The 55719-nt window shown below is 63.0% G+C and carries 54 protein-coding genes (1 of these 54 cut by a window edge); 19 read left to right on the top strand and 35 right to left on the bottom strand.

Features of this window, described 5'->3' with window-relative positions:
* Positions 1–6 precede the first annotated feature (6 nt).
* Positions 7–2046 (bottom strand): TonB-dependent receptor, encoded by a 2040-nt coding sequence (locus A9971_RS23240; RefSeq protein WP_053153553.1) that lies wholly within the window; start codon positions 2044–2046, stop codon positions 7–9.
* A 265-nt stretch (positions 2047–2311) separates the two neighbouring features.
* On the opposite strand from A9971_RS23240, the gene A9971_RS23235 reads away from it, so the two are divergent.
* Together A9971_RS23235 and A9971_RS23230 are read left to right on the top strand one after the other, a co-directional pair.
* Positions 2312–2542 (top strand): VF530 family DNA-binding protein, encoded by a 231-nt coding sequence (locus A9971_RS23235; protein WP_019093117.1) that lies wholly within the window; start codon positions 2312–2314, stop codon positions 2540–2542.
* Between the two features lie 8 nt (positions 2543–2550).
* Positions 2551–3219, top strand: coding sequence for a Pr6Pr family membrane protein (locus A9971_RS23230; RefSeq protein ID WP_011063163.1), 669 nt, complete (start codon positions 2551–2553; stop codon positions 3217–3219).
* A gap of 72 nt (positions 3220–3291) precedes the next feature.
* On the opposite strand, the gene A9971_RS23225 is transcribed toward A9971_RS23230, so the two are convergent.
* The 3 genes from A9971_RS23225 to A9971_RS23215 form a co-directional block, all read right to left on the bottom strand.
* A complete protein-coding gene (locus tag A9971_RS23225) occupies positions 3292–4077 on the bottom strand; it encodes a siderophore-interacting protein (protein ID WP_015636848.1) in 786 nt (261 codons plus the stop codon).
* Positions 4074–4652, bottom strand: a complete 579-nt coding sequence (locus tag A9971_RS23220) for a PadR family transcriptional regulator (protein WP_011063161.1) — start codon at positions 4650–4652, stop codon at positions 4074–4076. Before A9971_RS23220 ends, A9971_RS23225 begins: the two co-directional genes overlap by 4 nt.
* 120 nt (positions 4653–4772) lie before the next feature.
* On the bottom strand, positions 4773–7880 hold the full coding sequence (locus A9971_RS23215) for a transglycosylase domain-containing protein (protein WP_183000041.1): 3108 nt from the start codon (positions 7878–7880) through the stop codon (positions 4773–4775).
* Positions 7881–8357: 477 nt separating this feature from the next.
* On the opposite strand from A9971_RS23215, the gene A9971_RS23210 reads away from it, so the two are divergent.
* Positions 8358–9779: an amino acid permease gene (locus A9971_RS23210; protein WP_015636846.1), complete on the top strand. Its 1422-nt coding sequence runs from the start codon at positions 8358–8360 to the stop codon at positions 9777–9779.
* Positions 9780–9880: 101 nt separating this feature from the next.
* Here A9971_RS23210 and A9971_RS23205 read toward each other — a convergent pair whose 3' ends face one another.
* From A9971_RS23205 to A9971_RS23175, 7 genes are all read right to left on the bottom strand, one after another.
* Positions 9881–10480 carry a hypothetical protein gene (locus A9971_RS23205; protein WP_077934709.1) on the bottom strand — a complete coding sequence of 200 codons (600 nt, stop codon included), beginning with the start codon at positions 10478–10480 and terminating at the stop codon, positions 9881–9883.
* 8 nt (positions 10481–10488) lie between these two features.
* Entirely contained in the window at positions 10489–11079 is a 591-nt protein-coding gene (locus tag A9971_RS23200; protein WP_183000040.1) for a papain-like cysteine protease family protein, read from the bottom strand.
* Positions 11080–11319: 240 nt separating this feature from the next.
* On the bottom strand, positions 11320–12162 hold the full coding sequence (locus tag A9971_RS23195; protein ID WP_169891972.1) for an alpha/beta fold hydrolase: 843 nt from the start codon (positions 12160–12162) through the stop codon (positions 11320–11322).
* A gap of 80 nt (positions 12163–12242) precedes the next feature.
* Positions 12243–12539, bottom strand: a complete 297-nt coding sequence (locus tag A9971_RS23190; RefSeq protein WP_125062130.1) for a cupin domain-containing protein — start codon at positions 12537–12539, stop codon at positions 12243–12245.
* 76 nt (positions 12540–12615) lie between these two features.
* The gene (locus tag A9971_RS23185; protein ID WP_019093120.1) at positions 12616–12900 is read right to left on the bottom strand and encodes a putative quinol monooxygenase; all 285 of its coding nucleotides are present in this window, start codon (positions 12898–12900) and stop codon (positions 12616–12618) included.
* 63 nt (positions 12901–12963) lie between these two features.
* Complete coding sequence (locus tag A9971_RS23180) at positions 12964–14583, bottom strand: FMN-binding glutamate synthase family protein (RefSeq protein ID WP_011063154.1); 1620 nt, start codon at positions 14581–14583, stop codon at positions 12964–12966.
* A 108-nt stretch (positions 14584–14691) separates the two neighbouring features.
* Positions 14692–15492 carry a LuxR C-terminal-related transcriptional regulator gene (locus A9971_RS23175; protein ID WP_011063153.1) on the bottom strand — a complete coding sequence of 267 codons (801 nt, stop codon included), beginning with the start codon at positions 15490–15492 and terminating at the stop codon, positions 14692–14694.
* 93 nt (positions 15493–15585) lie between these two features.
* On the opposite strand from A9971_RS23175, the gene A9971_RS23170 reads away from it, so the two are divergent.
* From A9971_RS23170 to A9971_RS23135, 8 genes are all read left to right on the top strand, one after another.
* Positions 15586–16407, top strand: coding sequence for a carbon-nitrogen hydrolase family protein (locus A9971_RS23170; protein ID WP_183000039.1), 822 nt, complete (start codon positions 15586–15588; stop codon positions 16405–16407).
* 96 nt (positions 16408–16503) lie between these two features.
* Complete coding sequence (locus A9971_RS23165; protein ID WP_183000038.1) at positions 16504–17829, top strand: APC family permease; 1326 nt, start codon at positions 16504–16506, stop codon at positions 17827–17829.
* Positions 17830–17929: 100 nt separating this feature from the next.
* Complete coding sequence (locus tag A9971_RS23160; RefSeq protein WP_011063150.1) at positions 17930–18199, top strand: type B 50S ribosomal protein L31; 270 nt, start codon at positions 17930–17932, stop codon at positions 18197–18199.
* A gap of 196 nt (positions 18200–18395) precedes the next feature.
* Entirely contained in the window at positions 18396–19742 is a 1347-nt protein-coding gene (locus A9971_RS23155; protein ID WP_183000037.1) for an HD domain-containing phosphohydrolase, read from the top strand.
* Positions 19743–19842: 100 nt separating this feature from the next.
* Positions 19843–20277, top strand: coding sequence for an NUDIX domain-containing protein (locus A9971_RS23150; RefSeq protein ID WP_015636837.1), 435 nt, complete (start codon positions 19843–19845; stop codon positions 20275–20277).
* A gap of 25 nt (positions 20278–20302) precedes the next feature.
* Positions 20303–20941, top strand: coding sequence for a LysE family translocator (locus A9971_RS23145; protein WP_011063147.1), 639 nt, complete (start codon positions 20303–20305; stop codon positions 20939–20941).
* 15 nt (positions 20942–20956) lie between these two features.
* Entirely contained in the window at positions 20957–21322 is a 366-nt protein-coding gene (locus tag A9971_RS23140) for a nuclear transport factor 2 family protein (protein ID WP_019093123.1), read from the top strand.
* Positions 21323–21324: 2 nt separating this feature from the next.
* Positions 21325–21834 (top strand): GNAT family N-acetyltransferase, encoded by a 510-nt coding sequence (locus A9971_RS23135; RefSeq protein ID WP_053159936.1) that lies wholly within the window; start codon positions 21325–21327, stop codon positions 21832–21834.
* A gap of 46 nt (positions 21835–21880) precedes the next feature.
* Here A9971_RS23135 and metR read toward each other — a convergent pair whose 3' ends face one another.
* Positions 21881–22798: a transcriptional regulator MetR gene (gene metR / locus A9971_RS23130; RefSeq protein WP_011063144.1), complete on the bottom strand. Its 918-nt coding sequence runs from the start codon at positions 22796–22798 to the stop codon at positions 21881–21883.
* Between the two features lie 289 nt (positions 22799–23087).
* Here metR and A9971_RS23125 point away from each other — a divergent pair, with 289 nt between their 5' ends.
* Positions 23088–24122, top strand: a complete 1035-nt coding sequence (locus A9971_RS23125) for an alpha/beta fold hydrolase (RefSeq protein ID WP_103289598.1) — start codon at positions 23088–23090, stop codon at positions 24120–24122.
* A gap of 71 nt (positions 24123–24193) precedes the next feature.
* Here A9971_RS23125 and A9971_RS23120 read toward each other — a convergent pair whose 3' ends face one another.
* From A9971_RS23120 to A9971_RS23095, 6 genes are read right to left on the bottom strand one after another with little or no spacing between them, the layout of a single operon-like run.
* On the bottom strand, positions 24194–25591 hold the full coding sequence (locus A9971_RS23120; RefSeq protein WP_015636832.1) for a sigma-54 dependent transcriptional regulator: 1398 nt from the start codon (positions 25589–25591) through the stop codon (positions 24194–24196).
* Entirely contained in the window at positions 25581–27353 is a 1773-nt protein-coding gene (locus A9971_RS23115) for a HAMP domain-containing sensor histidine kinase (protein ID WP_011063141.1), read from the bottom strand. The genes A9971_RS23120 and A9971_RS23115 overlap by 11 nt, the downstream gene beginning before the upstream one ends.
* On the bottom strand, positions 27350–28477 hold the full coding sequence (locus tag A9971_RS23110) for a GNAT family N-acetyltransferase (RefSeq protein ID WP_183000036.1): 1128 nt from the start codon (positions 28475–28477) through the stop codon (positions 27350–27352). Before A9971_RS23110 ends, A9971_RS23115 begins: the two co-directional genes overlap by 4 nt.
* 14 nt (positions 28478–28491) lie before the next feature.
* The gene (locus tag A9971_RS23105) at positions 28492–29358 is read right to left on the bottom strand and encodes a carboxylesterase (protein ID WP_053153538.1); all 867 of its coding nucleotides are present in this window, start codon (positions 29356–29358) and stop codon (positions 28492–28494) included.
* The gene (locus tag A9971_RS23100; protein WP_011063138.1) at positions 29355–30749 is read right to left on the bottom strand and encodes an aspartate aminotransferase family protein; all 1395 of its coding nucleotides are present in this window, start codon (positions 30747–30749) and stop codon (positions 29355–29357) included. The genes A9971_RS23105 and A9971_RS23100 overlap by 4 nt, the downstream gene beginning before the upstream one ends.
* Positions 30742–31437: an HAD-IB family phosphatase gene (locus A9971_RS23095; protein ID WP_011063137.1), complete on the bottom strand. Its 696-nt coding sequence runs from the start codon at positions 31435–31437 to the stop codon at positions 30742–30744. The genes A9971_RS23100 and A9971_RS23095 overlap by 8 nt, the downstream gene beginning before the upstream one ends.
* A gap of 190 nt (positions 31438–31627) precedes the next feature.
* Here A9971_RS23095 and A9971_RS23090 point away from each other — a divergent pair, with 190 nt between their 5' ends.
* Together A9971_RS23090 and A9971_RS23085 are read left to right on the top strand one after the other, a co-directional pair.
* Complete coding sequence (locus tag A9971_RS23090; protein WP_081305227.1) at positions 31628–32437, top strand: MipA/OmpV family protein; 810 nt, start codon at positions 31628–31630, stop codon at positions 32435–32437.
* 102 nt (positions 32438–32539) lie between these two features.
* On the top strand, positions 32540–33406 hold the full coding sequence (locus A9971_RS23085) for a fatty acid desaturase (RefSeq protein WP_183000035.1): 867 nt from the start codon (positions 32540–32542) through the stop codon (positions 33404–33406).
* A gap of 106 nt (positions 33407–33512) precedes the next feature.
* Here the strand turns inward: A9971_RS23085 and A9971_RS23080 are convergent, their stop codons facing one another.
* The 14 genes from A9971_RS23080 to A9971_RS23015 all read right to left on the bottom strand — a co-directional run bounded on the left by A9971_RS23080 (position 33513) and on the right by A9971_RS23015 (position 47844).
* The gene (locus tag A9971_RS23080) at positions 33513–33914 is read right to left on the bottom strand and encodes an EamA family transporter (RefSeq protein WP_011063134.1); all 402 of its coding nucleotides are present in this window, start codon (positions 33912–33914) and stop codon (positions 33513–33515) included.
* A 31-nt stretch (positions 33915–33945) separates the two neighbouring features.
* Entirely contained in the window at positions 33946–34320 is a 375-nt protein-coding gene (locus tag A9971_RS23075) for a transporter (RefSeq protein ID WP_011063133.1), read from the bottom strand.
* Positions 34317–35237, bottom strand: coding sequence for an arginase family protein (locus A9971_RS23070; protein ID WP_011063132.1), 921 nt, complete (start codon positions 35235–35237; stop codon positions 34317–34319). The genes A9971_RS23075 and A9971_RS23070 overlap by 4 nt, the downstream gene beginning before the upstream one ends.
* Positions 35238–35415: 178 nt before the next feature.
* Positions 35416–35745 (bottom strand): GlpM family protein, encoded by a 330-nt coding sequence (locus tag A9971_RS23065; RefSeq protein WP_169892259.1) that lies wholly within the window; start codon positions 35743–35745, stop codon positions 35416–35418.
* 27 nt (positions 35746–35772) lie between these two features.
* Entirely contained in the window at positions 35773–37098 is a 1326-nt protein-coding gene (locus A9971_RS23060; RefSeq protein ID WP_183000034.1) for a sigma-54 dependent transcriptional regulator, read from the bottom strand.
* Entirely contained in the window at positions 37095–38996 is a 1902-nt protein-coding gene (locus A9971_RS23055) for a sensor histidine kinase (protein ID WP_011063129.1), read from the bottom strand. Before A9971_RS23055 ends, A9971_RS23060 begins: the two co-directional genes overlap by 4 nt.
* 133 nt (positions 38997–39129) lie before the next feature.
* Positions 39130–39864, bottom strand: a complete 735-nt coding sequence (locus A9971_RS23050; RefSeq protein ID WP_011063128.1) for an amino acid ABC transporter ATP-binding protein — start codon at positions 39862–39864, stop codon at positions 39130–39132.
* Positions 39861–40532 (bottom strand): amino acid ABC transporter permease, encoded by a 672-nt coding sequence (locus A9971_RS23045; RefSeq protein ID WP_011063127.1) that lies wholly within the window; start codon positions 40530–40532, stop codon positions 39861–39863. The genes A9971_RS23050 and A9971_RS23045 overlap by 4 nt, the downstream gene beginning before the upstream one ends.
* Positions 40532–41278, bottom strand: a complete 747-nt coding sequence (locus A9971_RS23040; protein ID WP_011063126.1) for an amino acid ABC transporter permease — start codon at positions 41276–41278, stop codon at positions 40532–40534. Before A9971_RS23040 ends, A9971_RS23045 begins: the two co-directional genes overlap by 1 nt.
* Positions 41279–41469: 191 nt before the next feature.
* A complete protein-coding gene (locus A9971_RS23035) occupies positions 41470–42384 on the bottom strand; it encodes a glutamate/aspartate ABC transporter substrate-binding protein (RefSeq protein WP_011063125.1) in 915 nt (304 codons plus the stop codon).
* A gap of 364 nt (positions 42385–42748) precedes the next feature.
* Positions 42749–44287, bottom strand: a complete 1539-nt coding sequence (gene glpD, locus A9971_RS23030; RefSeq protein WP_015636824.1) for a glycerol-3-phosphate dehydrogenase — start codon at positions 44285–44287, stop codon at positions 42749–42751.
* A 275-nt stretch (positions 44288–44562) separates the two neighbouring features.
* Positions 44563–45318: a DeoR/GlpR family transcriptional regulator gene (locus tag A9971_RS23025; protein ID WP_011063123.1), complete on the bottom strand. Its 756-nt coding sequence runs from the start codon at positions 45316–45318 to the stop codon at positions 44563–44565.
* Positions 45319–45413: 95 nt separating this feature from the next.
* Complete coding sequence (gene glpK, locus A9971_RS23020) at positions 45414–46919, bottom strand: glycerol kinase GlpK (protein WP_019093252.1); 1506 nt, start codon at positions 46917–46919, stop codon at positions 45414–45416.
* A gap of 76 nt (positions 46920–46995) precedes the next feature.
* The gene (locus A9971_RS23015) at positions 46996–47844 is read right to left on the bottom strand and encodes an MIP/aquaporin family protein (protein ID WP_015636822.1); all 849 of its coding nucleotides are present in this window, start codon (positions 47842–47844) and stop codon (positions 46996–46998) included.
* Positions 47845–48215: 371 nt separating this feature from the next.
* Between A9971_RS23015 and ybaK the strand changes: the two genes are divergently transcribed.
* Complete coding sequence (gene ybaK, locus A9971_RS23010) at positions 48216–48686, top strand: Cys-tRNA(Pro) deacylase (protein WP_011063120.1); 471 nt, start codon at positions 48216–48218, stop codon at positions 48684–48686.
* A 116-nt stretch (positions 48687–48802) separates the two neighbouring features.
* Positions 48803–49585 (top strand): PhzF family phenazine biosynthesis protein, encoded by a 783-nt coding sequence (locus tag A9971_RS23005; RefSeq protein WP_041752529.1) that lies wholly within the window; start codon positions 48803–48805, stop codon positions 49583–49585.
* Between the two features lie 76 nt (positions 49586–49661).
* Here A9971_RS23005 and A9971_RS23000 read toward each other — a convergent pair whose 3' ends face one another.
* The gene (locus A9971_RS23000) at positions 49662–50771 is read right to left on the bottom strand and encodes an ABC transporter ATP-binding protein (RefSeq protein WP_011063118.1); all 1110 of its coding nucleotides are present in this window, start codon (positions 50769–50771) and stop codon (positions 49662–49664) included.
* Positions 50768–51688, bottom strand: a complete 921-nt coding sequence (gene argF, locus A9971_RS22995) for an ornithine carbamoyltransferase (protein ID WP_019096003.1) — start codon at positions 51686–51688, stop codon at positions 50768–50770. The genes A9971_RS23000 and argF overlap by 4 nt, the downstream gene beginning before the upstream one ends.
* 415 nt (positions 51689–52103) lie before the next feature.
* Between argF and A9971_RS22990 the strand changes: the two genes are divergently transcribed.
* The 3 genes from A9971_RS22990 to grxD all read left to right on the top strand — a co-directional run bounded on the left by A9971_RS22990 (position 52104) and on the right by grxD (position 55073).
* Positions 52104–52394 (top strand): hypothetical protein, encoded by a 291-nt coding sequence (locus A9971_RS22990; RefSeq protein ID WP_183000033.1) that lies wholly within the window; start codon positions 52104–52106, stop codon positions 52392–52394.
* Positions 52395–52529: 135 nt separating this feature from the next.
* Positions 52530–54638, top strand: a complete 2109-nt coding sequence (locus A9971_RS22985) for a molybdopterin oxidoreductase family protein (RefSeq protein WP_183000032.1) — start codon at positions 52530–52532, stop codon at positions 54636–54638.
* A gap of 96 nt (positions 54639–54734) precedes the next feature.
* The gene (gene grxD, locus A9971_RS22980; RefSeq protein WP_011063114.1) at positions 54735–55073 is read left to right on the top strand and encodes a Grx4 family monothiol glutaredoxin; all 339 of its coding nucleotides are present in this window, start codon (positions 54735–54737) and stop codon (positions 55071–55073) included.
* A 176-nt stretch (positions 55074–55249) separates the two neighbouring features.
* Here the strand turns inward: grxD and bfr are convergent, their stop codons facing one another.
* On the bottom strand, positions 55250–55719 hold the 3' portion of the coding sequence (gene bfr / locus A9971_RS22975; protein ID WP_011063113.1) for a bacterioferritin. Its footprint extends 4 nt past the window's final position; only the last 470 of its 474 coding nucleotides appear in the window; its start codon lies off the right edge, out of view — the gene reads right to left on this strand; its stop codon occupies positions 55250–55252.

Here is a 55719-nt window from a genome sequence, read left to right as displayed (position 1 = left end):
AGGGCCTTAAAAGGTAGTACGCAACCCCACTTCCACACTGCGCCCGGCGGCCGGCGCGATATCCCGCAGGATCGAGCTGGCATAGCGCACGGTCTGGTTGGTCAGGTTCTCGCCCTTGACGAAGGCCAGCCACTGGCTATGTCCGATATCGAAGCGATAACCGGCACTGGCGCCAAAGGTGGTGTAGCCATCGGTGCCGCTTTCGTTGTCCGGCACCCGGCCCTGGCTGGCGGCATGTTGTACATCCAGGCGTGCCTGCCAGCGGTCCAGTTCCCACAGCAGGCCACTGTTCAGGCGCAATGGAGCGATGCGGGGCAGGTCCTGGCCGTTATCCAGGTTCTTGGCCCGGGTGTAGTCGCCGGACAGTTCCAGGGCGAACTTGCCGTAGGCGTTTTCCCCCAGGGTCCAGCGATCCTGGGCCTCGATCCCACTGAAGCGTGCCCGCACTCCGCTGTAGGCGTATTCCGGGATACCTGTCGCATCTTCTTCGCCTTCATCGTTGAGGGTGCGCCCCGTGCCCAGCAGGCCGATGTAGTTGGAGAAGTGGCTGTAGAACACGCCGACGCTGCCTTTGTGGATGCCGTTGTCGAAGCGCAGGGCCAGGTCGCTGGACACGGCTTTTTCCTTCGATAGCTTGGCGCTGCCCACTTCATAGGTGCCGGTGGCGACGTGGGCGCCGTTGGCATACAGCTCGTAGAAGGTCGGGGCGCGCTCGGTGTAGCCCAGGGTCGCGGCCAGGGACCAGACCGGGGTCAGGGTGTAGACCGCCCCCGAGGACAGGCTGCCGGCGGTGAAGCTGCTGGACTTGTCGGCCTGGGCGAAGCGTTCGTTGCCCTTGCTGTCCGGGTCCACGGTGGTGTGTTCCAGGCGCCCGCCGAGGCTGAGCCGCAGGCGTTCGGTGGCTTGCAGTTCTTCGAGGATGAACAGCGCGCCGCTGTTGGTATCGGTCTGTGGCACGAAGGCTTCTTCGCCCAGGGCGGAGAATTCGTTGCGGTTGACCTGTGCACCGATCACCCCTTCGAGCGGGCCCAGCGGCTGGTGCCGGGCCTCGACACGGGCCTCGTAGCCCTTGTTCTTGAAGGTGGTGCCGGTTTCGCCGCCCTCGATCTCGCGGTGTTCGTAGTCGGTGTAGCCGGCGTTGAACTTGAGCGAGCTGAACGGGCCCTGCAGGTTGCGCAGTTCCGAAGCGAAGGCGTAGTGGTCCTGCTTCATGCGGATGCGCACGTCTTCTTCGGCGGGGGAGCCGTAGTTGGAGTCGTAGTTGCTGTAGGACAGACCGGCATAGCCGTCGTCCCAGGTGTAGGAACCGCCGATGGCACCGCCGTCCTGGCGACCGTCGCTGTTGCCCAGGCGACCTTTCTTGCCATCCCCGTCTTCACTGGCCGCAGCGTGACGGCTGCGGGCGTAGCCGGGAATCTTCAGGTCATTGAACTGCCGCGAGTTGGCATCCAGGTGCAGGGCAAAGGTGCCATCGCCGGCTTCCAGCTTGCCGGCGCTGCTGCGGGTGGTGTCGGCGCCGCCGTAGCGCAACTCGCCTGCCCCGTGGATGCCCTCGATGGCCTCGGTGGGAATCCGATTGTCGAAGCTGTTGACCACCCCGCCAATGGCGTTGCCGCCGTACAGCAGGGCCGCCGGGCCGCGGACGATCTCGATGCGCTCGACGTTAACCGGGTCCAGGGGCACCGCATGGTCGTAGGACAGCGACGAGGCGTCGAGGGCCCCGACGCCGTTCTGCAGAATGCGAATCCGGTCGCCATCCAGGCCGCGAATGATCGGCCGGCTGGCCCCCGGCCCGAAGTAGGATGAAGACACTCCCGGCTGTTTGTTCAGGGTTTCACCGAGGCTGCCTTTTTGTTCCAGGGTCAGTTGGTCGCCTTCCAGCACAGTGCTTGGGGCGGCCAGTTCGGTGCTGCCCAGAGGGTTGGCGGTGATGACCTGCTGGGGCAATTCCACGGCATGGGCCTGGGAGGCGATCAGCAGCGCGGCGGACAGTGGCGACAGGCGCCAGAGCAGGGAGCGAGAAGGGCGGGGAGTTGAGCGGGACATCGGTCATTCCTTGGCGAACAGAGCGCTAGGCGCTTTGAGTCAGTGAGCAGGCGGGACACGGGGGTGCCCAAAATACGGGTGAGTTGTTATTTGTTGATACAATATAACATCTCTTTTATTTCGAAAAGCCAGGAACTTTTCGCCGTTCATGCCCGATCGCCTCGGTGGCGGGCTGCGACTACAGTTACTCAAGCGTGCTGGCGCGGGGCCAAGCCCTCGGCTAAGGTGCGCGGCTTTCCTCATTTTCTTCCCGCAAAGGCCTGGCATGACCGACACCCACACCGACCCGCTGCATGGCGTGACCCTGGAACAGATCCTCAAGGCGCTGGTGGAACACTACGAGTGGTCGGGGCTGGCTGAACGCATTGATATCCGCTGCTTCAAGAGCGACCCGAGCATCAAGTCGAGCCTGACCTTCCTGCGCAAGACGCCCTGGGCGAGGGAGAAGGTCGAGAAACTCTATGTGAAGTTGCAACGCACCAAGCGCCCGCTTTAAGGAGCCCTATGGCTGGCTTCTCGCTGCCGGGGCTGTGCACTCGGCGTGGCCTGATTGCCGTGGCGGCGATCCTTGGCTGGTTCGGGCTGACCGTCCAGCTGTACCTGATCCTGCTGTTGCGCTGGGACAGTGGCGCCAGCCTGCTGGGCGGGCTGGTGAACTTCTTCAGTTTCTTCACCGTGCTCAGCAATACCCTGGTGGCCAGCGTGCTGACTTGCGCCCTCAACCTGCGGGTTTCCAAGGGGCAGGCGTTCATGCTCCAGCCCTGGGTCAGCGGCGCCGTGGCGGCGAGCATTCTGCTGGTGGGGCTGGCCTACAGCCTGCTGTTGCGCCACCTCTGGCATCCCCAGGGTTGGCAATGGCTGGCGGACGAGTTGCTGCATGACGTGATGCCGCTGCTGTTCCTGGTCTATTGGTGGTGTTGCGTGCCCAAGGGCGGGCTGCGGATGAGGCACATCGGGTGGTGGACGCTCTACCCGATTGTGTATTTCGCCTACCTGTTGCTGCGCGGGCACTTGCTTGGGCTGTACCCCTATCCCTTCATCTCCGTGGACAGGCTGGGCTACCCCCGGGTGCTGCTCAATGCCCTCGGGATATTGGCGGGGTTCGTCCTGGTATCCCTGCTGTTGCTGGGGCTGGACCGCTGGCTGGGTAAACTCCGGTCCCGGGCCCCGTAGGAGCCGGCTTGCCGGCGAGGGGGCCCTTGGGACCGCCTTCGCTGGCAAGCCAGTTCCTACCCTGATGCGCGATTATTCTTCTTCGCTGCTGTCCAGGCGCCAGTAACCGGCGGCCTTGACGAATTCGTCGTTGAGCTGGTGCTCATCCAGCAGCACTCGACGCACCTGGCGCGACACCTTGCTCTCGGTGGCTACCCAGGCATACAGCTTGCCTTGCGGCACCTGCACCTGGCGCACCGTGCTGATCAGGTCCTGCCCGCCTGCGTCCCGTTCAACCCAGATCACCTGCACCTGGGCGGCGCTGTCCAGAGCCTGGCGTTCGGCGGCGTTCTGCACCTCGATCACCGCCAGCACCTGGCGCCCGGCCGGCAGTTCTTCCAGGCGCCGGGCAATGGCCGGCAGCGCGGTTTCATCGCCGATCAGCAGGTAGCTGTCGAAGATATCCGGCACCACCATCGAGCCCCGTGGCCCGCCGATGTGCAGGAACTGGCCCGGTGCGGCCTGTTCGGCCCAGGTGGAGGCGGGGCCGTCGCCGTGGAGCACGAAGTCGATGTCCAGTTCGCCCAGCTCCAGGTCATAGCGGCGCGGGGTGTAGTCGCGCATGGCGGGCATCGGGCCGCTGTCCTTGCCCGGGCCCAGTACCAGGGTTTCCAGGGCGGCTTGCTGTTCGGCGTTCTGCGGGAACAGCAGCTTCACATGGTCGTCGCTGCCCAGGCTGATGAACCCGGCCAACTCAGGGCCGCCCAGGGTGATGCGGCGCATGCGCGGGGTCAGGTCGACCACGCGCAGCACCTCCAGGCGGCGGCGCTTGATCTCGTGCATGACCCGATGGATGGACAGTTCTGGGCTGGCAGTCATTGGCTTTTCTCCGGGGCGGGGTGGCTCACAGGACCATCGACAATGGCCTTGGCGGTGTTGTTCAGCAGGTCGCGCACCCGAAGGATTTCTTCCGGGCTCCAGCGGCCATGGTGCATTTGCAGGGCGTGGCGCAGGTTGTGCACCGCCTCGTGGATTTCAGCGGGGCGATCATGTCCGCGCAGGGAACGCTTGCTGACCTCGATGCGCATGCGCACGCCGTCCAGGGCGATGGCTTGCTCCTGCAGGGACAGACGTCCGGCGTCGGTCACGCTGTAGCGCTTTTTGCCGCCTTCGGCATCGCCCTGGATCATTTCGCTTTCTTCGAGAAAGGTCAGGGTCGGGTAGATCACCCCGGGGCTGGGGCTGTAGGCGCCGTCGAACATGCTTTCGATCTGGCGGATCAGGTCGTAGCCGTGGCAGGGCTGCTCGGCGATCAGCGCCAACAGCAGCAGTTTCAGGTCGCCGGGGGCGAATACCCGGGGCCCGCGGCCACCGCGTTCGCGGCCCGGGCGGCGTTCGAAGATCTCATGGCTGTCCCCGTGCTCGCGATGGGGAGGGTGGTGGTGCTCTCTCATTTTCTCTTTCTCCGTTTCGATTTAGACATAACTTAAGATATATCTTAAGAGTGACGCAAGCACTTCTGCCTGCGGCAATGCTGCCGTTTGTCGGAGAGAGAGGGGGCTGCCTGTCGTGATTCAGCGTTGCGCCACGCTGCCCAGGCATTGGGTGCCACTGCCCGGTTGCAGGTAGGGCATGAGGATCGGCGCCATGCCCTTGAGCACCTGCACCGGCAAGGCCGAGGTGAACTTGAAAGCCTGGGCCGAGGCCCCCGGCACGTAGGCGGTAAGGGTGCCGAAATGATGGTCGCCGATGTAGAACACGAAGGTTGCGGTGCGGTTGATGGATTTGGAGCTCAACACCCGCCCGCCGGCGCCAATGGCTTCGATGCGGTTGTCGCCGGTACCGGTCTTGCCGCCCATGGCCAATGGCGTGCCATCAGCCAGCTTGAAGCTGCCGGACACCCGTTTCGCGGTGCCGGCATCCACCACCTGCGACAAGGCTCCGCGCAGCGCCGTGGCCACCTCCGAGGGCATCACCCGCTTGCCCTTGTCCGGGTCGTTGAGCAGGCGGGTTTCATAGGGCGTGCCGGCGGCGAAGTGCAGGCTGTCGATGCGCAAGGTTGGCAGGCGCACGCCGTCGTTGAGGATGGTGCCCACCAGTTCCGCCAACGCCGCGGGGCGGTCGCCGGAGCTGCCGATAGCAGTGGCCAGGGACGGTACCAGGTGGTCGAACGGATAGCCGACGCTCTGCCAGCGCTGGTGGATATCGAGGAAGGCCTCGATCTCCAGCATGGTGCGGATACGGCTGTCGCGGGCACTGCGATGGCGGCTCTTGAACAGCCAGCTGTAGACCTCCTGGCGCTCGAACTCGCTGGCCTTGACGATCTGGGTGAAGTTCGCCTCCGGGTTGTTCATCAGGTAGCCCAGCAGCCAGAGGTCCAGGGGGTGGACCTTGGCGATGTAGCCCTGGTCCGGCAGGTCATAGGCGCCGGGGCCGTAGCTGGCGTAGAGCTTGTCCAGGCGCTCGTCGGTGAGCTTCTCGCTGACCTTGGCGCTCTTCATGTGGGCCCGGACGAAGCGGTTGAAGCTCTCCTGGCTGGCGTCCGGCAGCAGGTAGCGGTGCACGGCGGCGAGGCGGATTGCCGTGGGGTGCATGCTGTCGAGGAAGGTTTCCAGGCGCGACTGGGTGTCCTTGTTGCGGTACTTCTTCCAGAAACGCAGCAGGAACGAGGTGCCCTCACGGTCGGCAAAGCGTGCCAGGTACTCCTGGCGCCGCGGGTTCTGGTCGTCCTTGAGCAATTCGGCGCTGCTGCTGTCGCCGCCATAAGTGCTGTAGCGCACCAGGTCACGCATCAGGCGGATGAACGGCAAGTTGATGGATTCGCGCAGGGCATCGCGCAGGGTCGGGCTGCGGCCGTTGTCTTCGTTGCGAAAGTTGTGGAAGTGATGCACCCCGCCACCGGTGAAGAAGGCCTCGCCGGGGCTGGCGGAGTAGGTGCGGTCCAGGGCGGCGTCGAGCATCTTCGGCAGGCTGCGGTCGCTGTTCTGCATCAGGTAGTCGAGGGCCCAGCGGCTCAGGCGGTCCTGCTCGTTCACCGGGATATTTTTCAACTGCGCGGGTGTTTGCGTGGCGTACTTGTCGTGCAGCTCGGAAATGATCTGCAGGTAGGTGGTCAGCACCCGCAGCTTGGCGGTGGAGCCCAGTTCCAGCTTGCTGCCTTCGTTGATGTCGAAAGGCTGGTCGGTGCTGTCGGTCTGCACCCGCACCCGCGAGCCGTCGGGGGTCAGTTCGAGCAGGGTGAAGCTGTAGCGCACCTGGGTGGTGCTGGTGGGGGTCAGCAGGCGTTCGCCTAGCACACCAATCTGCGCGGCAAAGGCCGGGTCCGCAAGGTGCTTGAGGTACTCGGTGGCCTGGCGCTGCAGGTCGCTCTGCAAGGTGCTGGTGGCCGAGAGGTCGAGGCGGTCCAGATCATACAGCGGTCGGTTGAGCAGGGCGGCGAGGCGGCTGCGGGCGACGCTGATGCCCTTGTTGGTCTCGATCGGCTGAATGGTCGGCTGCTGCTGCCAGTCGCGGTAGGTCACCTGGCTGGCCAGGGCGGCGCTGCTCAGCGCCGGGTCGATGACGTTGTTCTGTGCCAGCAGGCGGATATGGCTGTCCGTCAGATCCGCCAGTTCTGCGCGCCCCTTGGCCAGGTAATGGGAGGGACGGCGCTGGGCAATCATCAGTGACAGCACCTGGCGCAGGGCCAGCCCTCGTGCGGCGAGGCTTTTCGAGTCCATGGCGGTGCTGCCGAGCACCTGGTTGACCTTGTCGAAGTCAGCGCCATACCAGACCCGCAGCCCCTCGGCCATGCCGTGTACTTCGCCGTGGCCGGGCACTGCGGACAGCGGCACGCTGTTGAGGTAGTCGCGCACGATGCGTTTGCGGGCCTCCAGGGTCTGTGGGCCGTCCTGATAGGCCCGCACGCTGGCGGAAACCATCTGCCGGATCTTCTCGCCCCCGGATACCGTCAGGCCATCCGGCGAATGGCGGTATTTTTCCAACTGGGTGGCCAGGGTGCTACCCCCGGCGCTCTGCCCCGGCAGGTGCAAGAGCCGGGCGATCTGCGACCAGGCGGCCTTGGCAAAGCGCGGCCAGTCCACCGCCGGGTTGGCCTCGGCCGGCTTGGGGGCCAGCAGATCGCGGTTCTCGATGAACAGCAGGCTGTGCACCACCAGCGGCGGAATGCTGGCAAAGCTCTCATACAGCTGTTGAGGGTAATTGAACTGGTACAGGGGCGCGGCGCGGCAGTCGGTAATGGACAGGCCAGCCTGGATCTTTTCGGTGTAGGGCACGAAAAATCCGCTTTTGCTGTAGTCCATCAGTGCCGGGGAGAAACGCGTCTGGGCGTCGATCAGGTAACCGCGCTTGAGCAAGCGTGGCAGGAACTCCCCCAGGGCGCTGTAGCCCAGGCGCCGGTCGAACGGCCCGGCACCGGGATAGAGCACGGCATCACTGGGGCCGGGCTCCAGGGAGTAGCTCAGGTCAGCGGCCAGCCGGCTGAATTCCCGGGCCTGGAGTTTCGAGGTGCGCATCTCCCGGGCAGCCGCAAAGCCAAGGGCAATCAGGGCGATCAGCAGCAACAGCCAGAACAGGCGCCAGGCATAACGGCGGGGTTTGCGGCGTTTCGGTAAAGGCGTTTCGTCCTCGCTGTGGCTTGGCACTGCGTTCTTATGCGAATCGGTCTGCCACAGAGCGCCCATAGTCGATTGATCCATTCACGCAGATTGATCGGACTTGCCTGAAGCTTAGTCGGTGGTGGGCGTCGGTGAAGAAAATGTGAAAACGACCCGGCCCCGCTTCTGTGGCAAGGGAGCAAGCTCCCTCGCCACAGGGTAGAGCCTTTTCCCAGGTAAATACGCCCTAGGTAGGGGCATGACGATGCACCAGGCCTGTGCAATACTCCCGGCCCTTTCCGAGTGAGGTTTCAGGGCAAAAAGCAGGTAATGCTTCTCCGTGAAAGCGGTATTTGCCGAGATTTCTCTCTGAATATTGCAACTTATAGAGTGAAAAGCCCTGTCGGGAGCTTTTTATACTGCGCACCCCGCTGATCTGGCAGGTCTTGTCCTACCAGACGCTCCGTCCCACAAGGCCGGTGCGGTCGAGCAAGCTTCGGCTATCCGCTGGCGCTTCGAAGGCTCGGTGGTTCATATCCAATAACAAAATGAGGTTGTATCTCTATGCCAGTTGGCAACCAACTGCCCCACGGCGAGACCGCTCAGGGCGGCCCGCTGAAACGCGAACTCGGCGAACGGCATATTCGCTTGATGGCCCTCGGCGCCTGTATCGGTGTCGGCCTGTTCCTCGGCTCGGCCAAGGCCATCGAAATGGCCGGCCCGGCCATCATGCTGTCCTACATCATTGGCGGCCTGGCGATCCTGGTGATCATGCGCGCCCTCGGCGAGATGGCGGTGCATAACCCGGTCGCCGGTTCCTTCAGCCGTTACGCACAAGACTACCTGGGCCCGCTGGCGGGCTTTCTCACCGGCTGGAACTACTGGTTCCTGTGGCTGGTGACCTGTGTTGCGGAAATCACCGCAGTGGCGGTGTACATGGGGATCTGGTTCCCCGATGTGCCGCGCTGGATCTGGGCCCTGGCGGCCCTGGTGAGCATGGGCTCGATCAACCTGATCGCGGTCAAGGCCTTCGGTGAGTTCGAGTTCTGGTTCGCCCTGATCAAGATCGTCACCATCATCGCCATGGTGGTCGGCGGCATCGGTATCATCGCCTTCGGTTTCGGCAATGACGGCGTGGCCCTGGGCATCTCCAACCTGTGGACCCACGGCGGCTTCATGCCCAATGGCGTGACCGGCGTGCTGATGTCCCTGCAGATGGTGATGTTCGCCTACCTGGGCGTAGAGATGATCGGCCTCACCGCCGGTGAAGCGCGCAACCCGCAAAAGACCATTCCCAACGCCATCGGCTCGGTGTTCTGGCGCATCCTGCTGTTCTACGTGGGCGCGCTGTTCGTGATCCTGTCGATCTACCCGTGGAACGAGATCGGCACCCAGGGCAGCCCCTTCGTGATGACCTTCGAGCGCCTGGGTATCAAGACCGCCGCCGGCATCATCAACTTCGTGGTGATCACCGCCGCGCTGTCGTCCTGCAACGGCGGCATCTTCAGCACCGGGCGCATGCTCTACAGCCTGGCGCAGAACGGCCAGGCCCCGGCCGGCTTCGCCAAGACCTCGAACAACGGCGTGCCGCGTCGCGCGTTGCTGCTGTCGATCTTCGCCCTGCTGCTGGGCGTGCTGCTGAACTATCTGGTGCCGGAAAAAGTGTTCGTCTGGGTGACCTCCATCGCCACCTTCGGTGCGATCTGGACCTGGGTGATGATCCTTCTGGCCCAGCTCAAGTTCCGCAAGGGCCTGAGCCCGGCAGAACGTGCCGGCCTGAAGTACCGCATGTGGCTGTACCCGATCAGTTCCTACCTGGCCCTGGCCTTCCTGGTACTGGTGGTGGGGCTGATGGCCTACTTCCCGGATACCCGTGTGGCGCTGTATGTCGGCCCGGCGTTCCTGGTGCTGCTGACAGTGCTGTTCTATCTGTTCAAGCTGCAACCGACCAATGTCCAGCAAGGTTCGGCGCGATCGGCGTCCTGACCTGCGCTTGGGTGATGCGGCTGGCTTGAGCATCCCGGACTGAAACGCTGAGACCAGAAATCCGGCGACCTGCAAAGGCCGCCGGATTTTTTTTGCCCGGGTCAACCGCCCAGGGTGCCGCTGGTATCGGCGTCGAAGATGGCCTTGGCCTGCAGCGCCGCCGGCGCCAGCAGGGCGAGCAACGCCGTTTCGCTGTGGAGCTGATGGGCGGCCAGGGTCTTGGGTGTCGGCTCGATGGGAATCAGCACCTCTTCGCCGGGCCCATGCAGCCAGATCGCCGTGACCTGCAGCGCCGAGATGAACAGCAGGCGCAGTTCATAGCTTTTTCCCTGCAGTTGCGGCGCCTGTTCCGCCAGGTCCAGGGCGTTGACGGCGGACGCCGCCAGGCTGCCATGGTTCAGCGCAGAGAAGCCGACCTTGCCGGCCACCTCGGTCAACTGCGCATCGGCAATCGACACTCCGGCATCGAACACCAGGTAATGCCAGTCACCGGCCTTGGCCTCGGCCAGCCCCTTGCCCTGGGCCAGGTCCTCCAGGCTCAGGGCGTAGCCGCGAAAGGCCTGGGACAGATTCAGGTTACGGGCACGGGCCTTGGCAAACCCGCGGTTGATACCGAAACCCTGGGTCTGCAGGGCCGCCTGAAGGGCCGAGCGCAGGTGCTGGACGCCATCGACAGGCGCCTTGGGGTAAGTCAGTTGCATGTCGCCTCCTAGTTTTTTCGGGTGAAGTAGGTGTGGGTCAAGTTGCCGCCGCCGTTGTAGGAACCGGGGAAACTGTTCAGGGCGCGGGTCGAGTAACCGTAGATCGAATCCGCCACCAGGATGTAGCCGCCATCGCTGCCGTAGATCGTCAGGAAATGCGCACCGCCGCCGTACCACGCACAGCGCAGGCCCACGGGGCGGCCCATACCGAGCTGGTTGTCGATGGCCGGCATCTGCATCCGGTCCTCACGCATGCCGCCGTAGCAGCGGGTGGTGCGCAGGGCCGAATCCAGGTAGCCGTAGACGTTGCACGGCCCGGGCTGGCTGCAGCAGGAGTTGCGGCCCAGTTCGGCGTTGGCCACTCCGCACTGAGTCCAGGAACCGGTGCCGTAGTAGTTGCCCACCGATGCGGACAATGCTGCCCAGCACCAGTTGCTCTGGGTTTGCTGCTGCACGCTGAAGTTGAGCCGGGCAGCGGCCTGGGGCGCAGCTTCGGTGTGTGGATCGACTTCGCTCAGTTGCGGGTCGAGCAGGCTGCCGGCCAGGCACTGGGGCAGGGCCTGGGGAGCGTCGCCTGGGGTCAGGTTGCTACTTAACATGTTCATCCTCCATGAATGAAATCCAGCCTCCGGCTGGTGTCGTCGTTGCGTGTCGGACTACTGCGCGTAGCCGGACCCGGGACATGACGCTGCGCTGGGCCAGCCTCGATGGCCTGCGTTGACCGGGTCTGCAAACAACCTTAGAGGACTGATGCGTCAATGCAATTAAAATATGCATTTATGCATATTGCCTGCCGTGGACGTCCCTGGAAAGAGGGGCATCCATGGCGATGGCCGGGGCTATTTTTCGTCGAGGAAATGTTCCAGGGCTGCATTGAACAGGCCCGGGTCCTGGAGGAAGGCGAAGTGGCTGACGTTGGGCAGGATCAGCAGCCCGGCGCCGGGAATCGCCTGGGCCATGTATTCGGTGTGCTCGCGCTTGATGGCTTCATCGTGGTCGCCATCGACGATCAGTACCGGCGTCTTGATCTTCGCCAGGTCGGCGTCGCTCCAGTTCGGCTGGCTGGCCCACATGTGGCCGATCTGCTCGACAAAGGCCGGGTACTCCTTGGGCGTGGGTGACAGGCGGGTGTACTCCTGGCCGGCGCGCTCGATGTAGGCGGCGAAGGTCGGGTTGTTCTCCACGCCTTCCTTGACCCCTGAGGTCTGGGTGTTGGCGGCGTAGGCGAAGACCTTGCCGACCCGCTGCGGGTAACGCATGGCCAGGTCCAGGCCGAGGATCGCGCCGTCGCTCCAGCCGACGAAATCGGCGCGGGGGATCTTCAGCTGGTCCAGCAGGGCGATCACGTCGTCGGCCATCAGGTCGTAGCCGTAGGGCCGGGCGTCCCGGGTGCTGCGTCCGTGGCCGCGGCTGTCGACGCTGATCACCGCGTGCCGGGCGGCCAGGGCCTTGGCCTGCAGCCCCCAATAGTCGGCATTACCCAGGCCGCCATGCAGCAGCACCACCGGTGAGCCGTGGCCGACCTTGCTGTAATACAGGCGGATGCCGTTGACTTCGGCATAACCGGCTTGCGCCCCGGCCACCGGGGCCGGTGTGGGCGGCAGGCTCTGCCAGCGTTCGCCGGCAAAGGCACTGTTGAAGGACATCAGTAGAGCGATCACTGCAAACAGACGACGAGGCATGGGCTTCTCCGTGCATGGGCCCTCTGGTCGGACCGACCTTGGGCAGGTGGTTACCGCGATTGAGTCGATCGAGGGGCCGGTTAGACGTCGATGATCACCAGGGTGCCGTGGCTGCCGGGCAGCACGCTATGGGCCTGGCCGGCCTCCACCAGGTACATCTGGCCCGTCGCCACTTCCACCACGGTCTGGCCAATGCCCAGGTGCAGGCAGCCCTGGGTCACCAGCAGGCCTTCGTTGAAGTCGTGGGTTTCTTCCGGGTAGGGCTGGCCGTCCATGCGCAGCACCTTGATGCGGGCCGGGCCGACCTGGCCCACCAGCGTGGATTGCCAGGGCGCTGGCAGTTGGCGGGACAGTTGTTCGAATGACAGCAAGGGCATGGCGGGCCTCCGAAAGGTCAGTGGGGTTCGGGTCTGCTTTCGGTGGTCCGGTCAAGCAAGGTCTGGGTCGGGTTTTCTAGAACTCGTTCATCAACAGCACGCGGCATTCGCGGCGCTGAAAAGCATTGATCTGCGGCACCAGGCGGGTGAAGTGCTCGGTCTGGCAGTGGGTGTCGAGGGCCGCCTGGTCCGGCCACTGTTCGACGAAGATGAAGTGCCCGGGGTCTTTCTGATCGACGAACAGATCGTAGGCGATGCACAGCGGTTCCTGGCGGGTTTTTTCCACCAGTTCGGCGTACCACGGGCGCACGGTGTCCAGGTGTTCGGGCTGGATGAAATCTTCAGCGATGACCTTGAGCATTGCAATCTTCCTTGGGTGACGCCCCGCGCTCCCCGGCAACCGGGGAGCACTGGGCAGTGGGGCTTAAGCGGCGGCTTCGGTGTTGGGTTCGAAGCTGTCGGCCCGGGCCAGTTGCCACATGCGCGAGTAGAACTCGCCGTTGACCTCGCCGGTGAGCAGCTCGCCGGGCTTGAGGAACACGTGCAACTGGGAGAACAGCTTGATCTCGGTGGCCGACATGCGTCGCACCAGGTGCTTGGCTTCCAGTTGCGAAGGGTGTTGCAGGCCGGCGGCAGCGAGCATTTCCGCCAGGGCCTTGAGGGTGTTGCGGTGGAAGCTGAATACCCGCTGGGCCTTGTCCGGCACCACCAGGGCGCGCTGGCGCAGGTTGTCCTGGGTGGCGACGCCGGTGGGGCACTTGTTGGTATGGCAGCTCTGGGACTGGATGCAGCCGATGGCGAACATGAAGCCCCGGGCCGAGTTGGCCCAGTCGGCACCGATGGCCAGCACGCTGGCGATGTCGAAGGCGCTGACGATCTTGCCACTGGCGCCGAGCTTGATCTTGTCCCGCAGGTTCAGGCCCACCAGGGTGTTGTGGACGAACAGCAGGCCCTCGCGCATCGGTGCGCCGATGTGGTCGGTGAACTCCACGGGGGCCGCGCCGGTGCCGCCTTCCTTGCCGTCCACCACGATGAAGTCCGGCAGGATGCCGGTTTCCAGCATGGCCTTGGCGATGCCCATGAACTCCCAGGGGTGGCCCAGGCAGAACTTGAAGCCCACCGGCTTGCCGCCGGACAGCTCACGCAGTTGCTGGATGAAATGCATCATCTCGATCGGGGTGGAAAAGGCGCTGTGGCTCGACGGTGAAATGCAGTCCTCACCCATGCGGATGCCCCGGGTGTCGGCGATTTCCTGGGTCACCTTGTGCTTGGGCAGGATGCCGCCGTGGCCAGGCTTGGCGCCCTGGCTCATCTTGATCTCGATCATCCGCACCTGGGGGTTCTGCGCCTGCACGGCGAAGCGCTCCGGGTCGAAACGGCCGTCGCTGGTGCGGCAGCCGAAGTAGCCGCTGCCCAGTTCCCAGGTCAGGTCGCCGCCGTGTTCGCGGTGGTAGGGGCTGATGCTGCCTTCACCGGTGTCGTGGGCGAAGTTGCCGAGCTTGGCACCCTGGTTCAGGGCGCGGATGGCGTTGGCGCTGAGGGAGCCGAAGCTCATGGCCGAGATGTTGAACACCGAGGCCGAGTAGGGCTGGGTGCATTGCGGGCCGCCGACGGTCACGCGAAAGCTGTTGGGATCACTCAGGGGCGCCGGGCGCATGGAGTGGCCGATGAATTCGAAGCCCGACTGGTAGACATCGATCAGGGTGCCGAAGGGTTTGTCGGCGCTTTCGTTCTTGGCCCGGGAGTACACCAGGGAGCGTTGGGCGCGGGAAAAGGGCAGGGCGTCGCTGTCGGATTCCAGCAGGTACTGGCGGATCTCCGGGCGGATGCCTTCCACCAGGTAGCGGATATTGCCCAGGATCGGGTAATTGCGCCGCACCGCGTGCGGGCTTTGCAGCAGGTCGAAGATCCCCAGCAGGCTCAGCAGGCCGGTGACCAGGGCGAATGGCCAGAGCCAGTCGTGTTCGAGAAAGGGCAGGCTGGCGAGGGTGAAAATCACACAGGCGGCAAAGAAGGCGTAGCGGCTCAGAAGGGACAGGCTCATACGGTTTCCTTGGTTCGGACTCATTAAGGTCGTTTATCAGTACTCATTCTTATGGGTGCACAAGATCTTATTGTTGTGTGGGGCTGCCGGGGCGGCCCTGAAGGGGTATCAGGCGCTTTGCGCCTGGAGAAAAATCGAAAACAGCTCGGACTGGGATTTGATGCCCAGCTTGCTGTAGATGTGCTTTTTATGAACTTTCACGGTTTCGGCGGAGATTTCCAGCTTACGAGCGATCTCCTTGTTGGAGCAACCGCTGAGCATCAGGCGCCCCACATCCAGCTCCCGGGCGGTGAGTTGTGCGCCCCGCAGTTGTTGCATGGAGTGGTCCAGCTGGCTGCGCCAATCGGGCATTGGATGCAATTGCGCTGGGTTGTCTTGCTCAATGCTTTCGTGGGGCAGGCGCTGGCGCAGCAAGGCCACCACCCAGGGCTCGATCAGTGACAGCAGGGCGATCTGGGGTGGGGCGAAGCGTTGTCGCGAACCCAGGGACAGGCACAGGGTGCGGCCGTCCGCCAGCTGGCAATTGAACTGGATTTCATCGGCCACCACATTCAGACGAAAGTAGCGTTGGTAGTACTCGGTCAGCTGGAAGTGTTCCGGGGCCACTTCCGCCAGGCGCAGCAGGCCGCTGCGCGATTGTTCGCGGCTGGCAACGTAGAAGGGGTCGAGCAGGTACAGGCCGTTGAGGTAGTCCTGGAACAACTGGTCGGGGCTGCCGTCCTCCCCCGGGCATTCGGCGAACACCAGGGGTTTGCGCTCACTGCAAAACAGCAGCGCCACCCAGCTGTCGAAACTCACGTACTGCTCCAGCAGGCGCACCAGCTGGGGCCAGAAACTGGCCTGGTCCAGGGCTTCGATCATCTGCCCCACCGAGCGGTGCCAGGCGATGTCATCCAGCGACAATGTCATGCATCTACCCCTATCGGGTTACCCCGGCTGCGTGATTTGCGGGCCGGTTGCTGCTGCGCATACTGCGGCACAGCCAAAGAACAAGGAATACCCATGAAGGTTGAACTGGCCCAGTTGGCGGGCCGTGATAACGCCACAGCTTACAACCTGGAACGAGCCCTGGCGGCCATTGCCGCCTGCGCCGCCGATACCCGGTTGATCGTATTTCCAGAAACCCACCTGATGGGTTTCCCCAGCGCCGAGACCGTGGCCGCCGTGGCCGAGCCGCTGGATGGCCCCACCGTGCAGGCCGTGATCCAGGCCGCCCGGGCGCGCAATATCGCGGTGGTGATCGGCATGGCCGAAAACGACGACGGCCGATTCTATAACACCACTTTGCTGATTACCCCCGAGGGCATCGCCCTGCGTTATCGCAAGACCCACCTGTGGGCGTCCGACCGCGGTGTGTTCACTCCCGGTGATCGCTACGCCACCTGCCTGTGGAACGGTGTGCGGGTCGGCCTGCTGATCTGCTACGACATCGAGTTCCCCGAAAGCGCCCGGGCCCTGGCGCAACTGGGCGCCGAACTGCTGATCGTGACCAATGGCAACATGGACCCCTACGGGCCCACCCACCGTACCGCGATCATGGCCCGGGCCCAGGAAAACCAGGCGTTCGCGCTAATGGTCAACCGAGTGGAAGAAGGCGATGGCGGCCTGCTGTTCGCCGGCGGCAGCGCCCTGGTGGCCCCCCTGGGCAGCCTGCTGTTCGAAGCCGGGCGCGAGGAAGGTCAGTTCAAGGTCGAGCTGGATCTCAAGCAACTGCAGGTGGCGCGCCAGGACTACCGCTACCTCGAAGACCAGCGCCTGAAGCTTGCGGGCGAAGTGCTCGAACACGGCGATGGCGTGCGTGAACTGCTGATTCCGATCCGCTGAAAGGGCCGTCCGCGGACGGCCAATCCCATAAGAAAGACCCCCTGCTTCACTCATTTCAGTCCTGCCATAAATCTAATAATTGCGGAGTACTCGCTCATGGCTCGCTTGCAACGCACCCTTTCATTGGGCGCGGTGGTGCTGTTCGGTATCGCTTACATGACGCCGATCATTGTCCTCGGCACCTTTGGCATCCTCGCCCAAACCACCGCTGGCATGGTGCCGGCAGCCTATCTGGCGGCGCTGGTGGCGATGTTCTTCACCGCCATGAGCTACGGGCGCATGGCCGCGGCGTTTCCCGTGGCCGGCTCGGCCTACAGCTATGTGCGCAAGGCCATCAGCCCCAAGCTGGGTTTCATCGCCGGCTGGGCGGTGCTGCTGGATTACCTGTTCCTGCCCATGGCCATCTGGCTGATCGGCGCCGCTTACCTGCATTCGGCGTTTCCCGGTGTACCGCAGTGGGTCTGGGTGCTGGCTTTCATCGGGGTGACCAGCGCGATCAATATCGTTGGCCTGAAACTGGCCAACGGCATCAACGGCCTGCTGATGCTGGTGCAGTTCCTGGTGCTGATCGCCTTTGTCGGCCTGTGCATCCACTACCTTGGTGGCGAGGCCGGGCGGCCGCTGTTCACCCTGGCGCCGTTCTTCAACGGGCAGATGCACCTGCCGCTGATCATGAGCGGGGCGGCAATCGCCTGTTATTCGTTCCTGGGCTTTGACGCGGTCAGCACCCTGACCGAGGAAACCCGCGATCCACGGCGGACCATTCCCCGGGCGATCATGCTGATTACCCTGGTGGGCGGGCTGATCTTTGTCGCGGTGTCCTACTTCGTCCAGGTTGCCCATCCGTCCTTCGAGTTCGCCGATGTGGATTCGGCGGCCTACGAGATTGCGCGCAATATCGGCGGCGACCTGTTCGTCTCGATCTTCCTGATCGGGCTGATTGTCGGTCAGTTCGCCTCGGGGCTTTCGGCCCAGGCCAGCGGCTCGCGACTGCTGTTCGCCATGGGCCGCGACGGGGTCTTGCCCAAGCGCTTTTTCGGCAGCCTGCACGGGCGTTTCGGTACCCCGGTCAACAGCATCCTGCTGTGCGCCGTGGTGGCGTTGCTGGCATTGAAGCTGGATGTCACCACCTCGACGTCCTTCATCAATTTCGGCGCCTTCCTGGCCTTCAGCCTGGTCAACCTGTCGGTGATCTTTCATTACTGGGTGGGGGCCCGGCAGCGTGGCCTGCAGGAGTTGATCCTGTTCCTGATCTTCCCCCTCATCGGTCTGGCGGCCGATCTGTGGCTGATGTCCAGCCTCGATCACTTGGCGATCTACCTGGGGGCGAGCTGGCTGGTTATTGGCCTGGTGTACCTGGGTTTCCTCACTCGCGGTTTCTCCCGCCAACCTCCGGAAATGGATTTTCAGGAAGCGGCATAGAACTGTCGGCAGTTTCCTTATTGCAATCGGTTCTCGTTTGGGTGATTTGGATATGTTATTGTATAACGCATCCAGCTCACCCAGATGCCCAGGAGGCCTCATGAAACCCGGTATCCATCCTGACTACCGCACCGTGCTTTTCCACGATACCGCTGCCGATGTGTACTTCCTCATCGGCTCCACCGTCGATACCGATCGCAGCCACACCTACAGCGACGGCAAGACTTACCCCTATGTGGCGCTGGACGTTTCCAGCGCCTCGCACCCGGTGTACACCGGCCAGCAGCGCAAGACCCAGTCCGAAGGCCGCATCGCCGGCTTCAACAAGCGTTTCGCTTCCTTCGGTTCCGGCGCCAAAGCCGCCCAGTGACGGCATGCACGGCGAGTGTTGCCACTGCGCAACACTCGCTGAAGGCGGTTGGCGGCGCAGCCGCAGCGGACCGATGGTATTAAAAAGCCACTATCTCGATTGGAAATTCTTCTAGTCTTCAATCAGGCAACAGGGATTACCGTTGCCAGCTCTAACAATGAAGGACACGTGCATCGACGTTGACCCGAGGTGTCTCATGGGTGAGCTAAACGTTGCCACTGTCACACGCCGACCCGAGATTCTGCTGGTCGATAGCCAGGAAGTGATCCTGCAACGCCTGCAGCAGTTGCTCAGCCCGCTTCCCTACACGCTGCATTTCGCCCGCGATGCCACCCAGGCCCTGCAGCTCCTGGCCAGCCGGGAGGTGGACCTGGTGATCAGCGCCGCCCATCTGCCGCAGATGGATGGCCCGACCCTGCTGGCGCGCATCCATCAGCAGTACCCGAGCACCACCCGCATCCTGCTGACCGGCGACCCGGACCTGAAATTGATTGCCAAGGCCATCAACGAAGGGGAGATCTACCGTTACCTGAGCAAGCCCTGGGATGACCAGGAATTGCTGCTGGCCCTGCGCCAGGCCCTTGAGCATCAGCACTCCGAGCGTGAGCGCCTGCGCCTGCAGGATCTGGCCCAGCAGCAGAATGCCGAGCTCAAGGCGCTCAACACGCTGCTGGAAAAACGCGTGGCGGCACGCACCTCGGAGCTGCAGCAGACCGCCGACATGCTCGACCTGGCCTATGAGGAGCTCAAGCACAGCTACGCCACTGGCGCCGAGCTGTTTTCCCTGCTGGTCAACCAGCGCTTGTCCGCGGACAAGCAGACCAACCGGCGGATCATCGAGCTGGTGCGGGCCTACTGCAAAGTCCAGGGCATCGACCCTGGCGCCCAGCGTGACCTGGCCATGGCCGCGGCGTTGCACAACATCGGCAAGCTGAGCTGGAGCGACAGCATGATGACCAGCCCGGCGGATTTGCTGCATCACCATCAGCGCGAGCGTTATCGGGCCTATCCGGCGCAGAGCGAATCGTTGCTGATGACCCTGGAACCGGTGCAGGACGCCGCGCGGCTGATCCGCCATCACCAGGAACACTGGGACGGCAGCGGTTTTCCCGACCACCTCAAGGGCGACGCGATTCCCCTGGGCTCGCGGCTGCTCAAGCTGGCGGTGGACTTCATCGAGTTGCAGTGCGGGCTGATCCTGGAACGGCACATGAACAGCGACGAGGCCCTGGTGTTCATCCGCAAGTACGCCGGCCGCTTGTACGACCCGGACCTGGTGGAAGGTTTCATCCAGGTGTGTGCGGTCTACCTCAGCGACGTGACCCTGGGCGACCCTTCGGTGAAGGTTCTGAGTACCCGGGAGCTGGCGGCGGGGATGATCCTGGCGCGCAACCTGAATGCCGATAACGGCATGCTGCTGCTCAACGCCGGCAAGGTGCTCAACCTGCCGCTGGTGGACAAGCTGATCGCTTTTGAAACCATGGAGGGCGCCCGCTACAGCGTGTTCGTCAAGTTGCCCCAGGAACAGCAGGCAAGGGCCTGAAGCCGGGTGGCGGTCACATCGAAAAATGCCGGCGGCGGATGACGAGCCGCCGCCGCGCATGTGATCCTTGCGCCCTCATTCTCAAGGCTCCCGGATTCCCATGTCGCTGTCGTCCGTTGCTGCACCCTCCATCATTCGTATCGCCGCTGCCCTGCTGATCGGTGCCGACGGCCAGACCCTCCTGGTGCGCAAGCGCGGCACCCAGGCCTTCATGCAGCCCGGTGGCAAGATCGAAGCCGGTGAACAACCGGTGCACGCCCTGGCCCGTGAGCTGGAAGAAGAACTGGGATTGCGCATCGACCCGGCCCAGGCCCGTTACCTGCAACAGTTCTCGGCACCGGCGGCCAACGAGCCGGGGCATGTGGTGGAAGCCGAGGTGTTCCTGGTCCATATCCATGGCCCGGTGACCCCGGCGGCAGAGATCGAGGAAGTACGCTGGATCGACCCGGCCGGCGATGGAGATTTGTTCCTTGCGCCGTTGACACGCGATCTGATCTTGCCGTTTTATCGCAAGGCCCGAGCGGGCCACGCCTGACCCCCTCCCATTGCCAAGGATTGCCATGATTCCACTCCACGACTACCTGATCTTCGCCGCTGCTTCCCTGCTGATGGTGCTGACCCCGGGGCCGAACATGATCTACCTGATTTCCCGTTCGATCTGCCAGGGGCGCAAGGCTGGGGTGACGTCGTTATTGGGGGTGGTGGCGGGGTTCTTTGTCCACCTGTTCGCCGCCGCGCTGGGCCTGACCGCGGTGTTCATGGCGGTGCCCATGGCCTATGAGGTGCTCAAGTGGGCCGGCGCCCTGTACCTGCTGTGGCTGGCCTGGCAGGCCCTCAAGCCTGGCGCGCGCTCGCCCTTCGAAGCCCAGCAGCTGCCGGCGGATTCGCCGCGCAAGCTGGTGACCATGGGCTTTCTGACCAGCGCCCTGAACCCCAAGATCGCGGTGTTCTACCTGTCGATCTTTCCGCAGTTCATCCACCCCGAGCACGGTTCGGTGTTCTCCCAGAGCATCATCCTGGGCCTGACCCAGATCAGCGTGAGTTTCTCGGTGAACCTGCTGATCGCCCTGTTTGCCGCCGGTATCGCCTCCTGGTTTGCCAGCAACCCCACCTGGCTCTCGGTGCAGCGTTATTTCATGGGCTTTGTGCTGGCGGGGCTGGCCGTGCGCCTGATGTTCGAACAGCGTCGCGTCAACTGATCGAGGAGCGCCAGCATGAGTGATTTTCCAAGCCCGCAAGCGGTGGTCGAAGCACAACTGCAGGCCTACAACCGCAAGGATCTGGAGGCCTGGCTGGCGACTTATGCCGTAGATGCCCGGCAATACGAACATCCGGCCACCTTGCTGGCCAGGGGGCACGAGGAAATACGAGCTCGGGCCGTGGTGCGTTTCCAGGAACCCAACCTGCATGCCCGGCTGATCCAGCGTACGGTCATGGGCAACGTGGTGGTCGATCACGAACTGATCAGCCGCACCTTCGCCGACGGCAGCGGCACCCTGGAAACCGTGGCCATTTATGAAGTGCAGGGCGGCAAGATAAAATGCGCTTCATTCATTACCGGACACAAGACCCTCGACTGAGCATGCAGATCCAGCGCCTGACCCCTGACGATGTGGAGCAATACCGGGCCTTGATGCTCGAGGCCTATGAGCGCCATCCCCAGGCCTTCACCTCCAGCGTCAAAGAGCGGGAAAAACTGCCTCTGGCCTGGTGGGCCGCACGCCTGGACGGCGAGCTGGACCTGTTGCTGGGGGCGTTTTCCGAAGGGCGGTTGCTGGGGATCGTCGGCCTGGCCTTCGAGCTGCGGGAGAAGGCCCGGCACAAGGCGACCCTGTTCGGCCTCTATGTCACCGGCACGCAGCGCAACAGCGGGCTGGGCTACCGCCTGGTCCAGGGGCTGCTGGCCGAAGCGGCTGAATACGAAGGGCTGCGCCTGATCCAGTTGACCGTGACGGCCGGCAATGAAGCGGCGCTGGCCCTGTACCAGCGCTGCGGCTTCGTCCAGTTCGGCCTGGAACCCCAGGCAGTGCGGGTGGGCGAGGACTATTTCGACAAGATCCACATGTGGCGCCAATTGCCGGTCGAAGGCTGACCCCCGGTTCGCTGGCAAGCCGGCTCCTGGGCAAGCCAGCTTGGGGTCAGCGTACGGCGCTGACGCCGTCCAGGGTCGAGAACGAGGTGTCCTTGGCCGTGAGCAAAAAGTCGCGCATGTAGGGCGCATCCAGCATGTCGGCGCGAATCGCCGCGTACAGGGTGGCGAACAGGCCCTTTTCCCCAAGCCGCTTGGCCTTCACATAACCCCGTGAGCTGTACTCGTGCAGGGCCCAGTGGGGCATCCCGCACACGCCCCGGCCGCTGGCCACCAGTTGCATCATCATCACCGTCAGCTCCGAAGTCCGTACCTGGGCCGGTTCGATGTCCGCCGGTTCCAGGAAGCGGGTGAAGATGTCCAGGCGGTCGCGTTCCACCGGGTAGGTGATCAGGGTTTCGCTCAGCAGGTCTTCCGGGACTACGTATGGCTTGCTTGCCAGCGGGTGCTGGTTGGCGACCGCGAGCATGGCTTCGTAGGTGAACAGCGGCACGTAGGTGATACCCGCCAGCTCCAGGGGGTCGGAGGTCACCACCAGGTCCAGGTCGCCCCGGGCCAGGGCTGGCAACGGAGCGAACGAGAAGCCGGAGGCCAGGTCCAGCTCCACTTCCGGCCAGGCGTCGCGGAACTGATCGATGGTCGGCATCAGCCACTGGAAGCAGCTGTGGCATTCGATGGCCATGTGCAGGCGCCCGGCAGTGCCGCCGGCCAGTCGCGAAATGTCGCGTTCGGCGCCGCGCAGCAGGGGTAGGGTCGCATCCGCCAGTTGCAGCAGGCGCAGACCGGCGCTGGTGAAACGCACCGGCTTGGTCTTGCGCACGAACAGCGGCATGCCCAGGCGCTCTTCCAGCTCCTTGAACTGATGGGACAAGGCGGACTGGGTCAGGTGCAGGCGTTCAGCGGCTTCCACCAGGCTGTCGGCTTCGCGCAAGGCGTGCAGGGTCTTCAGGTGACGGATTTCGAGCACCAGGATCTCCATGAGTAAATTTTGTGGTTAAAGCGAAAAGGTTGAGTTTGTCTCATGTTGACGGGCCTGTCGACCATCCCGCGTTCATCGATTCGCGGGCATCTTTGTCGATACGGGCGACAGCGCCTGTGTGTTGTGCACCGGGTGCCGGGGGCAAGCGCCGACCCTTGCCGCGGAAAAAGTACCGCTGGGGCAATCTTCATCAAATTGTCACGCAACTGTGGCAGCGCGAATCATCCAGGTTCATCAGACTCGCGCTCCACTGGGGTTCTGCGTTTCGGTGTTTTTCATGCGGGTACGATTTTTTTCGACTGTTCTACTCTTGGCCGGGCTGTTGCTCGGCCCGCTGTGTTTTGCGGCCGCGCGCTGCGATGTCAATGTCCCGACCCAACGGGTCGACCTGCCGCAGGTGAGCCTGGCCTACCAGAGCATTGGGCGCACCTCCGACCCGGCGTTACTGCTGGTCATGGGCCTGGGCGGGCAACTGATCCACTGGCCGGATGAGGTGGTGGTGGCCCTGTGTCAGCAAGGGTTTCGGGTGATCCGCTACGACAATCGCGATGTCGGCCTGTCCACTTGGCGCCAGGCCCCGGCCAGCGCCAACCTGACCTTCGAAGTGCTGCGCTACAAGCTGGGCCTGCCGGTGGCGGCGCCCTACACCCTGACCGACATGGCCGATGACGCCCTGGGCCTGATGGACGCCCTGCATATCGAGCAATTCCACGTGCTGGGGGCGAGCATGGGCGGGATGATCGCCCAGCACCTGGCAGCCATGGAGCCGCGGCGGGTCGAGAGTCTGACGCTGATCATGACCAGTTCCGGGGCCGAAGGTTTGCCGGCGCCGAACGCGGCGCTGGTGCAACTGCTCTCGCGGCGCAACGCACCGAGCCGGGAAGCGGCGCTGGAGCAGCAGGCCGACCTGCTGGCGGCCCTGGGCAGCCCGAAGGTCAGCGATGACCGCCAGGTCCTGTTGCAACAGGCGGCGGTGGCCTATGACCGGGCGTTCAACCCGGAAGGGGTCAAGCGCCAGATCATGGCGATTCTTGCCGAGCCGAGCCGGGTGGCATTGCTCAAGCAACTGCGGGTGCCGACCCTGGTGGTGCATGGCACCGCCGACCCGTTGCTGCCGGTGATGCACGGCGTGCACCTGGCGGCGCAGATCCAGGGCAGCCAGTTGAAGTTGATTCCGGGGCTGGCCCACCGGTTCCAGGAAGCCTTCAAGGCGCCGCTGCTGGCGGCGGTGCTGCCATACCTGCAAACCCACCGGGAAGACACTTCCCACTGGGCGCAGATCGAGCCGCTCGATAGCAGCAACATCCTCTAGGGCAGCGCGGCAAGCCGGCTCTTGCGGTTGGGTGCAGGAGCCGGCTTGCCGGCGAATGAAGCGCTGCGGTTTCAGCGAACGATCTTGTCCACCTGGATGCCGAGTTTCTTCAGCCGGTACCAGAAGCTGCGCTCGGAAATACCGATCAACTGCGCCGCTGCCGCCTGGACACCGTTGCTCTGCTGCAGGGCGGCGAGAATGTAGGCTTTTTCCACTTCCGCCAGGGCCGCTTCCAGGTCGCTGGGCACTTGCGGGCCGACACTGATGGCTGCGCTGCTCTCTGTGCCCTGCGCCTGGGGACCGAACAGATACCCTGGCAGGTCCTTTTCTTCGATGACCTGGCCGCTGGCGACGATGGTGGCCCGCTCCACGCAGTTCTGCAGTTCGCGGATATTCCCCGGCCAGGCGTAGCTGGCCATGGCCTGCAGGGCTTCGGGGCTGAAGCCGCTGATGCGCTTGCCGGCGGTGGCACCCAGGCTGTGGGCAAAGTGCCGGGCCAGCAGGGCGATGTCCTCGACCCGTTCGCGCAGTGCCGGCAAGGGGATCGGGAATACATTCAGGCGGTAGTACAGGTCTTCGCGAAATTCCTTGTTGGCCACCGCTTCCAGCAGGTTCTTGTTGGTGGCGGCGATCACCCGCACATCCACCTTGCGCTCCCGCGGATCGCCCACCGGCTCGATCACTCGCTCCTGCAGGGCACGCAGGATCTTGGCCTGCAGGGCCAGGGGCATGTCGCCGACTTCGTCGAGGAACAGGGTGCCCTTGTCGGCTTGCTGGAAACGTCCGACCCGGTCCGCCACGGCGCCGGTGAAGGCGCCCTTGCGGTGGCCGAACATCTCGCTTTCCAGCAGGCCCTCGGGAATGGCCGCACAATTGACCGCGACAAAGGGCTTGTCGGCCCGGTTGCCGTGCTTATGGATGGCCCGGGCGACCATTTCCTTGCCGGTGCCGCTTTCCCCGGTCAGGAGGATGGTGGCGTTGCTTTCGCGCACCGAATCCACGGCTTGCAGCACCCGACGGAAGGCCGGGCTGTCGCCCACCAGGCTGTCGATCTGCTGATGCTCTGCGAGCTCGGCGCGCATGCGCTGGTTGTCTTTGAGGATGTCTCGAAACTGCAGGGCCTTGCTGACGGTGATGTCCAGTTCGTCGATGTCGAAGGGTTTGGCGATGTAGTCGTAGGCGCCGTTGCGCATGGACTGCACGGCATTCTTCACCGTGCTGTAGGCGGTCATCACGATCACCGGCAACTGCGGGTAGCGCTGCTTGATTTCCCCCAGCAACTGCGGCCCGTCCATGCCGGGCATGCGCCAGTCGCTGATCACCAGGTCGATGTCTTCCTGCTCCAGCACCTTGAGCGCGTGCAGGCCGTTGCCTGCGGTGAATACCTGGATGCCGTTCTGGCTCAGGGCCGAGGACAGCAGGTCGCAGAGTTTCGGCTCGTCATCGACCACCAGCAGGTTATGCGTCATCACTGTCCTCGTCGTCTTCTTCACCGTTGGCCGGAATGTACAGGCTGAAGGTGGCGCCAGCATCTTTTTCGCTGGTGCACTCGATATGGCCGTCATGGCTTTCCATGATCGAGAAGACTTTAGCCAAACCCAGGCCGGTGCCCGAGGCCTTGGTGGTGACGAATGGGGTGAAGATGCGTTCCAGCATGTCCGGCTCGATGCCCTGGCCGGTGTCGCTGACGCTGATGATGGTTTCGTCGTCGCGCTGGGAAATGCCCAGGGTCAGGCGGCCGCCGTCGGGCATGGCGTCGATGGCGTTGAGAATCAGGTTGAGGCAGGCCTGCTTGAGTTGCCGGGCATCGGCGTGGAGGGTCGCGCCGGGGGCCTGGTCGTCGATCCGCGCGTCGATGTTGTGGGTGGCCAGTTCCGGGGTGCAGAAGCCCAGCAATTCCTCCACCAGCGGGCGGGCCAGCTGGGTGGCGCGTATCGGCGCGCTGGGCTTGGCGAAATCGAGGAATTCGGTGATCAGGTCGTTGATCCGGCTGACCTCGCTGATCACGTATTCCAGGTGGCGCTTGTCGTTTTCCGGCAGGTTGGCCCGGCGGTGCAGCAACTGCGTGGCGGTCTTGATGATGCCCAGCGGGTTGCGGATCTCGTGGGCCAGGCCCATGGCCACTTCGCCCAGGGCATGCAGGCGGTCGCGGCGGCGCAACTGGGCTTCCAGATGCTGCAGTTCCCCCAGGCGCTCGGTCATGTGGTTGAAGGTGCTGCTCAGCTCCGCCAGTTCGTCGCCGCCGATCACCGGCACCCGTTGGCGGTAGTCGCCGGCGATCACCGCCTGCACGCCCTTGGACAGGCCCCGCAGCGGTCGGGTCAGGCGCTGGGAAACCAGCCAGCCGACGCACAGCGAGGCTGCCGAGCTGAGCAGGAAGATCAGGATGAACAGGTTGCTCTGGTTGACCAGGCCCACCAGGCTGCTATGGCGCAGCAGGCCGCTGAAGATCACCCCCACCAGGTCGCCGCTGTCGTTGAAGATCGGCCGGTACAGGCCGCTGTAGCGGCTGGTGAACTGCTCGGTGGGCTGGCGGGTGGCGCGCAGGATGTCTTCGATCTTGTGCGGCACCTGGGGCGGGTGGTCCTCGAAGCGCTGGGTGGCGAAGATTTCCGAGAAGTCATCGGCCTTGGCCAGGTACAGGCGCAGGTCCAGGGAATGCACGTCGGCCACGCTGGTGAGGAAGCTGGCGTCCAGGTAGGTGGCGATCAGCAACTGGTAGTCGACCCCGTCGAGCTGGGTCTGGAACGTCGAGACTACCGCCCCGGTGGCCACGCCGCCGACCTGGATGGTCTGCAGCACGGCATTGGAGGCGGTACTGATCTGCCCCACCACGTCATCGGCGGCAGTGGTGAACACCACCTTGTGATCGTTCTTGCGGATCAGCGCCACCACGTCGATGCCCATGGAATCGGCGATGTCGGCGGTGAGCTTGTCATGCTTGGCCGCATTGCGGTCCGTGGGCGGGCGCGTATAGCGCAGGAACAGCTGGGCGATCCGCGCGTTGTCATGGAGGATTTCGGTGATCTCGTCCTCGACGATCTTGGTGGACTCCTGCAGCCAGATCCGCACGTTGCTGTCGAAGATTTCCGACAGGGTAGTGGCCGCCAGTTCCGCGGCGATCATGGTGGGAATCACACTGACCAGCCAGAACGCCAGCACCAGCTTGCGTTGCAGGCTCCAGCGGGAAATGGCGAAGGGGCGAGGAGGGCGACGATCTTTTCTGGTCATGTACTTTCGCTTATTGCAGCAGCCATGGCGGGGTCGGAGCGATCCGGGCGGACAAAGCGTTTTATCAGTTTGAGCAGGGCATTGAGCAAGGGATTGCGATGCCGGAAAAACAACATGTTACCGGTGAACTGGCAACCCAGGCGCAACTTGCTGGCATAACCGGCCTGGCCGCACTCGTACAGGGGAATGCGTTGCTGAATACAGTAGTCGACGTTGGCCAGCCAACTGCGGAAATACAGATTGTGCTCACGGGTGACACTGAGGTCGTGGGCAAAGAACTTGTCGATCAGCCGATGCTGGTCGATGAGCACCAGGTTGAAGGCCACCAGTTGCTCGTCGACCCAGTACAGGACACAGGCCGCGCGTTCCCCCAACTGCTCGAGGATGCCGGTGAAGTAGCCTGCCGGCAGGCGTTCGAACTGCAGGTCGCTACGATTCAGGGTGGCCTCGTAGAGGCGCATGATGTCCGGCAGCACGTCGTCGATCTGGCGGCGCCATTCTATGCGTGGCGCCGGTGTCCGGAGTTTGCGGCGCAGGTCCTTGCGGGTGGATTTGCCCAGGGTGCCCAGGTAGGCGTCGATCGAGGCAAAGGGCACCGGCAGCAGCGCCGTGGGCAGGCTCGGCATGGCTTGCAGGCCCGCGGCCAGGCAACTGGCAGCCCATTGCCGGTCGTTGCTCGGCGCATCCTTGACCGCCATCAGGCCGATGCCGAAGCTGTCGGCATCGCGTCGCGCCAGTTGCAGCAGCTGCTCCAGCAGCTCCTGGCGGCGTTGCGCAGGCACATGGCTGGCGGTGCCGGCATTGCACTGTTCGGCCACAGGCGAGCCTATGGCGTACAGGCGCAGCTCCAGGGCCCCGGGCCACTGGCGTGCCAGGCGTTCGGTGAAGCGCTTGGCCAGCCCGGAGACCGTGGTATCAAGCCGGTACTGGGTGGTGAAGGCCGGCGCCACTGCCGCCAGGGTCGAACCCTCGTAGAGCGCCAGGTAGCGCCAGCGAAAATCGGCGATCGCGGCTTTTTCCACGGCCAGGTAATAGTCCCAATCCTCCAGGGCCCCTGGGAAACAGTCATTCCAGGCGCTGCGATCGATGGCCTGGATGGTTGAAAAGGCTTGGGCGGTTATCACGTCTCTTCCTTAAGTCACGCCAGCTGTCGGTAGTCTTCGCGCACCGCAGGTGTCACCACTCGCTGCTGGATGAAATCTGCGCTCAGTTCGATCACCCGCTGGTACTGCAGGTCCACGGTGATCATGTGATAGCAGTTGTCGAGGAGGATCTTGGTCACCGGGCCGCCGAGCTTGCGCTCCACGTAGTCGGCGTTCCAGGTACTGGTGATGTCGTCTTCGCTGGAGTGCAGCACCAGGGCCGGAGTCAGGATCGACGGCATGCGTTTCTTGACCACGGCGTTCATCCGGTGCAATTCGCGCACCGTCACGCCCTCCATGGTCAGGAGCCCGGCATTGCTGCTTTCACCGGCTTTCATCTGCTTCTCGACGATGGCCCGCAGGCGTTCGTTCTTGATGCCGTAGGGTGGCTTTTCCTCGAAGCGGCAGATGTGCACGCCAAAGGGGATCTTCATCAGCAACGGGGTGAGGAAGGCCAGTTTGTTGATGCTCCAGCCGTCGTACTTCAGGGTGGTGGAGTACATCAGCAGGCCGCTGATCCGTCCCGGATGCTCGGAGGCCAGGTACATGGACATCACCGCACCCATGGACAGGCCACCCACGAACACCTGCTCGTGGCGCTGCTGTACATCGGCGAAGGTCTTGCGCACGCCCTCGTACCAGTCCTGCCAGCCGGTGGCCTGCAGGTCGCTGTTGTCCCCGCAGTGCCCGGGCAGGGTCGGTACGTACACCGTGCACGTACCGTCCTTGGCCAGGCCCTGGGCCACCCGACGGAGTTCCGTCGGGGTGCCGGTCAGGCCGTGGATCAACAAGACCCCGACCGGACCCGTGCCGAGAACGAAGCCGGCGCTGCCTTCGCCCAGATCGATCTCAGCCTTGCTCATCGCTTCATGGCCCGATCCAGCAGGCGATCCAGCAGTGCGATGCCCAGGTCGATTTCTGCGTAGCTGATTTCCAGCGACGGGGCCAGGGTGATGACGTTCTTGTAGTAGCCGCCCACATCGAGGATCAGGCCCAGGCGCTGGCCGTTGATTTCGATGTCGCCCTTCATGCCTTCCTCGACCATGTAGTCCAGGGTCGCCTTGTCCGGGGTGAAGCCGTCGGTGGTGCAGATCTCGCAGCGCAGGGCCAGGCCCAGGCCGTCGACGTCGCCGATGATCGGGTAGCGCTTCTGCAGGTCCTGCAGGCCGGCCAGGAAGTACTTGCCTTTCTCCATGACCATCGCGCCGTAGTCGATCTCGCTGGTCATCTTGAACATTTCCAGGCCCACGGCGGTACCCAGCGGGTTGGAGGCGAAGGTGGAGTGGGTCGAACCTGGCGGGAACACGCCCGGGTTGATCAGCTCTTCACGGGCCCAGATGCCGCCCAGCGGGTTGAGGCCGTTGGTCAGCGCCTTGCCGAACACGATCACGTCCGGCTTGACGTCGAAGTGCTCGATCGACCACAGCTTGCCGGTGCGGTAGAAGCCCATCTGGATCTCGTCGACCACCATCAGGATGCCGTGCTGGTCGAGCACGTGCTTGAGCTCGCTGTAGAAGTTCATCGGCGGGATCACGTAGCCGCCGGTGCCCTGGATCGGCTCGACATAGAAGGCGGCATATTCGCTCTGGCCGACCTTCGGGTCCCAGACGCCGTTGTATTCGGTTTCGAACAGGCGGGCGAACTGCTGCACGCAGTGGCTGCCGTACTCTTCCTTGGTCATGCCTTTGGGGCCGCGGAAGTGGTACGGGAATGGAATGAACTGCGCACGCTCGCCGAAGTGGCCGTAGCGGCGGCGGTAGCGGTAGCTGGAGGTGATCGACGAAGCGCCCAGGGTACGGCCGTGGTAGCCGCCTTCGAAGGCGAACATCAGGCTCTTGCCGTTGGTGGCGTTACGCACCACTTTCAGCGAGTCCTCCACCGACTGCGAACCGCCGACGTTGAAGTGCACGCGGCCGTCGAGGCCGAACTTCTTCTTGGCGTCGACCGCGATCATTTCCGACAGCTCGATCTTGCCTTTGTGCAGGTATTGGCTGGCGATCTGCGGCAGGGTGTCGATCTGTTGCTTGAGGGCGTTGTTCAGGCGTGGGTTGGCGTAGCCGAAGTTCACCGCCGAGTACCACATCTGCAGGTCGAGGTAGGCCTGGTCGCTGGTGTCCCAGACGTAGGAGCCTTCGCAGCGGCTGAAGATGCGCGGTGGTTCGATGTAGTGAACGGTATCGCCGTAGGAGCAGTACTTGGCTTCTTTTTCCAGAAGGATCTGGTCTTCTGCGGTAGCGATGCGGATATCAGACATGGTGGAAGAGTTCCTGGGTTTCAAGAGAGAAGTTGGTCGCGTTGGCGGCGTTATTCGGCAGCTTGGCCAGCAGCGCTGGCAGTTCGGCGAAGGAGTCGAACCGCGCATGGGGAATCTTGTTGCGTTCGCAGTAGTCGGCCAGGCGATCCTTGGCGAACACGAAGTCGGCGGTGGAAGCCACGCACATGTCCGACTGGCCGTCGCCGATCACCAGCACGCGCTTGCCCCGCGGGGTGGATTTGCACTTGCAGTTGCCGGAAGCGGCGCGGCAGGCGTCGCTGGCGTAGGGGAAGTCGATGCGCCAGCTGTTGTGGTCGACCTGGCGCAGGCGGTTGGCGAGGATCGGCAGCAGGGTCACGTAGTTGCGTGCCAGGATGCGGGCGATGCCCTGCTCGATGCCGTCGCTGACCACTTCGATGGAAGCGCCCAGGCCGATCACGTGATCGACGAAGTCGGGGAAGTCGGGGTCGATTTCGACACTGTCGAAGTAGCCCAGCAGTTCGGCGGGCGAAGCCTTGACCAGGGCCAGTTGGCGGCTGAGGCATTCTCGGGAGCCGATGTGACCGTCCAGCCATTCCTGCTCTATGCCTTCCCAGCTGGGGTCGGCGAAGCGTTGGAGAACGTTATCGATCACGTCGGCGCGGGAGATGGTCCCGTCGAAGTCACATACGATATGCCAGTGCATCATCTGCTGTTACCTGTTGAATAAGAGCGCTCTTTGCGCTTGTGGCAGGGGTAGAGCAGGGACTGTGCCAAGTGGCCAAAACCCAGCGGGGCTGGGGTCTTGGCGAGGAAAGAGGGTGATTTGTAGAGTTCTGGCTACAATTTTTGTAGGTCCCTACAAAGAACATCAGTGCTTGCGCCCAAGGGCCGCTCTGATGATTGATGCGCGCATGTTCAGACAAGGAAACTCATTCATGCCCAGGCTTTCTTCCCCCGCCTTACTGGCCGGCCTGCTCTCCCTGACCCTCGCCAGTGGCGCCATGGCCGACTCCGGCATCACCGGTGAACTGGGCCTGGGCCTGGGCTATCAACCCCATGACCCCACAGGCAGCAGCTACGACACCGTGCCGCTGCCGTACATGGACCTGGATTGGGGAGATGTCAGCCTGAGCGGTGACGATGGCCTGACCTGGGATGCCTTCAAGAGCAATGGCTTGAGCATCGGCCCCTACATCAATTACCTGCAGGGGCGTAATTCCGACGGCGCGCTGCGCGGCCTGCGGGATGTTCGCGACATGGCCGATATCGGCGCCTTCATCGAGTACGCCCCCGAGGACTTCTGGCGGCTGTTCGCCGCCGTGGGCCAGGCGGTGGGCGGTGCCGGGGGCCAGGGCGGGGTGCTGGGCAAGGTCGGGGGTGAAATCGGCTACCCGCTGGGCCTGGGCATCATTGGCAGCAACAACCTGACCCTGCACTTCGCCGATGGCCGCCAGAGCCAGACCTTCTTCGGCGTCGACGCCAAGGAGTCCCTCGCTTCCGGCATTGGCCAGTACAACGCCAGCGGTGGCATGCAGAACTTCACCCTGAGCCAGAATTTCCACTTCCCCCTGGGGGACAACTGGGCGCTGGTGGCCAGTGCCAGCTGGACGCGCCTGGTCAACTCCGCCGCCGACAGCACCATCGTCCGTGACAAGGGCGAGGTCAACCAGGGGCAGGTGCAGACCGCCATCAGCTACAAGTTCTGAGGGGCGCCTCCCTGGCCTGAGCACGGCCTGGGGCGGCTACAGCAAAAACTGGTCTGGCCTTTGCAATGGTCGCCATGAATTCAATTTCTCAGGAAGTTCTTCATGGCTCGACCTGCCTATCGTCTACTCGCCTATTCCCTCTGGGACCTGATCCCGATTGCCATGGCCGTGGCGCATTTCGCCTTTGTGCTGTGGTTGGTGTTGGATTTCCACGCCCTGTCCTGGTGGGTCATCCTGCCGGCGGCGCTGCTCTACGCGGTCAGCCTGTCGTGGAGCATCAACAGCATTTCCCATAACCAGATCCACAACGCCTATTTCACCCCCGGGTGGATGAACCGCGGCTTCGACCTGCTGCTCTCGGTGACCATAGGTTTTTCCCAGACCCTGTACCGCGACATCCACAACCGCCACCACCGGGGCAACTCCGACCTGCCGGACGCCAATGGCAAGACCGTCGACCCGCTCTCCATCTACCTGCATGGCAAGGATGGCCAGCCGGACAACCCCTGGGCCTACACTTTTCTGAGCTTTTTCCGCGACGATCCCAAGGAGATCTACCAGGAAATGCAGCGCAAACGGCCTGACGATGCACGTTGGGTAAAAGTGGAGATCGGCGTCACAGTGGCGTTCTATCTGGCCCTGGCGCTGTATGACTGGCATGCGGTGCTGGTGCTGCTGCCGTTCTGGTACCTGGGGCAGTCGCTGTCGTCGCTCAATGGCTACTACGAGCACCTGGGGGGCAACCCGGACCTGCCGATCGCCTGGGGCGTGAGCTCCTACAGCCCGCTGTACAACCTGATCTGGATGAACAACGGCTACCACGCCGAGCATCACTACCGGCCGAAGATGCACTGGACCAAGGTCAAGGCTTTCCACCGCGAGATCCGCGAGCAGCAACGGGCTGCCGGGGTGAAAGTGATTCCGGTGTCCCACGGCCTGGGTTTCCTGGTGTCCCACCGCAAGGCCTAAACCCCGTGGCTGTAGGAGCTGGCTTGCCAGCGAAGGGGCCAGCAAGATCGCCTTCGCCGGCAAGCCGGCTCCTGCACAACATCCCTTCGCTGTAGCAAAGAGGCCCTCAGGCCTCTTCACCCTCCGCCAAAAGGGCAATCCCGCCGATGATTACAAAGACGCCGACCCAGTGCAGCAGGCTGATCTGCTCGCCCAGGCCCAGCCACGAGCCCAGCAGCACCACCACGAATACCAGGGAGCTCAAGGGGAAGGCCAGGGACAGGCTGCTGCGCCGCAGGATCAGCATCCACACGAAAAACGCGCCGATATAGCAGGCAATCGCCATCAGCACCCCGGGGTTGACCGCGACCGCCGCCAGCCACTGCAGGTTGAAATCCATCTGGCCCAGCTGGTCGCCGCCAACCTTGGTGGCGATCTGCCCGGCGCTTTCGAAACCGATCAGCAAGGCCCAGAGCACGATGGTGCCCAGGCGCTCGTGCAGCCAGCCGTGGGAGGTATTGGAACTCATCAAACGCTTCCTTCTATTCGTTGAACAAGGCTCAGGTACTGGCCACGCACACCAGCATCACCCCGGCGGTGATCACCAGGGTGCCGAGCCAGCGACGGCGGCTGACGGTCTCGCCCAGCACCACCTTGCCCGCCAGTACCACGCCGCAATAGGCCAGGGCCGCCGCGGGGAACAGCAGGCTCAGGGGCGCCCGGGACAGGGCTTCGAGCCAGACGAAGAACTCGATGGCGTAGGCGCCGATGCCGCACCACAGCAAGGGCGCGTTGAACACCTGGCCCCAGAAAGCGTTCAGGCGAAAACCGCCTTCCAGCTCTGGCAGGCGGTCCAGGCCGAGCTTGAAACAGAGTTGGCCGACCACGTCCAGGACAATGGAAAAGGCCACCAGCAGAACAACGGTCAGGGTCACGGGAACAGCTCCTCGAACAGCGAGATCAGGGCTTCATTGGTCACCGAGTTGCGCAGCAGGTCGTCCTGGCTCCAGCGCTCGGCCGGAGGCTGGTCGGACTTGGCTTCCCAGCGTTTGAAGGCGTTGCTGAAGGCCGGCTGGGCGAACTCGCCGCAGACGTCGATGCCCAGGATCCGCTTGCGCGCGGCCAGGGTGCGCAGGGCCTGCAGCAGGTGGGTCAGGCGCATGCCGCCCTGGTCCCAGTTAGTGGCGGCGTCTTCGCTGGCCAGCACATCCTTGTCGATGGTGATCCAGATCGCCTCGGTGGGCAGGCTGTCGATCATCTGTTCGAGAAAGGCCTGCCAGTCCAGTTCCGCCAGGTTGCGCCAGTGCAGGTGGTTTTCCTGCTGCTGGTGCCCGGCGCCATCGCCGACCCGCCCCCAGACCTTGGACGGCGCGTGCTGCCAGGGGAACAGCTGCAGCTTGCCGTGCTTGAGGGCGGCGACGTTGCCGCCGCGCAGTTGTGGGTTGTGCAGGTCTTCGCTGCAGGGGCCAAGGGTGACGATGCGCTGGATGTGCGGCAGTTTCAGCGCCCGGTTGACCCAGGAGCCGCAATGCCGGCGCGGAGCCAGGCGCACCCAGTCCGGGTGGTTGTCGAAGTGGATCAGGCTCACCGGCTCTTGCAGGTCGCCGAGAAAGGCCGGGGTCAGGTGGTGATAGTCACCGGAGCCGACAAAGAAGATTTCCGGCTGCGGGCCGCTGTGGCGGGGCCGCTGGCGCAGGCGTTCGGTGAAGTGACGGTAGGTGCGCTCGGTGGACCACAGGCGCAGCTTGGGCCCCAGGTCCAGCAGGTCGAGACGCCGCGCCTGGCCGCTGTTCAGGCGTCGGATGATCGGCTCCTGGGCGGTCAGGCTGTGGTCGAGATCTAAGATATTCAAAGTGTTCTTTACCCATGGCAGCGCCCTCCAGAAAACTGCGTGATACCGCTCGAACGCAGGCTGGACGGGCTTTGCCGGGTAAATGCAAGGGTCGGGCCAGGGTCGTTGCCGGGTTGCCGGTGAAAGACCGCGGCGCAGGCTTCGCGAGCAAGCTCGCTCCTACAGGAAGGGCGGGAGCTCAGGCGTGGAGGCGCACCCAGACGCTGACCAGGATCGTCGCGGCGATCAGCCAGGCCACGGCAGCCACTGCCAGGGAAGCTTCCAGGCGCAGGCGGTCGACCATCACATACAGGGTCGCCAGGTAGACGAAGTAGGGAATGATCGACCACATGCCGAACAGGATGGTGGTCTTCAGGTCATCGAGGGAGCGGCCCTTGCCGACGATGTAGTGGGCGATCAGGGCAAAGGTCGGGAACAGCGGCACCAGGCCGGCGATGTAGTAGTTCCGGGTCTTGGCCAGGGCCGCCAGAATCACCACCACCGCCGCGCCCAGGGCGGCCTTCAACAATAGATCCATGGTTACTCGCGCCTTGGGTTAGTGGCTCAGGCCGTACTTCTTGACCTTGTCGAACAGGGTGGTCTTGGCCATGCCCAGCTCCTGGCTGGCCTGGGTCAGGTTGCCGCCGCTGCGCTGCAAGGCATCGTTGAGCAGGTTGCGCTCGAAGGCTTCCACCGCCTCGGCAAAGCCCAGCCCATGGGCGACACTGCTGCCGGGCTTCTTGAAGGCCGGCAGGCCGAGGGCAAAGCGTTCGGCGACGTTGCGCAACTCGCGCACGTTGCCCGGCCAGTCGTGGCTCATGAGGGTCGACAGGGTCTGGTTGTCCAGCTCCGGCACCGCGCGGTCAAAGCGCAGGGACGACTGCTGCAGGAAATGCTCGAACAACTGCAGGATGTCTTCGCGGCGTTCGCGCAGGGGCGGCAGTTCCAGGGTCACCACGTTGAGGCGGTAGTACAGATCGCTGCGAAACTCCTTGGCCCGGCTCATTTCGTCCAGGTCCGACTTGGTGGCGGCGATCACCCGGCAATCCACGGCCACGCTCTGGTTGGAACCGAGGCGCTCCAGGGTGCGTTCCTGCAACACGCGCAAGAGCTTGATCTGCAGGTTGATCGGCATGCTTTCCACTTCGTCGAGGAACAGCGTGCCCTGGTGGGCGTGCTCGATCTTGCCGATGCGCCGTTTGCCGGCGCCGGTGAAGGCGTTGGCCTCGTGGCCGAAGATTTCGCTTTCGAAGAGGTTCTCGGGCAGGCCGCCGCAGTTCAGGGCGACGAACTGCTGCTGGTGGCGCCGGCTGAAGTCGTGCAGGCAACGGGCGACCAGTTCCTTGCCGGTGCCGGTCTCGCCTTCGATCAGCACGTTGGCCGAGGTATCGGCAACGTTGGCGATCAGCTCCCGCAGGTTCTGCATGGCCGGCGAGCGGCCGATGATCCGCCCTTCCAGGGAACTGCGTTCGGCCAGTTGGCGGCGCAGGGAGGTCACTTCCCGGGCCAGGCCCCGTTGCTCCAGGGCGCGGCGGGCCACATCCACCAGGCGCTCGGGGGAGAAGGGTTTTTCCATGAAGTCGTAGGCGCCTTTCTGCATGGCGCCCACGGCCATGGAAATATCGCCGTGACCGGTGATCAGCACCACCGGCAGGCTGCGGTCCCGGGCCTTGAGGCGGTTCAGCAGTTCCAGGCCATCGATGCCCGGCAGGCGAATGTCGCTGACCACGATGCCGGGAAAGTTTTCACCGACCTGGGCCAGGGCTTCTTCGGCGCTGCCCACACCGATGCAGGGAATGTCTTCCAGGGCCAGGGCCTGTTGGCAACCCAGCAGGACATGGGGGTCGTCTTCGACGATCAGCACGGTCAGCTCGTTGTTCATATCGGCTCGGCTCGAGTGGGGCTTGCCAGGGGCAAGCTGAGGACAAAGGCGGTGCCGCCGCTTGCCGGGTGTTCCACCCCCAGGCTGCCGCCGGTAGCGGCGGCGAGGCTGGCGGACAGGGTCAGGCCGAGGCCCAGGCCCTGCTCGCCGGGTTTGGTGGTGAAGAAGGGTTCGAACAGGTGCTTGCGCGCTTCAAGATCGATGCCGTGGCCGTTGTCGCGCACCCGCAGGCGGTACTTGCCCTCGCTGAGTTCGCCCTCCAGCCACAGTTGCGGCGCCGGTTGGGCCTGCATGGCATCCAGGGCATTGCCGATCAGGTTGACCAGGATCTGCTCCAGGCGGGTCTGGTCGATCTGCAGGGTCTGCTCGGTGAAGTCGCGGTGCAGTTGCAGGGGCAGGGGTTCGAGGCGCGCATTGAGCACTTGCAGGGCTGCGTCAACGGCCTTGTCCAGGCTGGCCTGGCCCTGGTCGTCGCCACGGCGGGCGAAGGAGCGCAGGCTGGCGGTGATGCGGCCCATGCGGTCGATCAGTTCATTGATGGTCTTGAGGTTGGCGCTGGCGGTGTCCAGGGCGCCGCGTTCGAGGAAGCGCACGGTGTTACCGGACAAGGTACGCAAGGCCGCCAAGGGCTGGTTCAGTTCGTGGGCGATGCTGGTGGACATCTGGCCGATGGCCGCCAGCTTGCCGGCCTGGACCAGTTCGTCCTGGGCGCGGCGCAGGGTTTCCTCGGCCTGGCGGCGTTCGCGGATCTGGCCCTTGAGCCGTTCGTTGCTGGCCCGCAGGTCGGCGGTGCGTTCGGTGATCCGCCGTTCCAGCTGGCTATTGGCTTCCTGCAGGGCTTCACGGGCGGCCAGGCGAGTGGCGATGACCTTGCGCCGTTCGTTCCAGGCGATCAGCAGAAAGGCCACCAGGGCAAAGGCCACCGCCACCAGGATGCCCTGGTTGATGGCTTCGCGGCGCAGGTCCTGCAACGGGGTGAGCAGGGTGAAGTTCCAGGGGGTATCACTCAGGGGCCGGGTCTGGGACAGGTAGCTGATGGCTTTCTCGTCGGACACCAGCTCGGTGTTGGCCGGAAAGGTCAGCTTTTCCACGCCTTCGGCCAGGCGTTCCCGGGCCAGGGGTTCCAGTTCGTTGAGGGGGAACCAGTAATATTGCAGGCTGCGGGCCAGGCGTTCCTTGGTGTCGTCGCTGAGCGGGCGGACCGACTTGAGGCGGCGCGCCGGGTCGCTGGACAAGATGATGATGCCGTTTTCGTCGCTGACGAAGGCTTCCAGGCGGGCACGCTGCCAGCGTTCCTCCAGGGCCTCCAGGCGTACCTTGACCACCGCCACGCCGATGATCTTGCCTTGTTCTTCCAGGCCATGGGCCAGGTAGTAGCCAGGTTCGCCGTTGGTGCTGCCGATGCCGTAGAAGCGCCCGGGCTGGCCGCGCACGGCGTTCTGGTAGTAGGCCCGGAACGACAGGTCTTCGCCCAGGTAGCTGTCGACGTCACGCCAGTTGCTGGTGGCTACCACCCGGCCCGTGGTGTCCATGACATAGATGGCCCGGCTGCGGCTGCGGCGGTTCAGGCCTTCGAGGTATTGATTGACGGTTTGCCGGTGTTCCGGCGAAGGATCGCCCAGCAGCTGGGAAACACTGGATTCCAGTTCCAGCAGGCTTGGCAGATAGGTGTACTTGCTGATCTCACTTTCTACGGCGCGGGCATGCAGCTCCAGCTGGCGCTGGCCGTTTTCGCCGAGGGTGCGGATGCCGTTGTGCTCGCTGATCCAGAACCCGACGTAGCCCAGGCCGATCATCAGCAGGATGACCAGGGGCGGCAGGAACAGATGTCGGATCAGGCGGGGTTTCACGGCGAGTGATGGCGGCGCGGCGCGATAGAGAGTGGGGTCGCATTTCATCACAGATGCCTTGGGTCAACCACTGCGCAGTGTCTGTAGGAGCCGGCTTGCCGGCGACCAGGGCGGCACTGACGATAGGGGAGTCAGATACCGTCCCGTCGCAGGCAAGCCGGTGCCTACAGGAACGCGGGTTTTAGTGCTGCAGGATCTTCTCGAGGAAGTGCTGCGCACGTTCGGAGCGGGCGCTGATATCGCCGAAGAACTCTTCTTTCTGGCAGTCCTCGATGATCTGGCCCTTGTCCATGAAGATCACCCGGTTCGCCACTTTGCGGGCAAAGCCCATTTCGTGGGTCACGCACATCATGGTCATGCCTTCATGGGCCAGTTGCACCATGACGTCCAGCACTTCGTTGACCATTTCCGGGTCCAGGGCCGAGGTCGGTTCGTCGAACAGCATGACGATCGGGTCCATGGCCAGGGCGCGGGCGATGGCCACACGTTGTTGCTGGCCACCGGAGAGTTGCCCCGGGTGCTTGTGGGCGTGGGCGGCGAGGCCGACGCGGTCCAGCAGTTGCAGGCCTTTCTTGGTGGCCTCTTCCTTGCTGCGGCCCAGCACCTTGATCTGCGCGATGGTCAGGTTCTCGGTGATGGTCAGGTGCGGGAACAGCTCGAAATGCTGGAACACCATGCCCACGCGGGAACGCAGTTTCGGCAGGTTGGTCTTGGGGTCGGCGATGGAAGTGCCGTCCACCACGATGTCGCCTTTCTGGAAGGGTTCCAGGGCGTTGACGCACTTGATCAGGGTCGACTTGCCGGAGCCGGACGGCCCGCAGACCACCACCACTTCACCTTTCTTGACCTCGGTGCTGCAATCGGTCAGCACCTGGAAGTCCCCATACCACTTGTTGATGTTCTTGATAGAGATCATACGGCGAACCTTTTTTGCAGACGCTTGACCAGCAGCGAGGCGGCAAAGCTGATTGTGAAATAGACCAGACCAGCGATGATCAGGAATTCATTGGAGCGGCCGATGATGTCGCCGCTGGACCGCGAGGCGTTGAGGAAATCCACCAGGCCCACGGTGTACACCAGGGAGGTGTCCTGGAACAGGATGATGCTCTGCTGCAGCAGCAGCGGGGTCATCTTGCGGAACGCCTGGGGCAGGATGATCAGGCGCATGGTCTGGCCATAGCTCATGCCCAGTGCCTGGGCGGCGCCCATCTGGCCCTTGGGGATCGACTGCACGCCGGCACGGACGATTTCGCAGAAGTACGCCGCTTCGAACATCATGAAGGCCACGATGCACGAGGTGAATGCGCCGATCGGGGTGTCTTCGCCGGTGATCCAGCGCAGCACGAACGGCACCGCCAGGTAGAACCAGGTGATCACCAGCAGCAGCGGGATCGAGCGGAAGTAGTTGACGTAGGCGCCCGCCAGGTTCGACAGCAGCTTGTTGTGAGACAAGCGCATCAAGGCCAGCAAGGTACCGAGGATGATCCCGCCGACCACACCCATGACCATCAGCTTGAGGGTCATCAGCATGCCGTTCCACAGGCCGGGAATGGCCGGGATGATGCCCGAGAAGTCGAATTCCATTATTTACCTCCCACGGAGATCAGGCCGGGGACCGAAACTTTCTTCTCCACCAGGCGCATCAGCAGCATCAGGCTCATGTTCAGGGTGAAGTAGATCAGGGTAGCCAGGGTGAAGGCTTCGAACAGGTTGGCCGAGAACTCGGCGGTCTGCTTGGTCTGGGCCAGCAATTCCATCAAGCCGATCAGCGACGCCACGGAGGAGTTCTTGAATACGTTGAGGAATTCCGAGGTGAGCGGCGGAATGATGATCCGGTAGGCCTGGGGCAGCAGCACGTTCCAGTAGATCTGCGGCAGCGAGAAGCCCATGGCGCGTGCGGCGGATTCCTGGCCACGGGGCAGGGCCTGGATACCGGTACGTACCTGTTCGCAAACCCGTGCGGCGGTGAACAGGCCCAGGCACACGACAACGCTCAGGTAGGCCGAGGTGGTCGGGTTGAGGTCCTGCTTGTACCACTCCTGGAGGTTCTCCGGCAGCAGGTCCGGCACCAGGAAGTACCAGATGAACAGCTGCACCAGCAGCGGCACGTTGCGGAAGATCTCCACGTACACGGTGGCGATGCCCGACACCAGGCGGTTCGGCACGGTGCGCATGACGCCCAGGATCGAGCCCAGCAGCAGCGCGATGATCCAGGCCACCACGGCGATGGCGATGGTCCAGCCCAGGCCGGAGATGAACCAGTCGAGATAGGTCTCGCTGCCCACGCCGGTGGACTTGAAGAACACGCCCCAGTCCCAGTTGTAATTCATTAGGGTTACCCCTCAGATCGTTCGATGTACAAGCACCCGCCTGGGGACGTCCGTTCCCGCCTGATCATGACGATCAGGCACACACGATCGGCTCGACAACCACCGGTTCGAGTGTTTCCAAAAAATGCCAGCAGGTAGTGACAGACTCCTGAAAGGGCAGGGCCCCTTCAGGAGATAAGGTTAGTCAGGAATCAGGACTTTTTGTCGTCAGCCGCTTTGTCGGTCGGGTTGGCGATCAGGGCCTTGAGCTCATCGCTCATCGGGAACATCAGGTTCAGGCCTTTTGGCGGGATCGGCGACTGGAACCACTTGTCGTAGATCTTGTTGATTTCGCCCGATTTGTAGGTGGCGACGATGGCGTCATCCACGGCTTTCTTGAACGGGGCATCGCCCTTGCGCACCATGCAGCCGTAGATTTCGTAGGACTGAGGGGTACCGGTCACGGCCCAGTCGGTCGGTTTCTTGGCCTTGGCCATTTCACCGGCCAGCAGCGCGTCGTCCATCATGAAGGCTACGGCGCGGCCCGATTCCAGCATCTGGAACGACTCACCGTGGTCCTTGGCGGAGATCACGTTCATGCCCATCTGCTTGTCGGCGTTCATGGCCTTGAGGATGCGCTCGGAAGTGGTACCGGCTGTGGTTACCACGTTCTTGCCTTTCAGGTCCGCGAAGTCCTTGTAGGAAGAGTCCTTCTTGGACAGCAGACGGGTGCCGATCTCGAAGATGCCAACGGAGAAGTCGACTTGTTGCTGACGCTCGACGTTGTTGGTGGTGGAGCCGCACTCGACGTCCACGGTGCCGTTCTGCACCAGCGGGATGCGGGTCTGGGAGGTGACCAGGTTGTACTTGACCTTCAGGTCAGGCATGTCGAGGTCTTTCTTGATCGCTTCGACGATTTTCAGCTGGATGTCGTGGGAGTAACCCACTGGCACGCCGGAAGCGTCAGCAATGTAGGAAAACGGAATGGAAGCGTCGCGATGTCCGAGGGTGATGGTGCCGGACTCTTTGATTTTCTTCAGTGTGCCGGTGAGCTCGGCAGCGAAAACTGGAGTGCTAATCAGAGCGGCAGCGATAGCTGCGCCCAACAGATGGGGAACGATGCGCATCAATATTTCCTCGACATTTGTTTTTTTTATGAAGCCAGTTCGACGGCTCTTTTATACAGCGAATGCCTTGACGGCTCCTGTTGTGTTGGCACGACAGGCATTCGTCGCACAGTGTAGAGCATGAGTCGTGCCAGACCCATTGATCATCGTCAAACCCTTGATTTTCAAGCCTATAGAATATTTATGACCTGGGGATTTCAGCGGCTGTATCCGGTTATCCGAACCCCTGCGGCTTCGCCATTCGGAAAACCGAACGTGCCCCTGCCATTGTAGGAGCCGGCTTGCCGGCGAAACGTTCAATCCTGCAGGCCCACAAAAAAGCCCCTGGACCTTCCGGTGCAGGGGCTTTGCTTGCCTATGTGGCTCAGGCAGCCTTGATCTTGCCGCGATTGTGTTCGACTTTCTGCAGATAATCCTGCAGTTGCTGCTGCTGCGCCTCGGTGGTGAACAGCCCGAGCTTGCTCCGGCGCCAGAGAATGTCCTGGGCTTTCACTGCCCATTCCTCGCTGCACAGGTAATCCACTTCGCGGGTATAGAGGCCGCCGCCCAGGTGTTCGCCCAGGTCGCTGAGGCTGTGCACGCCTTCCAGCAGGCGCCAGGTACGGCTGCCGTAGCTGGTGGCCCAGCGCTGGGCGATCTGGCTGGGTACCCAGTCGAACTTCTTGCGGATGGCTTCTGCCAGTGCCTGTGGCGTGCTCATGTTCTCGCCACCGGGTAGGGTGGCCTGGGCTGTCCAGCTCGGCTTGGCTTGCTTGAAGTACGGCGCCAGCTGCGCCATCGCCGATTCCGCCAGTTTGCGGTAGGTGGTCAGCTTGCCGCCGAACACCGACAGCAGGGGGGCTTCCTCGCCATGGCCGGAAAGGGCCAGGGTGTAGTCGCGGGTCACGGCCGAAGGGTTGTCGGATTCGTCATTGCACAGCGGGCGAACGCCGGAATAGCTGTGCAGGATATCGCTGCGGCTCAGCTGTTTCTTGAAGTGCGCATTGACCACTTGCAGCAGGTAATCGGTTTCACCTTCAGTGATCGCCACCTTGGCCGGGTCACCGGTGTATTCGCGGTCGGTGGTACCGATCAGGGTGAACTGGTTGAGGTAGGGAATGGTGAAGACGATGCGCTGGTCCTCGTTCTGCAGGATGTGCGCGTGCTCGCCCTCGTACAGCTTGGGCACGATCAGGTGGCTGCCCTGGATCAGGCGGATACCGTATGGCGACTCCAGCTTGAGGTCGTCCTTGATGAACTTGGCGACCCAGGGGCCCGCGGCGTTCACCAGGGCCTTGGCGCTGATGGAGAACAGGCTGCCATCGGCGCGCTCCAGCTCCAGTTGCCACAGGCCCTTGCTGCGACGGGCGCTGATGCAGCGGGTCTGGGTATGAACGTGGGCGCCGTGTTCGCGGGCGGCCATGGCATTGAGCACCACCAGGCGCGCATCGTCGACCCAGCAATCGGAGTATTCGAAGCCCTTGGTGATTTCGGCTTTCAGGGCGCTGTCGGCACCGAACTTCAGGCTGCGTGAGCCAGCGAGTTTTTCCCGCTTGCCCAGGTGGTCATACAGGAACAGGCCGGCGCGGATCATCCAGGCTGGTCGCAGGTGCGGCCGGTGCGGCAGGACGAAACGCATGGGCTTGACGATATGCGGGGCCTTGGCCAGCAGCACTTCGCGTTCGGCCAGGGCTTCGCGCACCAGGCGGAACTCGTAATGTTCGAGGTAGCGCAGGCCGCCGTGGATCAGCTTGCTGCTGGCCGAGGAGGTATGGCTGGCCAGGTCGTCCTTTTCGCAAAGGAACACGGACAGGCCGCGACCTGCCGCATCGGCGGCAATTCCAACACCATTGATCCCACCGCCAATGACGGCGATATCGTAAACCTCGGAAAGAGGGCGCGCGGGCAAGGTAGAAGTGGGCATCGACAGGCCTCGTGTTACTTTGATATTTGAATTCGAACATTAATGTTCATTTTCGAAAATACTAGCGCATAAAGATGCACGCATCCAGCGTGCTTCGATTGAAAAAACTGATCGAAGCAGCGCTAAAGGAAAGTTTTCGAACATTGTCGACGGGTAACTGTAGCCGCTGCTGTTGCCTTGGGCTGGATGGCGGGATCGGCCGCGGCGATTTCGAAAGCGATGAAGCGTCGAGGCTCGTCGTTCGAGCGCGGCCGGATCCGCAGGAGGGAGAGCAGTCAGACCACTTCGAGGCGGATCTTGTGCTGGTTGAGCAGTTGGGTCAGGGCCGGTACCGGTTGCTGGTCGGTGACCAGGCAATCGATCAGGCTGATGGGCCCCAGGCGGATCATGGCGTTGCGCCCGAACTTGCTGGAGTCGGCAGCCAGGATCACCTGCCGGGCATTGGCGATGATCGCCTGGGATACCCGCACTTCCTGGTAGTCGAAGTCCAGCAGGCTGCCGTCCTCGTCGATGCCACTGATGCCCACCAGGGCGAAGTCGACCTTGAACTGGTTGATGAAGTCGACACTGGCCTGGCCTACCACGCCGCCGTCACGGCGCACATTGCCGCCGGTGAGCAGTACGTCGAAATCATCCTTGGCGCTGAGCATCGAGGCCACGTGCAGGTTGTTGGTGATGATCTTCAGGTGGCTGTGATTGAGCAGGGCCCGGGCGATGGATTCGGTGGTGGTGCCGATATTGATGAACAGCGAGGCGTGATCGGGGATCTGCGCGGCAACGGCTTCGCCGATGCGCTGCTTTTCGTCGCGCATCTGGTCGGCGCGCATGGCGTAGGCGGTGTTTTCTACGCTGGAGTCATAGGCTGCGCCACCGTGGTAGCGGCGCAGCAGATTGGCTTCCGCCAGCTGGTTGATATCGCGGCGGATGGTTTGCGGGGTTACGACGAACAGCTGGGCCAATTCCTCGATGCTGACGTAGCCGCGTTCGCGAACCAGATCGAGGATTTGCTGCTGACGGGGAGGCAGATTCATGGGGCTTCCTTTGGGCTGCCGTGCAAAATTTGCCCATGATGCCGCAGGAATCCCCTCCCTACCAGTTACAAGCGGTTACCAATCCACGGCTTGGCTTATTTGGCCTCGTCGTGGGGTTCCCAGTCGCGGGTGCGGCTGACGGCCTTCTTCCAGCCCGCGTACAGGCCTTCTTTTTCCGCTTCAGCCAGTTGCGGTTCGAACTCGCGCTCGATCACGGCCTTGCCCCGCAGTTCTTCCAGGCTACCCCAAAAACCGCAGGCCAGGCCTGCCAGGTAGGCCGCGCCCAGGGCTGTGGTTTCGCGCATTTGCGGGCGTTCAACCTGAGTACCGAGAATGTCCGCCTGGAATTGCATGAGGAAGTTGTTGGCTACTGCGCCGCCGTCCACCCGCAGGGCTTTCAGGCGTTCGCCGGAATCCTGCTGCATGGCGTCGAGCACGTCGCGGGTCTGATAGGCAATGGATTCCAGGGCGGCGCGGATGATGTGGTCCACGCGCACGCCACGGGTCAGGCCAAACAGTGCGCCACGGGCATAGGGGTCCCAGTAGGGAGCACCCAGGCCGGTGAAGGCCGGTACCAGGTACACACCGTTGCTGTCCTTGACCTTGCCGGCGAAGTATTCAGTGTCATGGGCGTCGTTGATGATTTTCAGTTCATCACGCAGCCACTGCACGGTGGAACCACCGTTGAATACTGCGCCTTCCAGGGCGTAGGCCACTTCGCCACGGGGGCCGCAGGCGATAGTGGTGAGCATGCCGTGCTGGGATTTAACCGCCTTGTCGCCGGTGTTCATCAGCAGGAAGCAGCCGGTGCCGTAGGTGTTCTTGGCCTGGCCCGGCTCGACGCACATCTGGCCGAACAGCGCGGCCTGCTGGTCGCCGGCGATACCGCCGATGGCGATGCCGCTCTTGGTGCGGCCATATATTTCCGACGAGGACTTCACTTCCGGGAGCATTTCCCGCGGGATGTCCAGCACCTCCAGCATCTTCGCGTCCCACTCCAGGGTGTGGATGTTGAAGAGCATGGTGCGCGAGGCGTTGGTGTAGTCGGTGACGTGGGTCTTGCCGCCGGTGAATTTCCAGATCAGCCAGCTGTCGATGGTGCCGAACAGCAGCTCGCCGTTGCGCGCACGCTCGCGGCTGCCTTCGACGTTGTCGAGGATCCACTTGAGCTTGGTGCCGGAGAAGTAGGGGTCGGTCACCAGGCCGGTGGTTTCGCGGATGTAGTCTTCCAGGCCGTCGCGCTTGAGCTGCTGGCAGATCTCGGTGCTGCGGCGGCACTGCCAGACGATGGCGTTGTAGATCGGCCGGCCGGTGTTCTTGTCCCAGACCACAGTGGTTTCACGCTGGTTGGTGATACCGATGGCGGCCACCTGGTCGTGATGCAGGCCGGCTTGTGCCAGGGCCTCGACCATCACCGCGCTCTGGGTGGCGAAGATTTCCATCGGGTCATGTTCGACCCAGCCGGCCTGAGGGTAATGCTGGGCGAATTCGCGCTGGGCGGTGCAGACCACGTTGGCGTCGCGATCGAAAATGATCGCCCGGGAACTGGTCGTACCCTGATCGAGGGCAATGATGTAGTTCTTATTCTGAATGTCGGTCATGTCGATTGCCTTGGACGAAATAAGGGAGTGAGAACAGGCGCGCGATCGATTTGGGCAGGATCACGCGCCACTGGATTCAGGAAGCTTTGACTTTGCCTTCGGTGACCTGTTCGGCCTCCGGGGCGACAGCAGCGCTGGGCAAATGGCGGGCAATCAAGCCGCGATAGGCTGCAGCACCCAGGCAGGCGCCGAGGATCGGAGCGAAGATTGGCACCAGGAAATACGGAATATCACGGCCGCCGGTGAAGGAAATTTCACCCCAGCCGGTCACGAACGTCATCAGTTTAGGCCCGAAGTCCCGCGCCGGGTTCATCGCAAACCCGGTCAGCGGGCCCATGGCACTGCCGATCACGGCAATCAGCAGGCCGATCAGCAGCGGAGCCATCGGGCCGCGCGGCAGGCCATTGTTGTCATCGGTCAGGGACATGATCACTCCCATCAGGATGGCGGTGATCACCAACTCCACTAGGAACGCCTGGGCAGTGGACAGCGCCGGGTTGGGGAAGGTGGAGAACACCGAGGCCAGTTCCAGGCTGGCCTGGGAGCCACGGACCATCTGGTGGGTTTGTTCGAAATCGAAGAACAGGTTGCTGTACAGCGTGTAAACCAACAGCGCCGCGCAGAAGGCGCCAGCGATCTGGGCGAGGATGTAGAACGGCAGTTTGCGCTTTTCAAAATCGGCGAACAGGCACAGGGCGATGCTCACGGCCGGGTTCAGGTGCGCGCCGGAAACTCCGGCGGTCAGGTAGATCGCCATGCTCACGCCGATCCCCCAGATGATGCTGATTTCCCATAGGCCGAAGCTGGCCCCCGCGACCTTGAGCGCGGCGACACAGCCGGTGCCGAAGAAGATCAACAGCGCAGTACCCAGAAACTCGGCGATGCATTGGCCCGATAGCGACGGTTGTTGCAGAGCAGTTGTCATGTGAACCTCGATTTTTGTTGTTGTCTGGCGCTGCTGCAAAAGGCATGGAGCGCGACTTTAAACGAAGGCGGAATCCCCATTCCGACCTCGCCTTGCTACTGGGTACAACCTTGGATCTACCGCATGATATTCAGAAACGAAAAAATATAGACAAGAAACACCGCTGTCAAAGGTCGAAAGTGAACGGATGGTCATTTTATAGATATCAATCAAATGAATGATTCCGGGGCATAGTCGCGGGAACGACAGGCATGGTTGCTTTCGTAGGCACACGGGCCGGTTATCAAGGCTTGGAATAGAGCCTTTTGCTGGTGAATGACCTAAAATTCGCGCGCTTGGTTTTGCCTTTTCATTCCTCGGCTGGAGCTGCCATGACCCCTGCACTGGACCTGCTGAAAAAAGTTCGCGCCGAACATCGCATCCACAGTTACGAACATGACCCCAAGGCCGCTTCCTATGGCCTGGAGGCCGCGGAGAAACTTGATCTTGATCCTGCGCAGGTGTTCAAGACCTTGCTTGCCAGCAGTGAAAAGGGTGAGTTGCTGGTGGCGGTGGTGCCGGTCGTCGGAAGTCTTGACCTGAAGGCCCTGGCCCACGCAGCGGGCGTGAAGAAGGCTGAAATGGCCGACCCGGCTGCCGCCCAGCGCGCCACGGGGTACCTGCTGGGAGGCATCAGCCCGCTGGGGCAGAAGAAGCGCCTGCGGACCTTTATCGATAACAGTGCGCAGCCGTTCGCCAGCATCTTTGTCAGTGCCGGGCGCCGTGGCCTGGAAGTCGAGCTGGCGCCGGCGGTACTGGCCGAGCATACCCAGGCCAGGTTCGCCGATATCGGTCGTCCTTGAGTCGCAACGGCTGCGGCCAGGGCCGCTGCTGTATGCAGGAAAATCCCGACTTCTGTGTCTGTCCCCCGTTGGGGGCCAGGGCCCATGCTGGGGCCAGTTATTCACGGAGAAGGGATATGCAGCTTGAGTTTCATCAGGTCGATGCGTTCAGCGAGCGCCCGTTCGCGGGTAATCCGGCCATGGTTTACCGGCTTGAGTCCTGGCTCGATGACAGGCTGATGCAGCAGATTGCTGCCGAGCACAATCTGGCAGAGACCGCTTTTGTGGTGCGTGAGGCCCAGGGCTGGCGGATTCGCTGGTTCACCCCGGTGACGGAAGTGCCGTTGTGTGGGCATGCAACCTTGGCCACTGCCTATGTGTTGTTCGAGGTTTATGGCCAGACCGCGCAGCGTATCGACTTTCTCAGCCAGTCCGGGCCCCTGAGTGTCACCCGTGAAGAGGGCCTGTTGTGGCTGGATTTCCCGCTGCGCAGCCCGAGCAGCCAGGCAGGGCGGGAGGCGGTGGCGCAAGCGCTGGGGGTTGAGGTCGTCGAATTGCTGGGGGCCAACGAGCTATTGGCCGTGCTGGAGTCGGAGCAGGCGGTGCGTGAGTGCCGGCCGGATATGACGGCGCTGGCGAAATTGCCCTGGCCCGGGGTGATCGTGACTGCGCGCGGGGAGCAGCACGACTTTGTCTCGCGCTATTTTGCCCCCGCCATTGGTATCGATGAGGACCCGGTGACCGGATCCACCCATTGCTGCCTGGCGCCTTACTGGGCGCAGCGTTTGGATAAGCCGCAGTTGAGCGCTTACCAGTGCTCTGCCCGAGGTGGCGCGTTGTTTTGTCGTCTGGAAGGTGAGCGGGTGAAGATCGGTGGGCATGCCCGGCTGATTGCCAGTGGGCAGTTGCATCTGCCATGACTGTGCTGGGTGTTTCGCCGGCAAGCCGGCTCCTACAGTGGGCTGTCGTAGGAGCTGGCTTGCCAGCGAAGACGGCTCAATGCGCGCTGCTGTAGCGGCGCACCCCTGAGTCGCTTTGCGGGATCTGCGCTGCGGTACTGCCCGAGGCCTGGAACAGCACCAGGTGTTCCGCCGCGACCCGGATACCCACGTCGGCGCCGACCTGATGATCGGCGTGGCTCGGAAAGATCGATTCCAGCTGGCTGCCGGTGGGCAGTTGCAGGCGATACAGGGTCGAGGCGCCGAGGAACGTCTTGCCCACGACGCGGGCTTTCAAGGCGCTGTCGGGGGCGTGGACGATGTCGTCCGGACGCAACAGCACATCCACCGCACCGCCGGTTGGCCAGGTGTAGGCACGGTTGCCCTGCAGCAAGCCGAGTTCGGTCTGTACCGATTCCGGGCTGCTCAACTGGCCGCGAATGAAGTAGCCCTGACCGATGAAGCTGGCGACGAAGGGCGTCTGGGGTTCGTGGTAGAGGTTGTACGGTGTGTCCCACTGTTCCAGGCGGCCTTCCTTGAATACCCCTACCTGATCGCTCACGGCAAAGGCTTCCTCCTGGTCGTGAGTGACCAGGATCGCACTGGTGCCACGGGCCTTGAGGATGTCACGCACCTCGTGGCTGAGCTTGCGTCGCAGTTCGCCGTCGAGGTTGGAGAAGGGCTCGTCCAGCAACAGCAGTTGTGGTTCGGGAGCCAGGGCACGAGCCAGGGCCACCCGTTGTTGCTGGCCACCGGACAGTTCGTGGGGGAAGCGCTGGCCGAGGCTCTTCAGGTTCACCAGCTCCAGCAGTTCGGCCACCACCCGCTCTTTCTGCGGGTGTTTGCGAATGCCGAAGGCAATGTTGTCGGCCACGCTCAGGTGCGGGAACAGGGCGTAGTCCTGGAACACCATGCCGATCCGGCGTTTCTCCGGCGCCAGGGTGAAACCGGCGCTGGAGATGGTCTCGCCCGCCAGCTGGATTTCCCCCTCATGCACCGGCTCGAACCCGGCGATGGCGCGCAGGGTGGTGGTCTTGCCGCAGCCGGATGAGCCCAGCAGGCAGCCGATATCCCCTGCATTGAGGTGCAGGTTGAGGTTCTGCACCACGCGTTGGTCCTGGTAGCCGCAAGCGAGGTTGCGCAGGTTCAGTAGCAAGGGCTGGCTCATGCGTGGTGGTACGCCGGCTCGACGAGGAATTCGAGCAGGGCCTTTTGTGCGTGGAGGCGGTTTTCCGCCTGGTCCCAGGCCACCGAACGCGGGTCGTCCAGCAGGTCGAGGCTGATTTCTTCACCGCGGTGGGCGGGCAGGCAATGCATGAACAGAACGTCCTCGGCGGCCAGGTCCAGCAGTGCACGGTTGACCTGGAAGGGAGCGAACAGTTGCAGGCGCTTGGCGGTCTCCTCTTCCTGGCCCATGGAGGTCCAGACATCGGTGCTCACCAGGTGGGCGCCACGCACGGCTTCGCGAGGATCACGAACGATGGTCACGCGGTCGCCGGCCTGGGCTACGAAATCCGCGTTGGGCTCGTACCCTTCGGGGCAAGCGATGCGCAGTTGGAAGTCGAACTGGATGGCCGCTTCTATATAGCTGTTGCACATGTTGTTGCCGTCGCCGATCCAGGCCACGGTCTTGCCCTGGATCGAGCCGCGATGCTCGAGGAACGTCTGCATGTCAGCCAGCAGTTGGCAGGGGTGCAGGTCATCGGACAGGCCGTTGATCACCGGTACGCGGGAGTTGGCCGCAAACTCGGTCAGGGTGCTGTGGGCAAAGGTGCGGATCATCACGGCATCGAGCATGCGCGACATGACGATGGCGCAGTCGCCGATGGGCTCGCCGCGCCCCAGTTGAGTGTCCCGTGGCGAAAGGAAGATGGCCTGGCCGCCCAGTTGGATCATGCCGGCTTCGAAGGACAGTCGGGTTCGGGTCGACGACTTCTCGAAAATCATGCCAAGCACACGATTTTTCAAGGGCTCGAAGAGTACGCCGCGGTTACGCAGGTCCTTCAGCTCGATGCCTCGACGAATCACACTGACCAGCTCTTCGGGCGTGCAATCCATCAGGGAGAGAAAGTGCCTTGCGCTCATCATTAACTACCTTTTTGCAACGGACCGCAGATTCTCAAAGCCTTGTTTAGTCGAACAACGGGCTGGACCTGCGGCGAAAGCCGCACGGGGCGACGAAATAGGGGAAGGCGCGATCTTATAATTAAATGTCGCGTCTTACCAATAGTAGTGCTACGGCGATTATGGGCATGAGAGGCCAGGACGCGAATGCGCTGGCACTTTTGAGACCAGTTTCCAGACAGCAGCCGGGCATTTGTACACTGCCCCGGCGCGCCTTGGCAATCGAGCGCGGCGCGGGTGATGCCCATGCAGTCGTTTTCTGACCTGGAGGGCGGGGGCTGCGTCCCGGATAATCCGCGGGCTGGCAGCCTGAAACATTTCCTAATGCAAAGTGCTGAGGTTATAAAGGCGAATCAGTGGCAGGGACGGGTGAACGATGGAATCCAGGGAGCAACAACTGATGACGCTCTTGGGGCTCACGGCCCGGGCACTCACCGACATGACAGCTTCGGTGACGGCGTTTTCCTTCGAGCTGCTGCGCAGTGAAGATCCGGTGACCCGAGCGGCCGCGCGCAAGATGATCGACCGGATGATGAGCCTCAGTGCAGGCCTGGACGAGCATTGGCGATTGCTCGCACAACTCTCGGGTGGCTATGGAGAGCGGGAGGCCGTGGATGCAGCCACCCACGTCTCAGCGGATGGGCCGCCACGGTTGCCCTCCAACTGAAGGCGCCGATCATGGCCGGGGCTGATGGCCGTGAATTCATGGGACGAACGTCACTGGTGTCCTGTCAGGGGAGCGCCCATAGTTTTTGCTTCCGGCAAGCGAATACGCTGTGCTCTCAAACAATAGAGACTGGCCATGACCAAGACTCTCCATCACCGTGCCTGCCACCTGTGTGAGGCCATTTGTGGCCTGACCCTGGAAATCACCGAAGAAGACGGCAGTGCTCCGCGCATCAGCTCGATCAAGGGCGACCCTCAGGACAGTTTCAGCCGCGGTCATATCTGCCCCAAGGCCGTGGCCTTGCAGGATATCCAGAATGACCCGGACCGCCTGCGCCAGCCGGTGCGCCGGGTTGGCAATGAGTGGCAACCGATCGAATGGGACGAGGCCTTTGCCCTGGTGGCCGAGCGGCTGGCGAGCATTCAGCAGCGTCATGGCAACAACGCGGTGGCGACCTACCAGGGCAACCCCAGCGCGCACAACTATGGGCTGATGACCCACAGCAACTACTTTCTCGGCCAGCTCAAGACGCGCAATCGCTTCTCGGCCACCTCGGTCGACCAATTGCCTCAGCACCTGACCAGCTACCTGATGTATGGCCACGGCTTGCTGTTGCCGATTCCGGATATCGATCACACCGATTTCATGTTGATTCTTGGCGGCAATCCCCTGGCGTCCAACGGCAGCATCATGACCGTTCCGGATGTGGAAAAGCGCCTGAAAGCGATCCAGGCCCGTGGCGGCAAGGTAGTGGTGGTCGATCCGCGGCGCAGCGAAACCGCGGCCATGGCCGACCAGCATCTGTTTGTCCGCCCAGGGGGCGATGTCGCGCTGCTGTTTGGCCTGCTCAACAGCATCTTCGAAGAGGGGCCGACCCGCGACAGTCACTTGCAGGTGGATGGGCTGGCCGAGGTGCGCCAGGCCATATCCCGGTTCACGGCGGAGGCCATGAGCCCCCTGTGCGCCATTGCGGCGCCACAGATCCGCCAACTGGCCAGGGATTTCGCCTCGGCCGACAGAGCGGTCTGCTACGGGCGCATGGGCGTCTCGACCCAGGCCTTCGGCACGCTGTGCCATTGGTTGCTGCAATTGCTCAACCTGGTCACCGGTAACCTCGACCGCGTGGGTGGCGCCTTGTGTACCAGCCCCGCGGTGGATCTGGTAGCGGCGACTTCTGGCGGCCACTTCAATGCCTGGCAGAGCCGGGTTTCCGGGCTTCCGGAATACGGCGGCGAGTTGCCGGTGTCGGCCCTGGCAGAAGAGATGCTCACCGAAGGGGAGGGGCAGGTACGGGCGCTGATCACGGTGGCGGGCAACCCGGTGCTGTCCACGCCCAATGGCCGGCAGCTGGAGCAGGCGCTGGATGGCTTGGAGTTCATGCTCAGCATCGACCTGTACATCAACGAAACCACCCGCTATGCCGACTTGATCCTGCCGTCCACCTCGGCCCTGGAAAATGATCACTACGACACCACGTTCAATCTATTCGCGGTGCGCAACGTCAGCCGTTTCAACCGGGCGATCCTGCCCAAGCCCGAAGGTGCACTGCACGACTGGGAGATCTTCGTCGGCCTGGCCAAGGCCTTTGCCGAGCGCACCGAAAGCTCGCTCAAGCCGACTATCGCGCCGGCGCAAATGATTGATATGGGGCTGCGTGCCGGGCCTTATGGCGACGCCTCGCCGTTCAAGCTGTCATTGGCGACGCTGGCCGAGCATCCCCATGGCATCGATCTGGGGCCGCTGCAGCCGAATCTGGCCGAGCGTCTGAAAACCGAAAACCGGCGGGTCCAGGCTGCGCCGCCGGCGATCATGGCCGACCTGGAGCGCTTTGCTGCCCTGAAGGCGCCGCAGGAGGGGGAACTGTTGTTGATCGGCCGCAGGCATGTGCGCAGCAACAACTCCTGGATGCACAACTATCACCGCCTGGTGAAGGGCAAGCCTCGTCACCAACTGCTGATGCATCCGCAGGATCTGGCTCACCGGGGTTTGCAGGACGGTCAACGGGTACGCATCAGTTCACGGGTCGGCGCGGTGGAAGTCGAAGTGCTGGCCAGCGCCGAGATGATGCCGGGGGTTGTGAGCCTGCCCCATGGCTGGGGGCATGGGCGTCCGGGCGTGCAGATGAACATAGCCACGGAGCAGCCGGGTTGCAGCGCCAATGACCTGACCGACGAGCGCCAGCTCGATGTGCTGTCGGGAAATGCAGCGTTGAACGGGGTGCCGGTCAGGGTGCAGGCGGCCTGAGATGTCTGTCGGAGAGGCCGAGCAGGGTGCTCAGGATTCCGTTACAATGCGCCACCGTGCCGACAACAGAGTCGGAAAGTTCAGCCGAGGTGTTCCATGGATATCATCGAAACTATTAAAGAGCAGATTGCCAACAACACCATTCTGCTTTACATGAAAGGCTCGCCGAATGCCCCGCAGTGCGGCTTCTCTGCCAAAGCCGCTCAGGCCGTAATGGGCTGTGGTGAGAAGTTCGCTTACGTGGACATCCTGCAGAACCCGGAAATTCGCGCCAACCTGCCCAAGTACGCCAATTGGCCAACCTTCCCACAACTGTGGGTGGCCGGTGAGCTGGTCGGCGGCAGCGACATCATGGCTGAAATGTTCGCCAACGGTGAATTGCAGAGCCTGATCAAGGCCGCTGCCGAAAAAGCCGCTGCCAAGACCGAAGCGTAAAAGCGCGCCTGCTCGCGAGGGTTTCCGGGAATCGACATGCTACTCGTGTGATTCTCGGAAACTTGCGGCAAGCACTCTGCTTCGGTTTGTTACGCGAACATATCCGCGTAATAAAAAAAGCCCCGCTCTCATAAGAGAAGCGGGGCTTTTTTATTCTTCGGGTATTACGAGTTGAGTTACTCGTCACCCATTTGCGATTGCAGATAGTTCTCGATACCCACTTTATCGATCAGGCCCAATTGGGTTTCCAGCCAGTCGATATGCTCTTCTTCGGATTCCAGAATATCTTCCAGCAGTTCACGGCTGCCGAAGTCACCAACCGATTCGCAATGGGCGATCGCGGCCTTGAGGTCGGCATGGCCGGTGCGCTCGATACGCAGGTCGCATTCGAGCATTTCCTTGGTGTGCTCACCGATATGCAACTTGCCCAGGTCCTGGACGTTGGGCAGGCCTTCGAGGAAGAGGATGCGCTTGATCAGCTTGTCCGCATGCTTCATCTCGTCGATGGACTCGTGGTACTCGTGCTTGCCCAGCTTGTTCAGGCCCCAATCTTCATACATGCGCGCATGCAGGAAGTACTGATTGATCGCGACCAGTTCATTGGCAAGGATTTTATTGAGATGCTGGATGACTGTAATGTCGCCTT

The organism is Pseudomonas sp. UME65 (assembly GCF_014170225.1).
GTDB lineage: Bacteria > Pseudomonadota > Gammaproteobacteria > Pseudomonadales > Pseudomonadaceae > Aquipseudomonas > Aquipseudomonas protegens.
This window is presented reverse-complemented; position numbering and strand designations above follow the sequence as displayed.

Coding starts and splice junctions, on each gene's coding strand:
- A9971_RS23240 (WP_053153553.1), bottom strand. CDS start 2,046: ATGTCCCGCTCAACTCCCCGCCCTTCTCGCTCCCTGCTCTGGCGCCTG.
- A9971_RS23235 (WP_019093117.1), top strand. CDS start 2,312: ATGACCGACACCCACACCGACCCGCTGCATGGCGTGACCCTGGAACAG.
- A9971_RS23230 (WP_011063163.1), top strand. CDS start 2,551: ATGGCTGGCTTCTCGCTGCCGGGGCTGTGCACTCGGCGTGGCCTGATT.
- A9971_RS23225 (WP_015636848.1), bottom strand. CDS start 4,077: ATGACTGCCAGCCCAGAACTGTCCATCCATCGGGTCATGCACGAGATC.
- A9971_RS23220 (WP_011063161.1), bottom strand. CDS start 4,652: ATGAGAGAGCACCACCACCCTCCCCATCGCGAGCACGGGGACAGCCAT.
- A9971_RS23215 (WP_183000041.1), bottom strand. CDS start 7,880: ATGGGCGCTCTGTGGCAGACCGATTCGCATAAGAACGCAGTGCCAAGC.
- A9971_RS23210 (WP_015636846.1), top strand. CDS start 8,358: ATGCCAGTTGGCAACCAACTGCCCCACGGCGAGACCGCTCAGGGCGGC.
- A9971_RS23205 (WP_077934709.1), bottom strand. CDS start 10,480: ATGCAACTGACTTACCCCAAGGCGCCTGTCGATGGCGTCCAGCACCTG.
- A9971_RS23200 (WP_183000040.1), bottom strand. CDS start 11,079: ATGTTAAGTAGCAACCTGACCCCAGGCGACGCTCCCCAGGCCCTGCCC.
- A9971_RS23195 (WP_169891972.1), bottom strand. CDS start 12,162: ATGCCTCGTCGTCTGTTTGCAGTGATCGCTCTACTGATGTCCTTCAAC.
- A9971_RS23190 (WP_125062130.1), bottom strand. CDS start 12,539: ATGCCCTTGCTGTCATTCGAACAACTGTCCCGCCAACTGCCAGCGCCC.
- A9971_RS23185 (WP_019093120.1), bottom strand. CDS start 12,900: ATGCTCAAGGTCATCGCTGAAGATTTCATCCAGCCCGAACACCTGGAC.
- A9971_RS23180 (WP_011063154.1), bottom strand. CDS start 14,583: ATGAGCCTGTCCCTTCTGAGCCGCTACGCCTTCTTTGCCGCCTGTGTG.
- A9971_RS23175 (WP_011063153.1), bottom strand. CDS start 15,492: ATGACATTGTCGCTGGATGACATCGCCTGGCACCGCTCGGTGGGGCAG.
- A9971_RS23170 (WP_183000039.1), top strand. CDS start 15,586: ATGAAGGTTGAACTGGCCCAGTTGGCGGGCCGTGATAACGCCACAGCT.
- A9971_RS23165 (WP_183000038.1), top strand. CDS start 16,504: ATGGCTCGCTTGCAACGCACCCTTTCATTGGGCGCGGTGGTGCTGTTC.
- A9971_RS23160 (WP_011063150.1), top strand. CDS start 17,930: ATGAAACCCGGTATCCATCCTGACTACCGCACCGTGCTTTTCCACGAT.
- A9971_RS23155 (WP_183000037.1), top strand. CDS start 18,396: ATGGGTGAGCTAAACGTTGCCACTGTCACACGCCGACCCGAGATTCTG.
- A9971_RS23150 (WP_015636837.1), top strand. CDS start 19,843: ATGTCGCTGTCGTCCGTTGCTGCACCCTCCATCATTCGTATCGCCGCT.
- A9971_RS23145 (WP_011063147.1), top strand. CDS start 20,303: ATGATTCCACTCCACGACTACCTGATCTTCGCCGCTGCTTCCCTGCTG.
- A9971_RS23140 (WP_019093123.1), top strand. CDS start 20,957: ATGAGTGATTTTCCAAGCCCGCAAGCGGTGGTCGAAGCACAACTGCAG.
- A9971_RS23135 (WP_053159936.1), top strand. CDS start 21,325: ATGCAGATCCAGCGCCTGACCCCTGACGATGTGGAGCAATACCGGGCC.
- A9971_RS23125 (WP_103289598.1), top strand. CDS start 23,088: ATGCGGGTACGATTTTTTTCGACTGTTCTACTCTTGGCCGGGCTGTTG.
- A9971_RS23120 (WP_015636832.1), bottom strand. CDS start 25,591: ATGACGCATAACCTGCTGGTGGTCGATGACGAGCCGAAACTCTGCGAC.
- A9971_RS23115 (WP_011063141.1), bottom strand. CDS start 27,353: ATGACCAGAAAAGATCGTCGCCCTCCTCGCCCCTTCGCCATTTCCCGC.
- A9971_RS23105 (WP_053153538.1), bottom strand. CDS start 29,358: ATGAGCAAGGCTGAGATCGATCTGGGCGAAGGCAGCGCCGGCTTCGTT.
- A9971_RS23100 (WP_011063138.1), bottom strand. CDS start 30,749: ATGTCTGATATCCGCATCGCTACCGCAGAAGACCAGATCCTTCTGGAA.
- A9971_RS23095 (WP_011063137.1), bottom strand. CDS start 31,437: ATGATGCACTGGCATATCGTATGTGACTTCGACGGGACCATCTCCCGC.
- A9971_RS23090 (WP_081305227.1), top strand. CDS start 31,628: ATGATTGATGCGCGCATGTTCAGACAAGGAAACTCATTCATGCCCAGG.
- A9971_RS23085 (WP_183000035.1), top strand. CDS start 32,540: ATGGCTCGACCTGCCTATCGTCTACTCGCCTATTCCCTCTGGGACCTG.
- A9971_RS23080 (WP_011063134.1), bottom strand. CDS start 33,914: ATGAGTTCCAATACCTCCCACGGCTGGCTGCACGAGCGCCTGGGCACC.
- A9971_RS23060 (WP_183000034.1), bottom strand. CDS start 37,098: ATGAACAACGAGCTGACCGTGCTGATCGTCGAAGACGACCCCCATGTC.
- A9971_RS23055 (WP_011063129.1), bottom strand. CDS start 38,996: ATGAAATGCGACCCCACTCTCTATCGCGCCGCGCCGCCATCACTCGCC.
- A9971_RS23050 (WP_011063128.1), bottom strand. CDS start 39,864: ATGATCTCTATCAAGAACATCAACAAGTGGTATGGGGACTTCCAGGTG.
- A9971_RS23045 (WP_011063127.1), bottom strand. CDS start 40,532: ATGGAATTCGACTTCTCGGGCATCATCCCGGCCATTCCCGGCCTGTGG.
- A9971_RS23040 (WP_011063126.1), bottom strand. CDS start 41,278: ATGAATTACAACTGGGACTGGGGCGTGTTCTTCAAGTCCACCGGCGTG.
- A9971_RS23035 (WP_011063125.1), bottom strand. CDS start 42,384: ATGCGCATCGTTCCCCATCTGTTGGGCGCAGCTATCGCTGCCGCTCTG.
- glpD (WP_015636824.1), bottom strand. CDS start 44,287: ATGCCCACTTCTACCTTGCCCGCGCGCCCTCTTTCCGAGGTTTACGAT.
- A9971_RS23025 (WP_011063123.1), bottom strand. CDS start 45,318: ATGAATCTGCCTCCCCGTCAGCAGCAAATCCTCGATCTGGTTCGCGAA.
- glpK (WP_019093252.1), bottom strand. CDS start 46,919: ATGACCGACATTCAGAATAAGAACTACATCATTGCCCTCGATCAGGGT.
- A9971_RS23015 (WP_015636822.1), bottom strand. CDS start 47,844: ATGACAACTGCTCTGCAACAACCGTCGCTATCGGGCCAATGCATCGCC.
- ybaK (WP_011063120.1), top strand. CDS start 48,216: ATGACCCCTGCACTGGACCTGCTGAAAAAAGTTCGCGCCGAACATCGC.
- A9971_RS23005 (WP_041752529.1), top strand. CDS start 48,803: ATGCAGCTTGAGTTTCATCAGGTCGATGCGTTCAGCGAGCGCCCGTTC.
- A9971_RS23000 (WP_011063118.1), bottom strand. CDS start 50,771: ATGAGCCAGCCCTTGCTACTGAACCTGCGCAACCTCGCTTGCGGCTAC.
- argF (WP_019096003.1), bottom strand. CDS start 51,688: ATGAGCGCAAGGCACTTTCTCTCCCTGATGGATTGCACGCCCGAAGAG.
- A9971_RS22990 (WP_183000033.1), top strand. CDS start 52,104: ATGGAATCCAGGGAGCAACAACTGATGACGCTCTTGGGGCTCACGGCC.
- A9971_RS22985 (WP_183000032.1), top strand. CDS start 52,530: ATGACCAAGACTCTCCATCACCGTGCCTGCCACCTGTGTGAGGCCATT.
- grxD (WP_011063114.1), top strand. CDS start 54,735: ATGGATATCATCGAAACTATTAAAGAGCAGATTGCCAACAACACCATT.